The 56,512-nt window shown below is 60.0% G+C and carries 52 protein-coding genes, 4 tRNA genes and 2 pseudogenes (1 of these 58 only partly in view); 35 read left to right on the top strand and 23 right to left on the bottom strand.

Going from position 1 to position 56,512, the window contains the following annotated elements; translation table 11 throughout:
- The first annotated feature begins 51 nt into the window (after window positions 1-51).
- The 9 genes from ybgC (at window position 52) to GM668_RS20135 (ending at window position 5,535) form a co-directional block, all read left to right on the top strand.
- Entirely contained in the window at window positions 52-456 is a 405-nt protein-coding gene (ybgC, locus tag GM668_RS20095) for a tol-pal system-associated acyl-CoA thioesterase (protein WP_155440741.1), read from the top strand.
- 22 nt (window positions 457-478) lie between these two features.
- Window positions 479-1,171: a protein TolQ gene (tolQ, locus tag GM668_RS20100; protein ID WP_155440742.1), complete on the top strand. Its 693-nt coding sequence runs from the start codon at window positions 479-481 to the stop codon at window positions 1,169-1,171.
- A gap of 18 nt (window positions 1,172-1,189) precedes the next feature.
- Complete coding sequence (locus GM668_RS20105; protein ID WP_229499600.1) at window positions 1,190-1,630, top strand: biopolymer transporter ExbD; 441 nt, start codon at window positions 1,190-1,192, stop codon at window positions 1,628-1,630.
- 3 nt (window positions 1,631-1,633) lie between these two features.
- Window positions 1,634-2,587, top strand: a complete 954-nt coding sequence (gene tolA, locus GM668_RS20110; protein ID WP_155440743.1) for a cell envelope integrity protein TolA — start codon at window positions 1,634-1,636, stop codon at window positions 2,585-2,587.
- Between the two features lie 7 nt (window positions 2,588-2,594).
- Entirely contained in the window at window positions 2,595-3,857 is a 1,263-nt protein-coding gene (gene tolB, locus GM668_RS20115; protein WP_155440744.1) for a Tol-Pal system beta propeller repeat protein TolB, read from the top strand.
- A gap of 37 nt (window positions 3,858-3,894) precedes the next feature.
- A complete protein-coding gene (pal, locus tag GM668_RS20120) occupies window positions 3,895-4,425 on the top strand; it encodes a peptidoglycan-associated lipoprotein Pal (RefSeq protein WP_155440745.1) in 531 nt (176 codons plus the stop codon).
- A 93-nt stretch (window positions 4,426-4,518) separates the two neighbouring features.
- The gene (gene ybgF, locus GM668_RS20125; RefSeq protein ID WP_155440746.1) at window positions 4,519-5,277 is read left to right on the top strand and encodes a tol-pal system protein YbgF; all 759 of its coding nucleotides are present in this window, start codon (window positions 4,519-4,521) and stop codon (window positions 5,275-5,277) included.
- Between the two features lie 78 nt (window positions 5,278-5,355).
- A tRNA-Lys gene (locus GM668_RS20130) sits at window positions 5,356-5,431 on the top strand.
- A 28-nt stretch (window positions 5,432-5,459) separates the two neighbouring features.
- A tRNA-Lys gene (locus GM668_RS20135) sits at window positions 5,460-5,535 on the top strand.
- A 166-nt stretch (window positions 5,536-5,701) separates the two neighbouring features.
- Here the strand turns inward: GM668_RS20135 and GM668_RS20140 are convergent.
- On the bottom strand, window positions 5,702-6,994 hold the full coding sequence (locus tag GM668_RS20140; protein ID WP_155440747.1) for a hypothetical protein: 1,293 nt from the start codon (window positions 6,992-6,994) through the stop codon (window positions 5,702-5,704).
- Window positions 6,995-7,344: 350 nt separating this feature from the next.
- Between GM668_RS20140 and GM668_RS20145 the strand changes: the two genes are divergently transcribed.
- From GM668_RS20145 to GM668_RS20155, 3 genes are read left to right on the top strand one after another with little or no spacing between them, the layout of a single operon-like run.
- Window positions 7,345-9,168, top strand: coding sequence for a CHASE2 domain-containing protein (locus tag GM668_RS20145; RefSeq protein ID WP_211923424.1), 1,824 nt, complete (start codon window positions 7,345-7,347; stop codon window positions 9,166-9,168).
- The gene (locus GM668_RS20150; protein ID WP_155440748.1) at window positions 9,168-9,668 is read left to right on the top strand and encodes an SH3 domain-containing protein; all 501 of its coding nucleotides are present in this window, start codon (window positions 9,168-9,170) and stop codon (window positions 9,666-9,668) included. The genes GM668_RS20145 and GM668_RS20150 overlap by 1 nt, the downstream gene beginning before the upstream one ends.
- Window positions 9,665-10,570 (top strand): M48 family metalloprotease, encoded by a 906-nt coding sequence (locus GM668_RS20155; protein ID WP_155440749.1) that lies wholly within the window; start codon window positions 9,665-9,667, stop codon window positions 10,568-10,570. Before GM668_RS20150 ends, GM668_RS20155 begins: the two co-directional genes overlap by 4 nt.
- A 56-nt stretch (window positions 10,571-10,626) precedes the next feature.
- Here the strand turns inward: GM668_RS20155 and GM668_RS20160 are convergent, their stop codons facing one another.
- Window positions 10,627-11,529 (bottom strand): DUF417 family protein, encoded by a 903-nt coding sequence (locus GM668_RS20160; RefSeq protein WP_155440750.1) that lies wholly within the window; start codon window positions 11,527-11,529, stop codon window positions 10,627-10,629.
- A gap of 238 nt (window positions 11,530-11,767) precedes the next feature.
- Between GM668_RS20160 and GM668_RS20165 the strand changes: the two genes are divergently transcribed.
- Complete coding sequence (locus GM668_RS20165) at window positions 11,768-12,301, top strand: PEP-CTERM sorting domain-containing protein (protein WP_229499602.1); 534 nt, start codon at window positions 11,768-11,770, stop codon at window positions 12,299-12,301.
- Window positions 12,302-12,594: 293 nt separating this feature from the next.
- Window positions 12,595-12,945, top strand: coding sequence for a hypothetical protein (locus GM668_RS20170; protein ID WP_155440752.1), 351 nt, complete (start codon window positions 12,595-12,597; stop codon window positions 12,943-12,945).
- A 5-nt stretch (window positions 12,946-12,950) separates the two neighbouring features.
- On the opposite strand, the gene GM668_RS20175 is transcribed toward GM668_RS20170, so the two are convergent.
- The 5 genes from GM668_RS20175 to GM668_RS20195 all read right to left on the bottom strand — a co-directional run bounded on the left by GM668_RS20175 (window position 12,951) and on the right by GM668_RS20195 (window position 19,827).
- Window positions 12,951-13,376, bottom strand: a complete 426-nt coding sequence (locus tag GM668_RS20175) for a hypothetical protein (protein ID WP_155440753.1) — start codon at window positions 13,374-13,376, stop codon at window positions 12,951-12,953.
- A 3-nt stretch (window positions 13,377-13,379) separates the two neighbouring features.
- Window positions 13,380-13,883 carry a lysozyme gene (locus GM668_RS20180; protein WP_155440754.1) on the bottom strand — a complete coding sequence of 168 codons (504 nt, stop codon included), beginning with the start codon at window positions 13,881-13,883 and terminating at the stop codon, window positions 13,380-13,382.
- A 112-nt stretch (window positions 13,884-13,995) separates the two neighbouring features.
- Window positions 13,996-17,211: a ligand-binding sensor domain-containing diguanylate cyclase gene (locus tag GM668_RS20185; RefSeq protein WP_155440755.1), complete on the bottom strand. Its 3,216-nt coding sequence runs from the start codon at window positions 17,209-17,211 to the stop codon at window positions 13,996-13,998.
- A gap of 112 nt (window positions 17,212-17,323) precedes the next feature.
- A complete protein-coding gene (locus GM668_RS20190) occupies window positions 17,324-17,740 on the bottom strand; it encodes a signal peptide prediction (RefSeq protein WP_371868740.1) in 417 nt (138 codons plus the stop codon).
- Window positions 17,737-19,827 carry a TonB-dependent receptor plug domain-containing protein gene (locus tag GM668_RS20195; protein ID WP_155440756.1) on the bottom strand — a complete coding sequence of 697 codons (2,091 nt, stop codon included), beginning with the start codon at window positions 19,825-19,827 and terminating at the stop codon, window positions 17,737-17,739. The genes GM668_RS20190 and GM668_RS20195 overlap by 4 nt, the downstream gene beginning before the upstream one ends.
- A 208-nt stretch (window positions 19,828-20,035) precedes the next feature.
- Between GM668_RS20195 and GM668_RS20200 the strand changes: the two genes are divergently transcribed.
- The gene (locus GM668_RS20200) at window positions 20,036-20,401 is read left to right on the top strand and encodes an agenet domain-containing protein (protein ID WP_155440757.1); all 366 of its coding nucleotides are present in this window, start codon (window positions 20,036-20,038) and stop codon (window positions 20,399-20,401) included.
- Here GM668_RS20200 and GM668_RS20205 read toward each other — a convergent pair.
- Window positions 20,398-21,117: a DUF6683 family protein gene (locus tag GM668_RS20205; RefSeq protein WP_155440758.1), complete on the bottom strand. Its 720-nt coding sequence runs from the start codon at window positions 21,115-21,117 to the stop codon at window positions 20,398-20,400. The genes GM668_RS20200 and GM668_RS20205 overlap by 4 nt on opposite strands.
- A gap of 132 nt (window positions 21,118-21,249) precedes the next feature.
- On the opposite strand from GM668_RS20205, the gene GM668_RS20210 reads away from it, so the two are divergent.
- Window positions 21,250-21,954 (top strand): glutathione S-transferase N-terminal domain-containing protein, encoded by a 705-nt coding sequence (locus GM668_RS20210; RefSeq protein WP_155440759.1) that lies wholly within the window; start codon window positions 21,250-21,252, stop codon window positions 21,952-21,954.
- Window positions 21,955-22,015: 61 nt separating this feature from the next.
- Here the strand turns inward: GM668_RS20210 and GM668_RS20215 are convergent, their stop codons facing one another.
- The gene (locus GM668_RS20215; RefSeq protein WP_229499604.1) at window positions 22,016-23,491 is read right to left on the bottom strand and encodes an MDR family MFS transporter; all 1,476 of its coding nucleotides are present in this window, start codon (window positions 23,489-23,491) and stop codon (window positions 22,016-22,018) included.
- Window positions 23,488-23,940 carry a MarR family winged helix-turn-helix transcriptional regulator gene (locus GM668_RS20220; RefSeq protein WP_155440760.1) on the bottom strand — a complete coding sequence of 151 codons (453 nt, stop codon included), beginning with the start codon at window positions 23,938-23,940 and terminating at the stop codon, window positions 23,488-23,490. The genes GM668_RS20215 and GM668_RS20220 overlap by 4 nt, the downstream gene beginning before the upstream one ends.
- Window positions 23,941-24,030: 90 nt before the next feature.
- Here GM668_RS20220 and GM668_RS20225 point away from each other — a divergent pair.
- From GM668_RS20225 to GM668_RS20235, 3 genes are all read left to right on the top strand, one after another.
- A tRNA-Lys gene (locus GM668_RS20225) sits at window positions 24,031-24,106 on the top strand.
- Window positions 24,107-24,467: 361 nt separating this feature from the next.
- Entirely contained in the window at window positions 24,468-24,920 is a 453-nt protein-coding gene (locus GM668_RS20230; RefSeq protein ID WP_155440761.1) for a hypothetical protein, read from the top strand.
- Entirely contained in the window at window positions 24,917-25,561 is a 645-nt protein-coding gene (locus GM668_RS20235; protein WP_155440762.1) for a hypothetical protein, read from the top strand. The genes GM668_RS20230 and GM668_RS20235 overlap by 4 nt, the downstream gene beginning before the upstream one ends.
- Window positions 25,562-25,758: 197 nt before the next feature.
- On the opposite strand, the gene GM668_RS20240 is transcribed toward GM668_RS20235, so the two are convergent.
- Window positions 25,759-26,142 (bottom strand): VldE C-terminal domain-containing protein, encoded by a 384-nt coding sequence (locus GM668_RS20240; protein WP_155440763.1) that lies wholly within the window; start codon window positions 26,140-26,142, stop codon window positions 25,759-25,761.
- A 3-nt stretch (window positions 26,143-26,145) separates the two neighbouring features.
- Window positions 26,146-26,721 carry a hypothetical protein gene (locus tag GM668_RS20245; protein ID WP_155440764.1) on the bottom strand — a complete coding sequence of 192 codons (576 nt, stop codon included), beginning with the start codon at window positions 26,719-26,721 and terminating at the stop codon, window positions 26,146-26,148.
- 128 nt (window positions 26,722-26,849) lie between these two features.
- Here GM668_RS20245 and GM668_RS20250 point away from each other — a divergent pair.
- Window positions 26,850-27,323: pseudogene (locus GM668_RS20250) on the top strand (Hcp family type VI secretion system effector).
- Between the two features lie 305 nt (window positions 27,324-27,628).
- Here GM668_RS20250 and GM668_RS20255 read toward each other — a convergent pair.
- The 3 genes from GM668_RS20255 to GM668_RS20265 form a co-directional block, all read right to left on the bottom strand.
- Window positions 27,629-28,936: a family 1 glycosylhydrolase gene (locus GM668_RS20255; RefSeq protein ID WP_155440765.1), complete on the bottom strand. Its 1,308-nt coding sequence runs from the start codon at window positions 28,934-28,936 to the stop codon at window positions 27,629-27,631.
- A 117-nt stretch (window positions 28,937-29,053) separates the two neighbouring features.
- Entirely contained in the window at window positions 29,054-29,818 is a 765-nt protein-coding gene (locus GM668_RS20260; protein ID WP_155440766.1) for a substrate-binding periplasmic protein, read from the bottom strand.
- 83 nt (window positions 29,819-29,901) lie between these two features.
- Window positions 29,902-30,417, bottom strand: coding sequence for a MarR family winged helix-turn-helix transcriptional regulator (locus tag GM668_RS20265; protein ID WP_155440767.1), 516 nt, complete (start codon window positions 30,415-30,417; stop codon window positions 29,902-29,904).
- 92 nt (window positions 30,418-30,509) lie between these two features.
- On the opposite strand from GM668_RS20265, the gene GM668_RS20270 reads away from it, so the two are divergent.
- Both GM668_RS20270 and GM668_RS20275 read left to right on the top strand, forming a co-directional pair.
- Entirely contained in the window at window positions 30,510-31,400 is an 891-nt protein-coding gene (locus GM668_RS20270) for an EamA family transporter (RefSeq protein WP_229499606.1), read from the top strand.
- A 20-nt stretch (window positions 31,401-31,420) separates the two neighbouring features.
- Entirely contained in the window at window positions 31,421-32,038 is a 618-nt protein-coding gene (locus GM668_RS20275) for a nitroreductase family protein (protein WP_155440768.1), read from the top strand.
- 10 nt (window positions 32,039-32,048) lie between these two features.
- Here GM668_RS20275 and GM668_RS20280 read toward each other — a convergent pair whose 3' ends face one another.
- Complete coding sequence (locus tag GM668_RS20280) at window positions 32,049-33,254, bottom strand: MFS transporter (protein WP_155440769.1); 1,206 nt, start codon at window positions 33,252-33,254, stop codon at window positions 32,049-32,051.
- Window positions 33,255-33,355: 101 nt separating this feature from the next.
- Between GM668_RS20280 and GM668_RS20285 the strand changes: the two genes are divergently transcribed.
- Window positions 33,356-34,249, top strand: coding sequence for a LysR family transcriptional regulator (locus GM668_RS20285; RefSeq protein WP_155440770.1), 894 nt, complete (start codon window positions 33,356-33,358; stop codon window positions 34,247-34,249).
- Between the two features lie 149 nt (window positions 34,250-34,398).
- On the top strand, window positions 34,399-34,821 hold the full coding sequence (locus tag GM668_RS20290; protein ID WP_155440771.1) for a hypothetical protein: 423 nt from the start codon (window positions 34,399-34,401) through the stop codon (window positions 34,819-34,821).
- A gap of 85 nt (window positions 34,822-34,906) precedes the next feature.
- Here GM668_RS20290 and GM668_RS20295 read toward each other — a convergent pair whose 3' ends face one another.
- Together GM668_RS20295 and GM668_RS20300 are read right to left on the bottom strand one after the other, a co-directional pair.
- Window positions 34,907-35,464 carry an RBBP9/YdeN family alpha/beta hydrolase gene (locus GM668_RS20295; protein WP_155440772.1) on the bottom strand — a complete coding sequence of 186 codons (558 nt, stop codon included), beginning with the start codon at window positions 35,462-35,464 and terminating at the stop codon, window positions 34,907-34,909.
- Between the two features lie 77 nt (window positions 35,465-35,541).
- The gene (locus GM668_RS20300; RefSeq protein WP_155440773.1) at window positions 35,542-36,501 is read right to left on the bottom strand and encodes a 3-keto-disaccharide hydrolase; all 960 of its coding nucleotides are present in this window, start codon (window positions 36,499-36,501) and stop codon (window positions 35,542-35,544) included.
- 176 nt (window positions 36,502-36,677) lie between these two features.
- Between GM668_RS20300 and GM668_RS20305 the strand changes: the two genes are divergently transcribed.
- Together GM668_RS20305 and GM668_RS20310 are read left to right on the top strand one after the other, a co-directional pair.
- Entirely contained in the window at window positions 36,678-37,751 is a 1,074-nt protein-coding gene (locus GM668_RS20305) for an aromatic ring-hydroxylating oxygenase subunit alpha (RefSeq protein ID WP_211923426.1), read from the top strand.
- Window positions 37,744-39,123 (top strand): APC family permease, encoded by a 1,380-nt coding sequence (locus tag GM668_RS20310; RefSeq protein ID WP_155440774.1) that lies wholly within the window; start codon window positions 37,744-37,746, stop codon window positions 39,121-39,123. Before GM668_RS20305 ends, GM668_RS20310 begins: the two co-directional genes overlap by 8 nt.
- Here GM668_RS20310 and GM668_RS20315 read toward each other — a convergent pair.
- Window positions 39,017-40,090, bottom strand: coding sequence for an AraC family transcriptional regulator ligand-binding domain-containing protein (locus tag GM668_RS20315; protein ID WP_155440775.1), 1,074 nt, complete (start codon window positions 40,088-40,090; stop codon window positions 39,017-39,019). The genes GM668_RS20310 and GM668_RS20315 overlap by 107 nt on opposite strands.
- A 91-nt stretch (window positions 40,091-40,181) precedes the next feature.
- On the opposite strand from GM668_RS20315, the gene GM668_RS20320 reads away from it, so the two are divergent.
- Window positions 40,182-40,817 carry an AF_1327 family membrane protein gene (locus GM668_RS20320; protein WP_155440776.1) on the top strand — a complete coding sequence of 212 codons (636 nt, stop codon included), beginning with the start codon at window positions 40,182-40,184 and terminating at the stop codon, window positions 40,815-40,817.
- An 8-nt stretch (window positions 40,818-40,825) separates the two neighbouring features.
- Here GM668_RS20320 and GM668_RS20325 read toward each other — a convergent pair whose 3' ends face one another.
- Together GM668_RS20325 and GM668_RS20330 are read right to left on the bottom strand one after the other, a co-directional pair.
- Window positions 40,826-41,656: a substrate-binding periplasmic protein gene (locus GM668_RS20325; protein WP_155440777.1), complete on the bottom strand. Its 831-nt coding sequence runs from the start codon at window positions 41,654-41,656 to the stop codon at window positions 40,826-40,828.
- A 135-nt stretch (window positions 41,657-41,791) separates the two neighbouring features.
- On the bottom strand, window positions 41,792-42,964 hold the full coding sequence (locus GM668_RS20330; protein ID WP_155440778.1) for a glycerophosphodiester phosphodiesterase: 1,173 nt from the start codon (window positions 42,962-42,964) through the stop codon (window positions 41,792-41,794).
- 149 nt (window positions 42,965-43,113) lie between these two features.
- Between GM668_RS20330 and GM668_RS20335 the strand changes: the two genes are divergently transcribed.
- From GM668_RS20335 to GM668_RS20365, 7 genes and pseudogenes are all read left to right on the top strand, one after another.
- Window positions 43,114-43,189 (top strand) — tRNA-Lys (locus tag GM668_RS20335).
- A gap of 925 nt (window positions 43,190-44,114) precedes the next feature.
- Window positions 44,115-44,678, top strand: a complete 564-nt coding sequence (locus tag GM668_RS20340; RefSeq protein WP_155440779.1) for a hypothetical protein — start codon at window positions 44,115-44,117, stop codon at window positions 44,676-44,678.
- Window positions 44,678-47,065, top strand: a complete 2,388-nt coding sequence (locus tag GM668_RS20345; protein WP_155440780.1) for a matrixin family metalloprotease — start codon at window positions 44,678-44,680, stop codon at window positions 47,063-47,065. Before GM668_RS20340 ends, GM668_RS20345 begins: the two co-directional genes overlap by 1 nt.
- A gap of 343 nt (window positions 47,066-47,408) precedes the next feature.
- Window positions 47,409-48,823: pseudogene (locus GM668_RS20350) on the top strand (IS5 family transposase).
- A gap of 271 nt (window positions 48,824-49,094) precedes the next feature.
- Window positions 49,095-52,745: a DUF4214 domain-containing protein gene (locus GM668_RS20355; protein ID WP_155440781.1), complete on the top strand. Its 3,651-nt coding sequence runs from the start codon at window positions 49,095-49,097 to the stop codon at window positions 52,743-52,745.
- Between the two features lie 133 nt (window positions 52,746-52,878).
- Entirely contained in the window at window positions 52,879-53,463 is a 585-nt protein-coding gene (locus GM668_RS20360) for a LysE family translocator (RefSeq protein ID WP_155440782.1), read from the top strand.
- Between the two features lie 9 nt (window positions 53,464-53,472).
- The gene (locus GM668_RS20365; RefSeq protein WP_155440783.1) at window positions 53,473-54,918 is read left to right on the top strand and encodes an aminotransferase-like domain-containing protein; all 1,446 of its coding nucleotides are present in this window, start codon (window positions 53,473-53,475) and stop codon (window positions 54,916-54,918) included.
- 5 nt (window positions 54,919-54,923) lie between these two features.
- On the opposite strand, the gene GM668_RS20370 is transcribed toward GM668_RS20365, so the two are convergent.
- Entirely contained in the window at window positions 54,924-55,382 is a 459-nt protein-coding gene (locus GM668_RS20370) for a YciI family protein (RefSeq protein ID WP_155440784.1), read from the bottom strand.
- Between the two features lie 147 nt (window positions 55,383-55,529).
- Here GM668_RS20370 and GM668_RS20375 point away from each other — a divergent pair, with 147 nt between their 5' ends.
- Window positions 55,530-56,291, top strand: coding sequence for a substrate-binding periplasmic protein (locus tag GM668_RS20375; protein WP_170305730.1), 762 nt, complete (start codon window positions 55,530-55,532; stop codon window positions 56,289-56,291).
- Window positions 56,292-56,295: 4 nt separating this feature from the next.
- Here the strand turns inward: GM668_RS20375 and GM668_RS20380 are convergent, their stop codons facing one another.
- On the bottom strand, window positions 56,296-56,512 hold the final stretch of the coding sequence (locus GM668_RS20380) for a helicase-related protein (RefSeq protein WP_155440786.1). The gene runs 1,757 nt beyond the window's last position; 217 of the gene's 1,974 nt are visible here — the last part of the coding sequence; its start codon lies beyond the right edge, outside the window; the stop codon is at window positions 56,296-56,298.

The raw sequence follows: 56,512 nt of genomic DNA on the forward strand, positions 1-56,512 counted from the left end.
TCCGCGATTTCGCGTAGAATGTTGCCCAATCTCACTAGTAGTCAAAATAACATGCCATCAGACTTTTTCTGGAATATCCGTGTCTATTACGAGGACACCGATGCCGGTGGTATTGTCTATTATGCAAACTATCTGAAGTTCTTTGAACGCGCCCGTACTGAATGGCTGCGCGCCATCGGTGTCAACCAGCACCAGTTATTACAAGAACACGACGCCATGTTCGTTGTAAAGAGTGTCAGCGCTGACTATCATGCGCCTGCGAAGCTGGACGATGTACTAAAATTAACGTTAAGAATCGAAAAAATGGGGCGCGCTTCCATCCAGTTCGTGCAGGAAGCGTGGAATGGCGAACAATTGCTCAATACGGCGCGGGTCAAGGTCGGCTGCGTCGATTCCTCCCTGCGTCCACGTGCCGTGCCTGATGCGGTCGCGTCGCTGATGCGCGGCGCTGCTTAGTCAATACCTGATCCGATAATAAATGAACGTCACTCAAGACCTTTCCTTTTTCTCCCTTATCGCCAATGCGCATTTGATCGTGCAATTGATCATGGCGCTGCTGCTGGCAATTTCGCTGATCAGCTGGACCTACATTTTCCGCAAAATGTTTGCCGTCAGCGCCGCGCGCAAGCAAACCAGTGAATTCGAGCGCACCTTCTGGGCCGGCGGCAATTTGCATGCACTGCACCAGAGCGCCGGCAGCAACCGCGAAAACAGCGGCGCGCTGGCGCGCATTTTTGAAGCAGGCATGGGCGAATTCATCAAAGGCAAGGCTGCATTTGCCTCGAGCCGCGAACCGCTGGACGTCGCTTTCGTGCTGGACGGCGCCCGCCGCGCCATGCGCGCCGCGTTCCAGCGTGAAATGGATGCGCTGGACAGCCACCTGGCGTTCCTGGCGTCGGTCGGTTCCGTGTCGCCGTACATCGGCTTGCTGGGCACCGTATGGGGCATCATGAATGCGTTCCGCGGCCTGGCCAACGTCCAGCAGGCAACCCTGGCCGCAGTCGCGCCCGGCATTGCCGAAGCGCTGATCGCCACCGCCATCGGCTTGTTCGCCGCGATTCCTGCGGTGGTCGCGTATAACCGCTTCTCGCACGATATCGACCGCCTGGCCATCCGCTTCGAAAGTTTCGTCGAAGAGTTCTCCAACATCCTGCAGCGCCAGTCGCGCTAAGGATCAAGGAGGCCGCTTATGGGATCTTCGTTCAACAGCAGCATGCGCGGCAGCCGCGGCGGCCGCAAACTGAAGTCGGAAATCAACGTCGTGCCCTACATTGACGTGATGCTGGTGCTGCTCATTATTTTCATGGTGATGCCGTCGGCGGAAAATCCGTCGCAAGTGGAGTTGCCGCAAGCGGAGCGCTCGACCCGCCCGCCGGACAGCTACATCCAGATCGTCATCAAGCCAAACAGCGCCATTTCCATCGGTATTCAGGGCAAGGGCCGTGAAGCGCCGGAAACGGCGCCGAACCGCGATGCCGTGCTGAAGAAGCTGAAAGCAATGCATGAACAGTATCCGGATTATCCTGTCATGATTGCCGGTGACAAGGAAAGCAAGTACGACGACGTGATCCAATTGATTTCCGAGTCGAAGAAGATGGGTATCAACCGCGTGGGATTGGCGACGAAGTAATCGATGGCAGCGAAACCCGCAACAGCAGGCGGCCCCTACCGGGTCCCGAAGGATGAGCATGGCGTACGCTCGCTTGCCATGGCTACGGCCATGCACGCGGGCTTGCTGCTTTTCCTGTGGATCGGTGTGCACTGGCAAAACAACCAGCCGGTCGCGGTGGAAGCGGAAGTGTGGGATATGTCCATCCAGCAGGCCGCCCCGCCGCCGCCGGAACCTGAGCCGGCACCGGAACCTGCGCCAGAGCCGGACGTGGCGCCACCACCGCCGCCTCCGGTAGCCAAGCCAGTGGAAGCCCCGCCGCCGGCGAAGGAACCAGACATCGCGCTGGAAAAGCGCAAGGCCAAGGAAAAGGCTGAGAAGGAACGCAAGGAAGAAGAAAAACGCCTGGCGAAGCTGAAGCAGGAAGAAGAAGAGCGTAAGGAACTCGAGAAGGCCAGGAAACTGGCTGAGAAAAAAGCTGCGGAAGAAAAGAAAAAGCTCGAAGAGAAGAAGCTGGAAGAGAAAAAACTCGCTGAGGAAAAAGCCAAAGAAGAGAAGAAAAAGGAAGCCGAGAAGCTCGCCAAGGCCAAAGCAGAAGAACAGAAGAAGGCAGACAAGCGCCGTGAAGCGGAAATGAAACGCCTGGCCGGCGTGCTCGATGCCACCGGTGTCACGGGCACGGCAGCGAAGTCGACGGCGCCGCGGATTGACGCCGGCTACCAGGCAGCCATCCGCGCCAAGGTACAGAGCAATATTTCGTATTCCGGCGCCAAGCAAGACGTGGAAGCGGTATTCCGCGTCGCGCAATTGCCGACTGGTGAGATCATTTCGGTTCGCAAAGTAAAGAGCAGCGGCAATCCCGCGTACGATGCCGCAGTTGAAAATGCCATCAACAAGTCCAGCCCGCTACCGAGGAAGAAAGACGGCAGCGTGGACCGCGACCTGGAGCTGGTGTTTAACCTTAAAGATTTGCATTGAAGAGCACATGAAGACCCTGCACAAAATCATGCTGTACACCGGCCTGCTGGCCGGGCTGAACGCGCAAGCGCAGCTGCGCGTGGAAATCTCCGGTATCGGCAGCAACCAGATTCCGGTCGCCATCGCCACCTTTGCTGACGAAAACCTGTCGCCGGCCCAGGTATCGGCCATCATCAAGTCGGACCTGGAGCGCAGCGGCGCTTTTAAAATCATCGATGCGGGTGTGATTGCCAATCCCAACGATGTCGATTACAGCCAGTGGAAACAGCGCGGCGCCGACGCGCTGGTGATTGGTTCCGTCCAGGCGCTGGCCAACGGCAGCTTCGACGTACGCTACAAATTGCTCGATACCGTCAAAGGCGCCAAGCTGTCCCAGCTGGACCAGGCCGCCCTGCCCCAGCACTCGCGCCTGGCGGCGCACAAGATTGCCGACGACGTGTATGAAAAGCTGACCGGGGTAAAAGGCGCGTTTGCCACCCGCATCGCATACGTCAAGCAAATGGGCCGCTCGTACCGCCTGGAAGTGGCGGACGCGGACGGCGAAGGCGTGCAGCTGGCGCTGGGCTCAAACGAGCCGATCATTTCGCCGGCCTGGTCGCCGGACGGCACCAAGGTGGCGTACGTATCGTTTGAACAGAAGAAGCCGGTCGTGTACGTGCACAACCTGGTGACGGGCCAGCGCAAAGTCGTGGCCAATGAAAAAGGCAGCAACTCGGCGCCGGCCTGGTCGCCGGACGGCAGCAAGATCGCCGTGGCGCTGTCGAAAGACGGGCACACGCAAGTATATGTCGTCAACGCCGATGGCACCGGCTTGCGCCGCGTCTCGAACAGCGCGGGCATCGACACGGAACCGCAATTCTCGGCCGATGGCCAGCATATTTACTTCACCAGCGACCGCAGCGGCGGCCCGCAAATCTATCGCATGGCTGCCGGCGGCGGCGATGCGCAGCGGGTCACGTTTGGCGGCAGCTACAATATCAGCCCGCGCATTTCTTCCGATGGAAAGACGCTGGCATACATCTCCCGGCGCGATGGCAATTTCCAGCTGTATGTACTGGATCTCGCCACCGGCCAGGAACAACGCCTCTCCGACACTACCAGCGACGAATCGCCTTCGTTCGCACCCAACGGCAAATTCTTGCTGTATGCGACCGAATCCGGCCGCACGAAGTCGCTGGCGGTAGTGTCGGTGGATGGCCGCGTTAAGCAACGCTTGACCGTTCAAGCGGGCAATATCAAGGAGCCCACCTGGGGTCCTTTCATGAAGTGAAGAAGCAGTACCTTATCAACGACCAGGAGAATTACAAATGCGTAACGTGAAAAACGTAGCAGTCCTTATTGCCAGTGCCACGCTGTTGGCTGCCTGCGGTTCGAACCAGGTGAAAGTGGCTGAGCCAGCCCCGGTGGTAGAAAAACCAGTTGAAAAACCAGCACCAGTTGCGGACAACCGCGCTGTGGCTCCGGTTGAAACCAAATCGATCGACCCACTGGACGATCCAAAAGGCGTGCTGGCAAACCGCTCGGTTTATTTCGACTTCGACAGCTACGTGGTACGTGAAGACGGCAAGCCAGTGGTACAAAACCACTCCGGCTACCTGACCAAAAACAAGCAGCGCAACATCCTGATCCAAGGTAACACCGACGAACGCGGCGGCGCAGAATACAACCTGGCACTGGGCCAGAAGCGTGCTGAAGCTGTGCGCAAGGCCATGACCGCCCTGGGCGTGTCGGAAAGCCAGATCGAAGCCGTTTCGCTGGGCAAGGAAAAACCAAAGGCTGAAGGCCACAACGAAGAAGCATGGTCGCAAAACCGCCGTGCGGACATCGTCTACAAGTAATCCAGACGTTGTAGCAGCAAGCATGGGCTACACCCGGGGCGGCGCGCAGTTTATACTGCGCCCTGCCCCGTTTCTTTTTGAAAGCGCTTAAGAATGACGACATTGACCAAATCCGGCCTGGCCGCCGCAGTGCTGGCCGCATTCACGTACCTGCCATTGCAGGCCAATGCGGCGCTGTTTGACGATGACGAAGCCCGCAAGGCCATCCTCGATTTGCGCGCCAAAGTGGAAGCCATGCGTACCGAATTGAGCGGACGCATCGACAACAAGACCGACAAGAGCAGCACGCTGGACCTGGTTAACACGCAAGAGCAAACCATGGCGGAAATCGCCAAGCTGCGCGGCCAGATTGAAGTGCTGGCCAACGAACTGTCCAACGTACAAAAACGCCAGAAGGATTTGTACATCGACCTGGACGCCCGCATCCGCAAGCTGGAACCCAAGACCGTGACGGTGGAAGGTAAACAGGGCACCGTGGACCCGACCGAACAAAAAGCGTATGACGCGGCCGTGCTGCTGCTGAAAGGCGGCGACTACAAGAACGCCGCGCTGGCGCTGGGCGACTTCGTGCGCATGTATCCGGAATCGATTTACGCGGCCAACGCCCAGTACTTCCTGGGTAACACGTACTACGTGCAAAAGGATTGCAAGGGCGCGATCCTGGCGCAGCAACTGGTCGTGAAGAATTACCCGGACAGCCCGCGCGCTGCCGACGCCATGCTGAACATTGCCACCTGCCAGACGGAACTGAAAGCCGTGGCCAATGCGAAGAAAACACTGACGGACTTGATCAGCAAGTACCCGGACACGCCGCAGGCGCAAGAGGCGCGCGACCGCTTGAAGGGCAAATAATGGGTTGGCGGCCCAATTAAATGCTCCTGGGCATTTGACAGAGCCGCCAAGCTTGCCTATAATCTTGCTTCTTTCGACGGGTCGTTAGCTCAGCTGGTAGAGCAGCGGACTTTTAATCCGTTGGTCGCAGGTTCGAATCCCGCACGGCCTACCATTCGAAAGATGCTTGAAAAGTTCACCTTGGGTCGTTAGCTCAGCTGGTAGAGCAGCGGACTTTTAATCCGTTGGTCGCAGGTTCGAATCCCGCACGGCCTACCAAGATTCATAAAAAACGCCAACCTTTGCGGGTTGGCGTTTTTGTTTTCTGGTCCGTGTCTGGTCCCTGCAAATTCCTTCCCAACTTCCTCATTCATTTTAGAGATCACTGGAGAGCAGAAATAGACCGAAGCGGGAGACTCGAACTATTTCACCTACAAGCGCTCTCTTACTCCTTTTTTTCTGCCGATTTAAGGTCCGCGCGATTCAGGCGCTTGCGCTCTATCTCCGCGATATAGTTGGCTAAAAACAGCCTGAATCTCGGATTGAAAATATCACTGTGTCCGTCTATGATTGCCGGATCAACAGCGGAAACCAATACGGGACTATACAATATCTCCGAAACCCCTGGCCTCGGCTTCATCAGCGCATTTCCCATTATCACGCGCCCAGACAGATCCTCCCTCTTCAAGCAATCGGAATCATCACCGCACAGAGTTTCGTTGGCGCCATCTGGAGCTTTCTCAAGCACGTGCGTTACCTGCGGCTCATAGTCGCCCAATGCCTTATTAAAGAGTTCAGCCTGCTCAGTAGTACGGAACAACGGCCGGAATGGCCGGGTTACCCATCTCGACATCGGAAAGATAACTGAACGGGCTCGGTCCGTCTCGCTGGAAAAAACAATCAAAACGGGATCTTGTCGGTCATCGTATTTACGCGAACGGTACAAGCGATGAAAACGCTGGAACTGATACGCTTCAATCGCTGGATTCACCAACAGGACGATATCGCCAATGCTCTGAACGGGCGGCGGTACGAGGAGCGGTTGACTCTCAGCCCCGATACCTGTTCCGGCAAAGGCATCAGTATTTTGTATCAATCCATTTTCCAGTGTCTTGGATACCGACTTATAAAGCACCTGTGCACCAAGACTATGGCCAATGGACACTAATCCCATAAAATGATTGGGTGAATCCTTTTGCCGTGTTTGATAAATCAGCTGCAGTCTGGCAATAAACTCACTCACATCCCCTTCGCCAACTCGCTCGGCTCCTGGCTTGCGATCCCATATCGTCAGGTAATCAAGCGCCGATGGCAATGACTCCCCTCGCCAGCCGACATAGACACCAATAATTTTTACCTCATCCTTCTTGTCGGGATACCATGTCTTAAAGATTTTCGATAACTCATTCAACGATGCCTGAAAGTGCTCCAGGTTGGCATCATCGGGGGCAGCATTATGGTGCCAGCCGTGAATAAACAGGACTACTACCGTATTCGCCTCTTGAGATTGCTTGTCGACGAAAGCCAATGTGTCGCGGGCATGCGCCGTAGACCACATAGATCCAAAGTCATCGGACTGGACTACTCGAAGCGATACGTTTTCAGCTTGCACTGCCGTTTCAACACCTCCAACATTAAATTCACGATGACCGTAACTGCAGCCGGAAAAGATTGAAGCCGCCAACAACGCCGTCGCGAGCCGAAATATTGTCTTGCTCCATACGCGATCATTTTTCATGGGGGAATCCTTCGCTTTTTTATACTCACACATTAGTCTTTCGTAGGAATGCTCCTGCACGATAGCGAAAATTTCCAAGAAAAAAGTCGCACATTCTCACAACGTGACATTACAACAACCCTATATCGGGAAATGTGAGCGCCCACAGTCAGCGGCGGCAACACTGCCCAAGCGCTCGTTTGCAATCCCGCACGGCCTACCAAGAATCATCAAGAAAGCCCACGCATTCCGGTGCATGGGCTTTTTTGTTTCTTCTCCTACCCCATCCACAACACTCCCTCATTGACATACATCAACCTTATGTCACCCGCGTATAATCAATTTTCCTATAGGAATTTTCGGCTTGGCACATGCGCCTGACTCTGTTCATCCTGGCCTTGGTTATCGCAGCATGCGAGCTGTTCGCCCTGCACGTGCTGACGCCGCTGGAAAACAATGTGCTTGACTGGATGGTGCGTACGCAGGCACGCGGCAAAGTCCCCTCCCCTGACATCGTCGTCGTCAATATCGACGACCCCAGCCTGGCGCGCATGCAGGATGTCGCAGGCGCGTGGCCGTGGCCGCGCGCCGTGCATGCGGAACTGGTGGCCGGGCTGCAGCGCCAGCAGCCGCGCGCGATCGTGTTCGACATCAGCTTTGTCGAGCGCGACATCTACCGCCCGGAAAGCGACCAGCTGTTCAACGAATCGCTGGCCGGCAGCACCAATGTTTACTTCCCCATCGTGCGGCTGGATGCCGGCAACGCCGATGCCAGCTTGCCCGCGGCAGCCATCGCCAGCCAGATTGGCCTGACGCGTACCGATCGCGCCAAGCCGGACGCACGCTTGCGCGTCATGCCGCCATTGGCCGTGGATCCCAAATACTGGCGTACCGGCAGCATCAATATGCTCAGCGATATGGATGGCGTCACGCGCCATTACGAACTATTTGCCGACCACGATGGCTGGCTGCTGCCATCACTGCCCGCGCGCGTTGCGGAAAGCCTGGGCTATACGGTGCCGCGCCAGCCCAGCATGCTGCTGTCCTGGCGTGGCGACAAGACCGGCTTCCACACGATTTCCTATGCAGACCTGTATGAAGACTTCGGGCGCGAACATCCGAAACGCCCCGCCAATGAACTGGCAGGGAAAATCGTCATCATCGGCGCCGACGCCTCCGGCTTGAACGATTTGCGCCACACGCCGCTCGATGCCCGCTATCCCGGCGTGCAAATTCTCGCCATGGCGCTCGATAACCTGCAGCACGGCAGCATGATGCAGTCGCCGCCCGCGTGGCAGGTGCCGCTGGTGCTGCTGTTGTCGCTTGCGGCGCTCAACATGCTGTTCCAGCGTGGCACGCAAGTGCTGGCGCTGGGCGCCGGGCTGACAGCCTATACCGCCGCCGTGCTGCTGGGCGTGTACTGGGCCATCGGCCATCTGTGGCTGGTGCCGGCCATCTCGGCGTTGCTGCTGCTGTGGGCGTACTACATCGCTTGCGCGTTGCAGGCGTATCTTGCCGAGCGGCGCAGCCGCCGCCAGGCCGTGCAAATGTTCAGCCGCTTCGTCAATCCCCACGTGGTGCAGCAACTGGTGCAATACGGCGACATTGCGCGCGGCGGCGAAGCGCGCGACATATCCGTGCTGTTTTCCGATATCCGCGGCTTTACCACGCTGTCGGAAAACCGCAGCCCGCAAGAAGTCGTGGCGCTGTTGAACCGTTACTTCACGCTGCAGGTGGAAGTCGTGTTCCGCCATGGCGGCTCGCTGGACAAGTTCATCGGCGACTGCATCATGGCGTTCTGGGGCGCCCCGCTCGATGACCCCGACCATGCGCGCCATGCGGTCGAAGCGGCGCTGGAAATGGCGGAAGTGCTGCAGCGCTTCAAGAAGGAAATGGATGCGACGGAACTGGATTTCGACGTCGGCATCGGCATCCATTCCGGCCCGGCCGTCGTGGGCCTGATCGGTTCCGACCAGCGGCGCGAATACACGGCCATTGGCGACACCGTCAACCTGGCCAGCCGCATCGAAGGCTTGACCAAAGGCGTGACCCGCATCCTCGTGTCGTCCGACACCGTGGAGCGCTGCGGCGACGCCTTCGAATTTACACCGTTCGGCGCATTCGACGTCAAAGGACGGGAGCAGCAAGTATCGCTATTTGGTCCTGAAGTGAAAAAAGGAGGAGGGAAAGCATAATGAAGACGACCTTGTACACGCTAGCCATTGCCGGCAGCCTGTGCCTGCCCGCTGTCGCGGCGGAGCAAGCGACGGCGGTGCGGCAAACGGATTTGAAAGCCAAGCCGTTCACCGATGCGGAAACCGTGGCCAGCCTGGCTGAACGTACGCGCGTGGAAGTGCTGAAGCGCGAAACCAGCTGGATCGAAGTCAAATCCGCGCCCAATACCGGCTGGGTCAAGATGCTGAGCCTGCGCTTCGATCCGCCCGCCAATGCCGCGGCAGCCAGTGCGTCCAACCCCTTCCTGATGTCGATCGGCAAAGGCGGCAGCGGCAGCGTTGCCACCACCGGCGTGCGCGGCCTGAAAGAAGAACAATTGATCAACCCGCAGCCGAATCCGGCCGCGCTGCAACAGATGCAAGGCAATGCCGTGAGCAGCGAAGACGCGGCGAAATTTGCCGCCAGCGGCGGGCTGCAAAGCCAGGCCGTCAAGTATGTCGCCGCAGGAGGTGCGAAATGACATCCTTTAAATTTGCCGCCTTGTTCGCCGCTACCCTGGCCGTGACCGTTCCAGCGCACGCGCAGTTCCAGCTGCCGACGAGCATCGACGGCGCCAAGGCGCTGTTCAACAAAGGCAAGAACGTCGTCGATGCGCTGCGCGAATTCACGCTGGAAGATGAATTGGCTCTGGGCGAAGGCATGGCCAGCAACTTGCTGGGCGCGGCCCCGTTGTATAACAATGCAGCCGCGCAGCGCTACGTGAACCAGGTCGGCCAGTGGGTTGCGGCGCAAGGGGAGCGGTCGGACTTGACGTGGCGCTTTGCCGTGCTCGATGATGCCGAAGCCAATGCCTTTGCTGCACCGGGCGGCTATATCTTCATCACGCGCGGCTTGCTATACGGCTTGCGCAACGAAGCCGAACTGGCCGGCGTGCTGGCGCACGAAATCGCCCACGTGCTGCGCAAGCACCAGCTGGCGGCCATCAAAAAAGCAGCGCGCACGGCGTTGGGCAAAGAATTCCTCAGCGAGAAGGCGGAACAGAAAATGGCCCGCAGCGGCAATGGCCAGTTGACGCCATTGTTCCGCGAATTGTCCAACATCGGTACGACACTGTACGCGCGCGGGCTGGACAAGGACGATGAATATGAAGCCGACCGCATGGCCGTGGTGCTGGCGGCACGCGCCGGCTACAACCCATACGGCCTGCCATCCGTGCTGCAAACACTGCAAACAGTGAATGCGGACCATGAGGGCCTGGCGCTGATGTTTAAAACCCATCCGCCCTTCAATGCCCGGCTCGATGCACTGTCGGCAGTGATGGCGCAAGGCTTCGACGCCTTCGAGCGGCAGCCGGATGGTGCGGAGCGCTTCAAGACCAGCCTGTCCGATCCGGTCAGCCCTGCCAAGCCGAAGAAAATATAAGCCGCGCGCTGTTTTACCAAGTAACGCCGGCCTGCTTCTGGCTGGCGTTTTTAGTTTCAGCGGCGCGCCACCAGCACCATGGCGGCCAGCAAAAACTGGTCTTTCAGCAAAAACACGCCGCTGCCATTGAGCAGCGGGAAGTGCGCGCCGGCGGCCCAGCCGGGCAAGGTGAACATGAAGCTGGTGGTGCATGCCACTGTCACGGCGATACCCGCCAGCGCCAGCGGCGCCAGCGCGCGCACCGGCAAGGCCAGCATGGCCAGCGCGGCAAACAGCAACTCCATCAAGCCGATGACATTGGAAACGCCCTGCACGTCCCACACGCCATACATCCACGCAAACACCCAATGATGGCGCACCAGCGGCTCGATGGCTTCGGCTTCGAACATGAAAAATTTCATGGCGCCGATCCAGCCCATCACCAGCACGACGCCGGCCCATGCCAGCACACGTGCAGCTTTATCCAGCCAGGACAGCGCAGGCAGCGCGGCGGCCAGCAGGTACAGGCTCACGCCCAGCATCGGCACATATTTAATCGCGCTTTGCGCGGAACCGAGGAAGGGAAAGCCCCCCATCTCCTGCAGCCACACTGGATTGGTCAGCATATACAGCAAGTTGAAAGCATAGATGGCGCTTGCCAGCGCTGCGCCCCACAGCAATGGGCTGCGGCGGCGATAGAACAGCAAGCAGGCGCCCGCCGCCACCTCGGCCGCCATCGTCCCGGACAAGACCAGCGTGTCCGGCACTGCGCCGGCCAGCGCCTGCCACAACGTGCTGCCGTGCCACCAGCGCAGCGTATCGGCCGCCTCGGACGGCGTCAGCTTCAGGCCGGCAAGCCACAATAAATACAGCGCATTGAGCAGCGCAAAATAACGCACCAGCGCATGGCCAGACCAGGCGGCCGGCATGCAATGTTGGGTCCGCAACGTTGGCGGGGCGGCGAGTGTGGACAGAGACATAGGCTTCCTTGTGGGATGAACAAAGCGGGGCCAGCCGGTCGCCGGCCCGCGCAGCTTGGTCGGGCAGCGCACCTCATCCTTACAAGTTTTTAACAGCAGCAGCCTGTGCCGCGGCCTTCTTCCCCCCGCGCCAATCGTGCGCAGGCCGCGCCGTGCTACGCTATTGTCCGCTTAACTTTTCAATAACAGTGGCACATGTTTATCCAACTAAACTGAGGATGCTATGCTGAAAAAATCGATGTTAGCGCTCATGTTTGCAGCCGCAGCAAGCGCGCAGGCGGAAGTACGTACGTTTGATATCGTCTATAAGGGGCTGTATTCAGTCGACGACCATGTCTTCCAGCCGGATAAAACCCTGGAGGTGAAACTCACGGTCAAGGACCTCGACGGCAATGGCAGCTATACGGAAAATGAAGTCAAGGCGCTGAAGGCCAGCCACATCGATTACACGGGCACTTGCACGGTCGTGCACTGCCTGGAATATTTCAACTGGACACCGGGCAGCCTGCCGAATTACAGCGCCGTGTACCACAATTACGACGGCTTCTACAATGAGCTGACCATCGTGAACCCTGGCGTGGAATACCGCGAATTCGTGCAATCGAATTGGGGCTTCCGCTATGACTTGACGTGGCATTGGACTGCCGACACACAAACCACCATTACCCCCACCAGCCCGGTGCCGGAGCCATCCGGATACGCGATGCTGCTGGCCGGTCTGGCAGCGATCGGCGCGGCGGCATGGCGGCGCGGCGGGCAGCACAGCACGTAAAGCAACCCATTGCCCTTGGCCGCTCGCCGCAGCGCGCCAGGGGTGGTTGATGCATCGCAGCAATTTTAGTTGTATAATAGCGATCCCTTCGGATCCCCAGTTGCCAGCGCAACAGGCTTTTTCCGCAGCCGTGGCATTGCATCACCGCCCGCCCGGCCTATCCCAGCAGTATCCAGCAGCGCCGCTTTTGGCTGGCGCGCTTCGCCGTACCCCGTCTAATTTATCTAATTGAGAGTATCGTTATGTTCAGCTTATCGAAGCGGATGATCCGCCGTATTGCCGTTGTTTTTGCTATGACCGCTGTGACCGCAGCATGCACCACCACGCAAGTTGCCGTTGTGCCTGCCGCTGCCGGGTTGCCGGAGTCCGCTACCGCGACCCTGCGCATCGACCAGGACAACACGGCAGCCAGCATTGCTGTGATTTACGACCAGGAAGGCAACGTCGTGCGCCGCGCCAGCTACTGGACGGACAACCTGCGCGAAGTCACCGTGCGCCCAGGCTTGTATGAAGTGGTGCTGCGCGTTGATGGCACGTATCCGGAACTGACGTCGTATCCGCGCGTCGTGCTCAACGTGCAGGCGGGCGAGAAACATGAACTGGCCGCAGCGCCGGCCAAGCCGGTGTGGACGGACCTGATCTAAGCTGACTACCGCTTTACGGCGTTGAGGAAGAAACCTTCCCAATACACGACGATTTCCTTGCTGTCCCGCACGTAAATGTAATCAATGCCGACGGGCTTCTTGCAAGTTATCGTGATCTCGCTGACCACGTCCGGCAATGGAATACCCTTCGGTTCAATGTTATAGTTCCTGACAAAATAGGAATAAAACCGCCGCCGGACCGTCTTCATTTCCGGACGTATGCAGTCAGTACCGGCGAAGCGAATATGCTCAGGATCGATGCTCATCTGCGTTCCGACCAATGCATCCGCTTCGTCGCTCGAAATCGATGTCGTGGGCTGAGCATCCAGCACCTGGGTGACCACCCAGGTGCCAGTGAGGCGTTTATCAGGAGGCTTACCTTGTGCGCCAAACGCAAGCGCCAACATTGCGGCTAATGTGACGTGCCGCATCGCTTACTCCTGGCGGGCGTCGAGAAACGGTGCACTTTCTTCGCGCCTGCGGGCAATCAGGCCATGCGCGCTTACCCTTCGCCCGCCTATCGTCGTACGGATATTTCGCAACATGACGTCAGCCGCCTCTCCCAGCCGGCCCCTATCAATTAATTGCAACGTTCTCGTCGCACCGTTCGCCCCCGTGTTGTAGACATAGCTCACCAGGCCATCGAACTGCTCTTGCGTCAGAGACTGATGCGTGACGCTCCTTCTGACTGCACTTTTCGCATCCCGGAGAGCCGCAGAAAACGAGGTTTCTATCTGCGTCACTGACAGCGGTCGCTGTAACTCTTCTTCGGTGCACGGGCCGCGATGCACCAGAATACCGATTCCATACGTACAGTTACCGCGATTCCCGCCCATATCGTTGTAGTATCCGCGTACAGTTTCTCTGTTTCGCAACCGTTGACGCGCCGCGGCGCTGAGAGACAGGTCAGCATTGGAGTTCCGGATATTCGTTGCCATAGATTCGCTCCTCACGATTCAGTCACAGCTGCATTTCAGCCGAATACTGAATTTACCAATGACAACAAGGTTCTTATTGCAGTATCACAACAGCGCGGCACGTTAACATGCGCTAAACGTTCACCGTTCCATGGCGGGAGTCCGCAATCGTGGCCCCGCCGTGCTCTTCCCACGCAGACAGCGGCAAGCGCAGCAATTGCCGGAAGCGCTCCACGTCGCGGACGTCGACTGCCGTCACACCGTACCAGCCATTGCGCCCGCTGTTCTTGACGACATACAGCGCGGCATCCGCAATTTCCGTCACCTCTTGCCAGTCCGCCGCCTCGGGCAACTGGCGCGCAGGCGGGAAGCATGCGTAGCCGATCGAACAGGTTTTCGGCAACGCCATCCCGTCCGGCAAAATAAACGGTTCGTCCGCCACTGCCGCACGTATCCGCTCCGCCAGCTGCGCAGCCTTGCGCCTGTGGGTTGCCCGCGCCACCACCAGGAATTCTTCGCCGCCCCAGCGGATCACAAAGTCGCTTTCACGGAAGGTGTTCAACAGGCGCTGCCGCATTTGGCACAGCACCGCGTCACCCGCCGCATGGCCATGCTGGTCGTTCACTTGCTTGAAATGGTCAATATCGATCAGGAAGAACACCAGGTCCGCGTTATCGGCCGGCGCTGCGCCATCCCGCGCACTATCATTGTGGCGGCGGACCGACTGCGCCACGTCCGCCTCGATGTGCTCGGACAGGAAGCGGCGGTTGTGCAGCCCGGTCAGCGGGTCCGTCACGCAGGCCAGCTCCAGCGCCTGCGACTTGATTTCCAGCGCCTCCGACACTTCCTGCAACTGCACCGTGCGTTCGGCAACGCGCAATTCGAGTTCTTCCTCCCTGCGGCGCAAGCGCCAGGTGCGCCACTGCACCAGGCCCATCACGGCAGTGCTGCCCATCGCCAGCATGCCCAGGCGGGCCCACCACGTTTCCCACCACGCAGGCAACACCTTGACCTTCAGCGACGCCATGGAATCGCTCCACGCGCCATTACGGTTGGTGCCTTGTACTTGCAGCGTGTAGTCGCCAGGCGGCAAGTTGTCAAAGCTGGCCACGCGCAAATTGGCGGCCGCTTGGCGCCACGCGGGATCGTAGCCCAGCAAGCGGTAGCGGTAATGGTTGCGTTCCGGCGCACTGTAATCGAGGGCGGAAAATTCAGCGCGGAACGTGCGCTGCTGCGGCGTGATATGCAGCACATCATTCAACGGGAATGGCGCCGGCTGGCCGCCCACCGATAGCGCCGTCAGCACGACGGGCGGCTGGTATGCCCAGCTGGCATATTGGTCCGGCTGCACGACCAGCAAGCCCCCTGCACCGCCAAACAGCATGCGGCCATCGCGCAATGGCGCGTACGCGCGAAACCAGCCGGTACCGAAGTCCACGCCATCGGCTATGCTGAATTCTTCATAACGCCGCTCGGCCGGATAGTGCACGCCCCGATGGGTCCAGATCCTGCCTGCGGCATCGCGCAATAAATTCGCGCCGATCGCGTGCCCGTCCGGCCCTTTGCTGTCAAAGGCCAGCGTGTAGCGCGCCTGCCGGCCTTTGATCTGGTCGACGCGGAAACGGCCGCCGTCGGAATCCACCCACAGGCCATCCGCGTCGGCCAGCAGGCCCTTGACCGCGTAATGGCTGGCCGCTGACGCGGGTGCGGCGTCGACTTGATGCGCGGTCCCCGCGTCAATCCGGTACAGCCCCGCGACATTGCCGGCCCAGATGCGTCCCGCCGGATCCTGCACGATGGCGTCCACGTTGCCGCTGACCGGGCTGCCGTTTGCCTGCTTCACGGGCGCCACGTCGGCGGCGCCCGGATCACGCCGCATCAAGCCGCCACGCCCGCCTATCCACAGCACCCCATCGCGGTCCGCCAGCAGCCGGCGCAAGCGGCCGCCAGGCACGTCGTACGCGCGGAGAAAGCGCCGGCCGGCGTCAAATTCATACAAGCCGTCATCGGTGCCGACCCACACGTGGCCATCAAGGCCCTGCGCCACGGCGCCGACCGGTACGGCAGAGGCGCCGCCGCCCAGCGGCTGGCCCGGCAACACAATATCGGCCACCGTCCGCAAATCCTGGTCCAATACCGTCACGCCGCGGTCTGCCCGCCCCAGCCATATTTCGCCGTTACGCATTTCCGCGATGCTGCGGATGCTGATGTCAGCCGACGGATCCGACAGCTCCGGCGTCACGATGGAAATCCCCGGCAGCGGCGGCACGTGGCGCTGTACGCCGCCGCCATAGGTGCCAACAAACAGCACGCCGGAACGGTCGCGCACGATGCCGCGCACGTCCGGCGCCGCCAGCGAGCCTGTCCGCCCTCGCACCGAACGCACCTGCTGCAACAGCGCGCCGCTGCCGGCGGCGCGGATTTCAATGCCGTTCGAGCGTCCGATCCAAAGCTGGCCGTGACCCGCTTCCGAGATGGCGTTGACAGCGCCGGCCTGCCCCGACTCGCCATCCGTCAGCCACGTCGCCTGGCCGGACGCGGGATCGACAATCAACAGCGCGCCATTTAATGTGCCAACCCAGATGCGGCCCGCACTGTCTTCGTGCAGCCTGGCCACCACTTGCCGCGCCAGCCGCGCCTCGTCGGCGGCATCGCGCAGCACGCTGGCGAACTGGCTGCCGCCCTGGGCCATGCGCGCCAGCCCTTTCGCGCCACCGATCCACAAATCGCCCCGGCGGTCCAGCAACATGGCATTGACCCGGTCATCGGGCACGCCGCCTGTCGCGGCACGCCGGTGTTCGAATTTGCGGGTGGCGGCAACGTAATGATCGAGACCGCCGTCAACGAGGGCAATCCAGAACCCGTCCGCGCCATCGGAAATAATGGCCCGCACCATTCCGGCGCCCACGGAAGCAGGATTGGCCGCATCATGCAAAAAGAATTCCGACAGGCCAGTGCGCGCATCAAGCGCCACCAGCCCGAAGGTTGCCAGGCCCAGCCATACCCGCCCGTCGCGCCCGGGCGCAATGGCCGTGACGGAACTGATGACTTCCGTATCGTCCGGCTTGCTCCGGATGGGAAAACGGACAAAATCATAGGCGTCATAGCGCGCCACGCCGGTCGCGCCGCCAGCCCAGATATAGCCTTGCGCATCCTGGGCGACAGCGGTGACGACGCCATCCATGATGCTGTTGTTGTTGAGGGTTTGAATGAACTTCAGTTCGGTTTGCTGCGGGGCCGCTGCCCATGCCGGTGAAGCATGGAATATCATGGCCCACAAGCACAGCAGGATGGCCTGCGCCACCCTGGACCTGATCCCGGCACGATGCAGCTGGTTGGCAGTGTTCATTGGTCTCCGCGGGATGGGACAACGCCACCTATCTTGTCTGCAACATTGTACGCGCACCCAGCCCAAACGCCGGCACGTCACGTGCCAGACTGTGGGTTCCCCGCACGTGGTGTCATGGCCGCCGCGGCGGCCAGCCCAGCCGTTCCGCCGCGCGGGCTTGGACTTCAAACCAGTTGTCCCAATAGTAATGCCGGCCTCGCAGCATTTGCCACAGGCTCGATAGCGGATACGCGGCAAAAAACACGATGCCCCAGCGCTCGTACTGGCGCACATGCTCCCGTTCATGGGCGCGCAAACGGTGTTGTTCCTGCCACGTCAGGGCAATGACAGTATGGCCGAATGTAATGGCAGTAAAAGGCAGCCGCCGCGCCAGTGGTCCCGGCTGCCCGCCTGGCCATAGCGCCACTTCCACGACGCCCGCCACGCGTCTGGCACGGGCGCCAGCCAGGTACGCCAGCGCAGCCAGCGCCAGCCCGACGGCCGTACAGGGGGCTGCCCACACGTAGGCAGCGGCTGCACGCAGGCTCACCACTTGCCGGTCAGCTGCACCACCAGCGCCCGCGCATAGACGGGAATGTCGAACGGCAGCGCCAAGCCTGGCGCCAGGCTCGGTTCGCGCGCATCGGCATTGAACAGGTTGCGCACGGAGGCCGAGAAGTTCCAGCCACCGGCTGCATGGTGCGTCAACGTGGTATCAAAGGTCTTGTAATTGGCAATCGGCGTGCGCGCATCACCTGGCGCCCGGCGCCGTCCCGCCACCCAGTTCAATTGCGGGCTCACACTCCAGTCGGGGCTGAAGCGCCAGTCCAAACGGGAATTCGCGTGATGGCGCGGCGCATAGCCGGGGTCCATTTTCGTGCCCTGGTCCATGGCATTCTGGCGCGAATACCCAGCTTCCCAGTGCACATCGCGGGTCACGTCCCACACCACTTCCACTTCGCCGCCGTTGCCTTTGACACTACCGGTATTCTGGTAGCTGGCGCCCGGCGCCGGTGCTGGATTGGCCACCGTGCGGATAATATCCGTCATCGAATAGCGGAACAGGCTCACGCTGACATTCAAGTCCTGGCGCGCCTGCCACGTCAGCACCCCTTCCGTCGTGCTGATTTTTTCCGGCCGCACGCTGGCGTTGCCATTGTTGACGGGGTTAATGCCGAACAGTTCATTGAAGCTGGGTGAACGGAATGCCCGGCCATGCAGCAGCTTGACGGTGACGTCGAGGCTGGCATCCCACACCACGGCCAGGCGGGGATTCGTCGTGCCGCCAAAGTCGGAATAGCTGTCGTGCCGCACGCCGGCCGTCAGCGCCCAGTCGGGTGCAAATTGCCACTCATCCTGCACGTACACGTAATCGACGTTGCGGCGCTGCGGCTTGATGTGCGGCTGGATCGCATCGTAATTCATGACGGGACCGGACGGCACGGGGACGCCGGCCGGCGTCAACAGGAAATTTTTGAAAGTATGGACCTTGTACAGGTTCATATCGTCATGCCCGACACCAGCCCGCACCAGGTGCTGGCGCCAGCCGCTATAGGTTGCGTACGCCGACGCGCGCACGTTGCGCTCCCAGCGGAACGGGCCGCCGATCATCCCGTTCGGGAATAAATTCGGGCCGATACGGGCGCCTGGCGGAAACAAGCCCAACCCTTCCGGCGATTGCTCTGTGAAGAACATGGCGCTGAGCGATGCGCCCAGGCCCCAGCCTTCAGCGAAGTCATGGTCAGTCCATGACAAGTCCGTGATGGCATTGCCGCTTTGCGAAAAGTGCGTCGGATCGACTGCGGAATTCACGCCGGACCCCATGCCGACGTGGTTGCGCCATTTGACGCTGTTACGCCAGCGCCAGTTCTTGTACGTCAGCTCCAGGCTGGCATCAAGCGCATCGTGCGCCAGGCTCATGGGACCGGGCGCCAGGCTGGCTTTGGTTCCGAACCGGCTGTCGTTCAAGGTCTGTGCATCGGCCTTGATGATGCTGTGCGCCCCGGCCGTTGTCCCCACCTGTACATAGGCGGCTATACCTACCGGCCCGTCATTGCTGCCATATTCGACCCAGCCTTCCAGCGTGCGGTAAGAGCCGGCAATGACGCCTGCGCGCGTGCCCAGCATCTGGTCGGCGGTCTTGGTAATGATGTTGATCACGCCGGCAAACGCATCCGCACCATACAGCGCGGAACCGGGACCACGGATCACTTCAATGCGGGCCACGTTGGTCAGCGGATAACTGACCCACATATTGCCCTTGTCGCCGTTGAAGTCCGTCATCATGCGCATGCCGTTCAGCAAGACCAGCACTTGGGGATTGCTCGGCCCGCCACCGCCAATGCCACGGATGATGTAATTCGGTGGGTTGATGGTTGCCGCGCGCGTCACGTGGAAACCAGGCACGGTTTCCAGCACCTGGTCCAGGTCGGTCGCGCCCATGGCAGCAATGTCGTCGGCGGTGATGACACTGGCCACCGCTGGTGCGCGGCGCAGCAATTGCTGCGAACCGGTCGCCAGGCTGATGGTCGACTTGCTCATGCTGTACAGCGCCATGTCTTCCTCGTCCGGCGACGCTGCGGCTTGCGCAGCCCAATGCGGTCCAGCCAGCAGCAAAGCGCTGACCAAGGTGCGCATGACCGGAAATGGCCTGGAAAACATATTTCTCATTTGAAACAACGACATACTTTTCGTTAAACCCCATCCACCTTACCCGTTGCAAGCCACTTAAGCAATTTATATGTTGTCAATCTGCATCGGAGCGGGACTTGGCCAATATCAAGGATTACAATCGGACGGCTACACAAACTCCGTCTTCATCCTTAACTAACGATAAGGAAGTCACATGAAAAAGAGTGTTGCAGCCTCCCTTCCCTTGCTGGCCATGCTGGCCTTTTCCGCCACCACCGCAACTGCCGCTGAACTGTGCCGCGTCGGCCAGAATGTGGATGCACTGTGGGAAGGCAAATGGTACAAAGCGTCCGTCACGTCGACGTCCGACAGCCAGTGCAAGATCACGTATCCCGGCTATGGCAAGGAATACGACGAATGGGTGGGACCGGACCGCCTCAAGATCAAAGTCATGTGGAAAGGCGACTGGTATCCCGCCCGCGTGGTGCGCCGCGAAGGCAGCAATTACCTGATCAGTTATGACGGCTACGGGCAGGAAGACAACGAAATCGTGCCGGTTTCGCGCATCGCCGCGCGTTAATCCGCCAGGCTGACGCCGCGCGCGCTGATGTGCAAACGGTCCGGGTCCAGCCCGATTGTGCGCAAATTCTCCCGCGCAGCATGGCGCAAATTCGCCTGCTGCGCGGCAGGCTGCGGATTAGTTTGCTGCGACTTCCACGCCAGCGCCATGAACGTCCCCGTCATCGCACTTTGTTCATACAAGTCGCGCAGCGCAGCCGGACTTTGCCCGCCCAGCGTGCTGCGCAATGACGGCTGGCGCCGCAACTGTTCCACCACCACGCCAAACTCTTCATCCGACACTTCTTTCCCCGTCATCACCATGTAATTCCCGACCAGGAAAGCCGCCAGGGCGCCGCCCACATCATTGCGCGGCAAGCCCAGCTTGGTCTCTAGCTGCATCCACACGCCCATGCTGTCGGCAAAAGCCTTCGTCATCGTGGCCCGGTGCTCGGACGGAAAATGCTGCGCCAGCGCGGCTGCATTGCGCTGCACGGCGGACGGGCCGTCGGCACGCAGCGGCAGTTCGCGCCGGCCCTGCTCCCTCTTCGATTGATCGCTGGCGGCATTGATCATCGACAGGTTGTTCATCACCGAACTTTGCATGAAACTGCTGAGCGGCGCGCCATACGTCGCATAATCCTGCCCCAGCCATTGAGCGTGCGCCGGCAGCACAGCCCCAGCTGCCAGTGCCAGCGCGGCGCACTGCGACTTCCATCCGTGTACCCTGACCACCATCGTTCCCTCCGTGGAAAAACCAGCGGATCAGGTTAGCAAATCATCATTCATCGCGCCGCACAATTCCGCGTCCTGCACGCAACGGCGGATTGCACGATAATCGCTGATCCTGCAACCTGGAATATATAAACCATGAGCAACCTGTCTGATTTCCCGATCACCGCCAAATGGCCTGCGCAACACCCGGAACGCCTGCAACTGTATTCGCTGCCCACGCCGAACGGCGTCAAGGTATCGATCATGCTGGAAGAAACCGGGCTGCCGTATGAAGTGCACCTGGTCAGCTTTGACAGCAATGACCAGATGTCGCCGGAATTTTTGTCGCTGAACCCAAACAACAAGATTCCCGCCATCCTCGATCCGAACGGCCCGGACAACAAGCCGCTGCCGCTGTTTGAATCCGGCGCGATCCTGCTGTACCTGGCGGAAAAGACGGGCCAGCTGCTGCCGCACGATGCGGCGGGCCGCTATGAAACCATCCAGTGGCTGATGTTCCAGATGGGCGGCATTGGCCCGATGTTTGGCCAGGTGGGCTTCTTCCACAAATTCGCCGGCAAGGACTATGAAGACAAGCGTCCGCGCGACCGCTACATCAATGAAGCGAAGCGTTTGCTGGGCGTGCTGGAACAGCGCCTGCAAGGCCGCGAATGGATCATGGGCAGCCAGTACACGATCGCCGACATCGCCACGTTCCCGTGGGTGCGCAACCTGGTCAATTATTATGGCGCCGGTGATCTGGTTGGCTTCGACAACTTCCCGAACGTGCAGCGCGCACTGGCGAAATTCGTCGAGCGTCCGGCCGTGGCGCGCGGCCTGAACATCCCGGCGCGCGGCTGACGACAGGCCACAGCGCCGCCACCGACGTTGGCCTCACACCGTAGGGCGCCCCCGTCCTCCCCTACAGTTTCCTGGCCCCGTGCCCTTCCAATGGCAGCTCGGGCAAGAACAGCAAGGTGATCAAGCCCAGCATCACCATCACCGCCCCGCCGGCAAACACGCCGGCAATCGCCTGCCGGTAAACCGCCACCGTCGCCGCAGGCAGCACGGTCCCCGGCAACGCGGCTGCCGCCTGCAAGCCATGCGCATGCAGCGCATGCGCCAGCATCGCACCGGAACCGGTCACGCCCAGCAAGCCGCCCAGCGAACGGAAGAACGTCAGCATGGCCGTGCCCACACCGCGCCGCGCCAGCGGCAATGCATTTTGCACGGCCACTGTCATATTCGGCATCACCAGCCCCAGCCCTGCGCCCAGCAGGAAAATCGCAGGCTCAATCACCACATAGCCAGCACTGCGCGCCACGCCCCACGCCAGCACGGCAAACGCGATCATGGCCGCCGACAAGCCCAGTATTTGCGGCTGCTTGTAATTCCCCGTGCGCGACAGCCAGCGTCCGCCCAGCGGCGACGAAATGATCATGCCGCACATCATGGCCACCGTCATCATGCCGGACTTCGCCGGGCTGACGCCCATCACCAGCTGGAAGAACAGGGGGAAGAATACCGATGAGCCCATCAGCCCCATGAACGTCATCGCCATCACGATACTGCCCAGGTTGAACACGCGGTTATCGAACAAATCCGGCGGCAATACCGGTTCCGGCACGCGGCGCACGTGGATCGCCAGCCAGATACCGCCCACCACGGCCACCACTGCGCATACGGTAATGGGCACGGAACCCCACGCCCACTCGGTGCCGCCCAGCGCCAGGACCAGCAGCGCCGATGTGATCGCGCCTGTCATCAGGATGGAACCCAGGTAATCAATGCGGTGCGCGGGACCGTGGCGGTCTGTATGCAAGGTGCGGGCAATCACATAAAACGCTGCCGCGCCGACGGGCAAATTCACATAGAAAATCCAGTGCCATGACAGCGCATCGGTAATCAAACCGCCCAGCACCGGGCCGAGGATACTGGTGACGGCAAACACCACCGGCACCAGGCCCATGCGCTTTCCCCGTTCCGCAGGCGGAATGATGTCGGCAATGACGATTTGCACCAGCGGCATGAAGCCCCCTGCCCCGATGCCCTGCAGCGCGCGGAACGCCACCAGCTGCGTCATATCCTGCGCCAGGCCGCACAGTGCGGAGCCAAGCAGGAAGGCGCCCATGGCGGCAAAGATCATGGGGCGGCGGCCGAACTGGTCGGCCAGCTTGCCATACAGCGGCATGGTGGCAGTCGATGCCAGCACATAGGCCGTGACCACCCACGACAAATGCGCCATGCCGCCCAATTCCGCCACGATGCGGGGCAAGGCGGTGGCAACAATGCTCTGGTCCAATCCGGACAAGCCAAGCAGCGCCATCATGCCGAGGTAAATAGCGCGGATTTCACGTTCAGTGGCAGGTACCGGTGCGGCTGGAGGGATTGTGGTCATGGTTTGGCAATCTCGTTCAAAGGACCGATGGCGGCGGCCAGTGCATCCAATTGTTGCGGGGTCAACCGTGCAATGCGGCGCGCCATCCAGTCGCGGCGGCGGTCGCGCAACGCTTTGATGGCTTGCACGCCGCGTTCCGTCAATTGCAGCCCGGAGCGGCGCCGGTCTTGCGGATCGGGCGCACTGCGCTCAACCATCCCGGCTGCCTCTAGCGCCTTGACGTGGCCGCTCATGGTGGCGCCCCGGACGTTTTCCAGGCGCGCCAACTCCGCCACGCCGATGCCCGGCTGTTCCTGGATGATCACCATCAGCATGGCTTGCATGGGCGCCAAGCCCTGGTCAGCTTCCGTACTTTCGCGGCGCAATTCGCGCACCAGCTGTTTCAGCACCATGCGCAAGCTGTCGGACAGCGCCAGCGCATGCGGGGAAATCGGCGGTTCTGTCGGCATGGCAATAAATATAGATAGGCTACCTATCTATATTAAAGCATTTTCGGCACTTGCAGGATGCCCGCCGCATCCGTATAATGCGGGCCCTTCGGGTCGTTAGCTCAGCTGGTAGAGCAGCGGACTTTTAATCCGTTGGTCGCAGGTTCGAATCCCGCACGGCCTACCACGAATACTGCAACATAAACAGGGCTGGTTAGCGCACGCTTTCCAGCCCTGTTTGCATTTCTGATTAAAATATTACCCAGTAAATAAAAACTCCCCTTTCTGGCCTACGTGCAATATGCACTTGTAGAAAACGAACGTCGTGAAGCCTTCTTTGGAGGTAAGGGTCGCTGTCCCACCTGTGGTTACAATGTGCGTATTTCCTACCGGAAGTGAACGTGTATAGTTGGACTCACTGGAGTTGTAACTACGCAATAGAATCGCAACCCAGCCGCATCTGGTCTGCGCCAACAGGCGAACCAAAAGATTGAGTACGCACTGAACAGTATTCCCTGCGGGCATTGCAGCTTAATATACGACAAGGGATGAACATGCAGTTAAGCATTAAAGGTTTGATGGGACTTGGCTTCAGCGCCGCACTGATATGCTCCCCGGTTTACGCTGGTTCAGGAGGAGGACATGGGGGCGGCGGGCATGCGAGTGGCGGTCATGGCGGGCATTCCAGTCATTCCGGATATGGCAAGATTTCCGGAAAAAGCAGCCGCTCCAGCCATTACAGTGGAGGAAAGCGAAGCGCAAGCCACATCAATAGCGGCTTCAAATCCACTCATTTCTCCCGATATGCAAAGAGCCGGTCAATGCGTCCCCTGGCTACCAGTGAACATTTGGTGAGCGCCTATTACCGCAGGGACGGTCAATTCGTACAGCCTTATTTTGCGACCAATCCGGACGGTACTCGCAATAACAACTACAGCACCCGAGGAAATACCAATCCGCACACGGGGATCGCGGGCACTAAACCCCGGGACGGTGAATGAAGAATATTGCCGCTATCGTCGCAATCGCTGTGCTGCTAAGCGCATGTGCTGCGCCGACGTATTACCCCACCTATTCATCGCCAACTACGCCAACCGTTACCGAGACTGCGCCTGACAACGACAGCGGTTTTTCCTCGGAAGAAGAAGACCGTAAAGCTGATGCCGCTATCGCCAGCGCACAGCAGACGTACGCCTCAATTCAGGCAACGACCTCATCATTCAGCCTTCGTGGTACTAAATGCGACGAACCTGCGATGGCAGTAACTGTGTCAAGCTTGCAGTCCGTAGATGAAGTCGCACGACGCTACATCGGGATCGCCACCACAGCTCCTGATCCAGCTGACCGCGAAGCAGCAATGGACGTGTTGGACGAGCTTAACAAGGTGGTCTTGGACGGCCTGCTCGATATCGCGCAAGCGTACCGGTCACGCAAATGCTTCCCGTACGCCAAGCACATCATTACCGAGGCAAAGCGTATCTACTCCGGACCAGCTTACGCAGATTGGGTCGGCGCGATGGATGCCGAACTTGCCGCGATCACAGCGCAAGAGCCTGTTACCCCAGCGATGGCGAAGCCGATTACGCCTGCGAAAAGCTCAACAAAGAAAAAAGCGGCGGTAAAGAAACCACAATCCTTGTAAGCATCCTTCCGCCCTCAGGCACCGTCTAGAGCCGATGGTGTCGATTGCGCTTAAGTTACGACCCAACGCCGAGGCATCGGACTCGTCCACTTCGTCATAGATTGCGCTTGCGAATGCAGTCGCTGCACGAGTTCGTAACCCAAATTCAAAGCGAAGGCTATCCGATGGCCCGCTGGAACAAGGAGCATTCCGAAAGGCTACGATTCCAGCGAGGCCCATGGCCAAGGCGAGCCTATGTCGCGAAGATCGGCACGTACGGAAACGTGCATGTGGTGCGTATGCCCGTTCTTCCCGGTGTAAGGACGCCAGCCTTTCGCGGCCAGGTCGGCGTTGTAGATCTGCCGGTTCCAGATGACGTAGCTAACCCTGAAATCGAGGAGCGCGAGCTTCGAGAACAGGTTGCAGTCGACGCCACTCTCCGGGTCGTGAGTCAGGTCGAACGCGTTGCCGTCGTTGTGGTCGCTCTTCCGCTGCTGATGGGCCGAGTCCCCCATCAGGCCGTCGGCCTCGCGGTTCCGGTTCGGGCAGAGCGCGGTCGCGTCGGCGAGCGCCCGCTTGCATGCGGCAGATGGCTGGGGCATACGTCATCCTTTCGTGGTTGGATTCGAATCCGGGCCGCCCGGCAGGCATGCGATATGCCTGTCTGCGGCAACCTGTCTGGCCTGCTCGTTCGCGTCGGGAGCTCGGGCGTCCACGGTCCGGACGACGCAGGCCGCGTCGCGAGCTATCCTGGCGACGGCCAGAAGCGGGACGCGCTTCGGATGCTCAGGGTCGCTCTGGTCCACGGCGTTGACGCGAACTATCAGCGCGACAGGCACGGCCTTACCGCCGGCCTTCGCAATGCGCCATTCGGCCCTAGTACCCAACGTCGAGAACCCGCGCGTCACCACGTCCCAGTAATTCAGCGGGAGCACCCGCCCATCCGGCGTCACGACGCTGACTGAGCTGCGCTCGTCGTCTTCCAGGACTTGCAGTCGGAAGCCGTGGACGCCGGGACAGTCCGACGTGCGGGCACCGGTCACCGCATCGTCGATGCGTCTGACGCATGCCTTGCTGGCGATACCGGTATAAGCGCTACTGATTGTGCTTTCCTGAGCGACGGCACTGTCCCATGAGGAAAACACGGTAACGATGGCAAGGCAGTTCAGGTAGCGGCGCATCCGGCTCCCCTTGATGGGTCCAGTCGATCATACCGAGGAAGCTTCCATCTTCGTTGACCTGCGTCACCGGTTCTCGGCCCAGTCCGGCAACGGACTGAGCTCCGGCAATATGCCGCGTTTTCTTCCAATTGCAAATCGACGGCATCACGGGGGAATCGGCGGACGAGCGGCACAGGGGATGGATCGAATGCACGTCCGCCGTATGGAGCGTGACGCAGCCGAAGTCCGCGACAGCATCTACGGGCGGCGGGCATACCGCCGAGCGCTGCGAACACGGCGACATAGTGGTATCGAAGCTGGCGGACCTGGCGTCGCCGGTACTGCTCCAGACGTGCTCGGCGGGCAGGACCATCCCGAAGGCGAAATTCGAGTTCATGCGCGCGGACGGGCAGGGAGAGCGGGTCAAGTATTTCGAGATCGAGCTCGAGAACGTCCTCATCGGGGCGGTGGTGCCCAACGTCATGGGTGGCAACGTCCTTTCGGAACACGTCAGCCTGAAGTAATCGAAAGTGAGATGGAAATACACCCAGCAGAAGATCGCCGGAGGCGTGGGCGGCAGCACTGCGGGTGGCTGGGACTTGGCCGCAAGCAGGATTTGCTGAGGTGATTTCGTGGGTAATATCCCGGCGCTCTGCGCAAATCTCCCCAGGGAGACGCCACGCAGAAAATTGAAAAATATTACCCAGCTTTTTTACAGACATCCCTTAACTACGGGCTTTGTGAATAAGCGGCATAACGGACGTTTAATCCGTTGGTCGCAGGTTCGAATCCCGCACGGCCTACCACGAATACCGCAGTACTAAAAAAGGCTTTCCCGCTTCGGCGCGAAAGCCTTTTTGCATTGGACCTGTCAACCAGCACTGCCATCCCCATCCGCCAGCAGCCCTCCCCCCTGAACAAACGCCGCCTATTCCGTATTCTTCGGCGCATTCGTCGCGCTGCCGGGCGCCGTGGCCAATTGCGGTGCATCGGCATCCGTACCGGGATAATCCTGGCCGAGCGTCATTGGGATTTGCAGGCAAACGCTCTGCGTGGGCAGCACTGCAGTCCATTCCCGGATCAAGTCGCGGTAGGCTTCGCCCACGCGGCGCAAATTGCGGTCGAGGTCCGCCAGCCCCAGCGCATTGACGCGGCCATTGTTTTCACGCAGCCCTGTATCCCAGTCCACCTGGTCCGTCAGCGAATACCACGTGAAGCCGACTATCGGCACGCCGTTGTTCCGCACGCGCAGCACGTTGGCCCATTCCTTGCGCAGCCAGCGGACCGCTTCATCGCAGTTCGGCCCCTCGCACAGGTTGGTTTCCGTATGCATCACCGGCAAACGATAGCGGTTGTAGTACTGGTGCGTAATGACCGCATAGCCGAACACTTCCCCCGACGGCCCCGTTGCACCATCGGCCGCCACGTGGTGCTCGTTGGTCTGGTAATAATCGTTGCCCATGATGCAGTGGTGCTTGAGGTTGTTATTGAGGAAGAAGTGGTATTCGTCGCGCGTCATGCCATTGTCGAGCAGGTACTCATACATGCTGGAATCCACGCGGCGGCCATAGTTCAAGTCTAGCGACAGGAAGCGGCGGGCATTCATGGTTTCAGCGGGGCCGATCGCACCGGGCGTCTCAGCATGGAAATATTCCGACGATTCGCTTTGGATGAACAGGGCGTCCGGGCGCACGGCGAGGATCGCGTGCATGGCCAGCAGGTTGGCTTTGACCAGGTGCTTGAGCGCCGTGACAAACGCCCGGTCGGTGCGCATCTGTTCATTCCACCAGCCATACAGCGCGGAAAACAGTGCGCAGATCGACATCTCATTGACCGGCGTATACAGCTGCAGCCATGGATAGCGCTGCGCAAACGCGCCGGCATAGGCGGCAAACAGTTCTGGGAAATCCGGGTTCTGGAAGTTGCCGATGAATTCAGGCACGCCGAAATGGCACAGGTCAACAATGGTCACCACGCCGCGGCGGCGCAGGTCTGGCAACACTTCGTCGGCAAACGACCAGTCGTAGCGCCCGGGGCCAATCAGCGTCGTGTGCAGCGGCGGGCCATAGCGCAGGAAACGGATACCGATTTCTTCGACCAGGTCGAAGTCGCGCCGCCAGTGGCGGTAGTGGCCGCACTTTTCCATCTCATCCATGCGGACCCTGCCGCCTTCTATCGTGGGGATGCTGTTTTCAATGCCGGTCGCAAAGATAAAGCCGGTTGGATTGGGTGCCATTCGTGCCCTCCGCCTGCGCGTGCTGCCGCTCACAGCAGCACTATAGGGACGGGGTGCACGACGCACTGTGCTTTGGCTAACATAGCCCGGCGCGCGCGTCCCGCATGGGCCGGTCCTTCAAGGCGTGGTTCCGATGTATTGCTTGACGATGGCGTCGTACTTGCTGTTCGAGCGGATCGCCTTTAACCCGGCATTGAACGCATCGCGCACGCGCGCGTCGCGGAACACGGCCTTGCGCGGGGTTTCGGGAAAGATCCGGTGAAACATGACAGCTTGCTTCACGTCGATTTGAGGTTCCAGTTTGTCGATGTAGTAGTTGAAGATCAGGCGGTCCCCCACCACGACATCGACGCGCCCCATGAACAGCAGCTTGTTTTGCGTGATCTGGGCAGGCAATTCGCGGTAGTCGGCATGGCCGCTGGCCACCAGGCTGTAGCGGTCACCCAGCACCATGCTGGCATTCTGAAATGCCGCCACGGAATACGCCGCCAGGTCTTCAATCTGGTTGATCTTCAAATTGCGGCGGGCCAGCGAGGTGGCGACATTCTGGTACACCACGTAATTGTCCGTGAAATAGTCGTCGCCGCCGATCCCTTCCGTGATGGACAGCATGCCATCGAGCTGGCCGCTGCGCAGCATGGCCAGCGCACGGGTTTGCGGCAGCATATGCGCCACCATTTTGTAGCCCCCGGCGGCCAGCGCCTGTTTGGCGATGTCGTAATCCAGGCCAGCCGTTCCGGATTCCATGATGTAAGGCGGTTTCGGCATCCCCATGCCGACATGTACTTCCGGCAAGGTTTCCTGCGCATACACAGCGCCGCTGCATGCCGCCGCGCAAACGACGGCCAGCAGCGCCGGCTTGGGTCCCTGATAGCGCCACATATCGCCTCCCCATGCAGATCATCACATCGAACACGATAAACTCAGCAGTTCGGCTATTCTACGCCCGCAAGGCAAGATGGCGTTTAATCTTCGATCTCCAGCGCGTTGAGCAGTTGCGACAGGCGCTCGTCGAGCACCGCCAATTCTCCCGCCCCCAGCACCGATAAAATCCGCCGCTCATTTTCCACATGCGCAGCCACCGCACGGTCGATCAATTTCAGGCCGGCCGGCGTCAATTTCACCAGCACGCTGCGCGCATCATCCGGGTTCGGCAGGCGCTGCACCAGTTCCCGCGTTTCCAGCCCTTTTAAACGGTGCGTCATGGTGCCGGACGTGATCATCAGCGTGGAAAACAGCGCAGTCGGCGCCAGGCAGTATGGCGCGCCGGAGCGGCGCAGCGTCGCCAGCACGTCGAACTCCCAGGAACTCAGGCCGAACTGCGCAAACGTTTCATCGAGCTTGCGCTGTAACAGCGCGGCGCAGCGCTTGACGCGGCCGATCGGCCCCATCGGGCTGCAATCGAGGTCGGGCCGTTCCCGTGCCCATTGCGCGAGGATGGCATCGACCGCATCCGGCGCCCGTTTTGTCGTCTTTCCCATGCCCCGCTCCGCTTCACTGCACGATTTATCTTGAATTCAAATTATATGCTATGCTGGATTTATCTTGAATTGAAGATAAATTGGAGGAAGCCTTGCAGCACCGTAAACTGGACATCCTGCTCACCGCGCTGGCGCCCATCATCTGGGGCTCGACCTACATCGTCACGACGCAATTCCTGCCACCGGACCGCCCCTTCATTGCAGCACTGCTGCGCACCCTGCCTGCAGGCTTGCTGCTGACCCTATTCGCACGCCAGTTGCCGGGCAAGGGGCAATGGGGCCGCCTGCTGTTGCTGTCAGCACTGAACATCGGCTTTTTCCAGGCATTGCTGTTTGTCGCGGCCTACCGCTTGCCGGGCGGCGTGGCCGCCGTGGTGGGAGCGATCCAGCCGCTGCTGGTGATGGCGCTGGCGTGGGCGCTCGATGGCCGCCGTTCCAGCGGGGTGGCCATCATTGCCGCCATGGCGGGCATCGCCGGCATGGCCGCGCTGCTGCTGTCGCCCGGCGCCGTGTGGGATCCGGCAGGCATTGCCGCCGCGCTGGCCGGCTCCGCCAGCATGGCGGCCGGCACGTACCTGGCGCAGCGCTGGAAAACCAATATGCCGGTGCTGGCCTTCACGGGCTGGCAATTGCTGGCAGGCGGCATCATGCTGGCCCCTGCCGCCATCGCATTCGATCCGCCGCTGCCGGCGCTCACCATGACGCACGTGCTGGGCTACGCCTACCTTTCGCTGGTGGGCGCCATGGCGGCCTATGTGCTGTGGTTCCGCGGCGTGGCGCAGCTGCCGCCGGTCGCCGTGTCGTCGCTGGGTTTATTGAGCCCGCTGACTGCCGTGGTACTGGGCTGGGCGCTGCTGGACCAGCGCCTCGATGGGATTTCCCTGCTGGGCATGGCGACTGTCCTGGCCAGCATTCTTACCGTGCAGTGGGCGGCGCAACGCAGCGCGCCTGCCCCACTGCCACTTCAACGCCGTTCGGCTTAACTTTGATGAAAAAGGAAAACATGCAAAGCACGATCACTGCACTGATTGAATCCCGCGCGTCCATCAATCACTTCGACCCGGAACGCAAGCTCGCCGACACGCAGATCAAGGAATTGGTGCGCCTCGCCACGCTGGCGCCGTCGGCCTATAACTTCCAGAACTGGAAATTCATTGCCGTGCGCTCGCAGCCGGCCAAGGAGCGCCTGAAGGCCGTGGCCTACAACCAGCCCAAGGTAGCCGAGGCGGCGGTCATGTTCATCGTGTGCGGCACCCTTGCTGCACACGAAGGCTTGCCCCGCGCATTGCAGCCGTCCGTCGAAGTAGGCATCCTGGCGCAATCCGTGGCCGACGGCTGGGTAGCCATGGCCAGTGGCGCCCACCAGGATAACCCGCAAATGCAGCGCGACGAAGCGCTGCGTTCCGCGTCGCTGGCGGCCATGACGCTGATGCTGGCAGCGCAAGGCATGGGGCTGGCCACGTGCCCGATGGTCGGATTCGACGCGGAGGGCGTGGCGCGCGAATTCAATTTGTCCAGCAACGACGTGCCCGTGATGCTGGTCGCCGCAGGCTATGCGGCGCCGGACAACTGGCCGCAAAAGCGCCGCAAACCGCTGCAGGAAGTATTGGAACTGCTGTAAGACACCGCCGTCACGCGGCAACGGCGCCGGTCCGCAGGGCAAATTGCCCCCGGAACTGGCGCGCCAGCACCAGCCACGTGACGGCGCCGATTCCGCTCAGCACCAGCCATGGCAGTGCGGGCGCCTGCAGCGCGCGGCTGCTGTCGGACAGCCAGCCGCCCGCCACATAACCGAGCAAGCCGCCCAGCGCCAGCCCGATGCGGCCCAGGCCCATGTAGCTGGCGCGCGCCGACGCGCGGGCATAGCGGGCCACCAGCGTTTCGCGGGCAGGTTCGGCCACCATCAAGCCCACATAAAACAGCGCCACGGCGGCAAACAGCGAAGGCACGCCGGCAGCCAGCGGCACCAGCGCCAGTGCCGCCGTCATCATGCCCAACCCGCCCAGCAGGCGCACCGGTTCCGTCAGGTAGCGCGCGCCCAGCCGCGCCAGCGGATACAGCAGCAGCACCGACAGTGCCGCATCCATGCTGTACATCCAGGCGACGGCCTGCTGCGTGCCCGCCACCTTCGTCACCAGCACGGGCAGCAGCATCATCAGCTGCACGTTGAGCACGTAATAGCCGCTCAATGCAAAGACCAGCGCCAGGTAAGGCTTGTCGGATAGCGGCGTGCGCAAAGCCGCCAGCGCGCCGGTTCCTGGCGCCGCCACGCGGTAGGCCGGCAGCAGCAGCGCATTGAGCAGCGCCGCCAGCACGAAGACTGCGCAGCCGCTCATCGCCACCCAATAAAAATCAAACGACAGCAGCCATGTGCCCAGCAGCGCGCCCAGCACGGAACACGCGCCTTCCAGTGTCAGCATCAGCGCATAAAAACTGTTGCGCTCAGCAGGCCGCGTCAGCTTGACGGCCAGCGCACCGCGCGCCGGCTCAAACAAACTGCCGCCCAGGCCGGACAACACGCACGACACCATCAGCAGCAACGGATTGTGCGCATACGCCAGCACGGCAAAACCTGCGGCGCGCAACAGCATGCCGGCCACCACCATGGGCCGCGTACCAAATCGGTCCGACAGCGAGCCCCCCACCAGCGCCAGCCCCTGCTGCGCCACTTGCCGGACGCCCAGCGCCATCCCCACCGCAGCGGCAGCCCATCCCAGCTGGTCGACAAAGCGCACGGCAATCATGGGGAACACGAGATAAAAACCCAGGACCACCAGCACGTTGTCCATCACGATAAACCGTTTGCCCAGCTTCCTTGCCCGTTGTGCGCCCTGCATGATGTTCTCCTGGTTGAGGTGTCATGGTAGGGAACGTTCAGCCATAATAGAATCCACAATACTGAAATAATTTCTATTCGATTTTTTTATGGCTAAAAACGATGGCAATTGAATTTGACGACTTGCGCCTGCTGCTGGAAATCGTGGAATACGGCAGTTTCAGCCAGGCGGCCGCGCGGCGGCGCTGGTCGCAGCCGCAAGTGAGCCAGCGCATCGCCGCGCTGGAACAGCACGTGGGCGCGCAACTGTTCCGCCGCCACCGGCGCGGCGCCATGCCGACCGAAGCATGCCTGGCGTTTGCGCCATCGGCGCGCGATGCGCTGGCCGCCATCGATGCAGGCAGGCGGGCCGTCAAAGGCACGCCGGCGCTGCCCAACGTCACGCTGGCCTGCCTGCCGTCGCTGGCGTCGACCGTGTTTGGCGCGCTGCTGCCCGCACTGGCCGCGTCGCCGCTGGAAATCCGCTGCACCACGGACCACTCGCCCATCATCATGGACATGCTGTTGACCGACCGCGCGCAACTGGGCTTTGTGTTGAAGTGCCCGGCCGTCGCCGGCATCCACCTGGAAAGCCTGTGCCTGTCGCCGATCGTCGCCGTGGTGCGCCGTGGCCACCCGCTGGCGCATGCCCGCACGCTGGCCGATGTGGCTAACGCGCAACTTGCACCACAATACTGGGGTCCCGATTGTGACGCGCTGATTGGGCTGCTGCGCGCGCAGCGCACGGTCGCCCAGCCGATCCACACGATCCAGCCATCAAGCGCGGCGTTGGAGCTGGCGCTGGAACATGGATTCCTCACCTTTATGCCGGAAATGGCGGCGGCGCGCCTGCTGCGCACTGGGCAACTGCTGCGTCTACCGCTATCGGACCTGCCCCGCTGGGAGTGGGAATTGATGGTGGCGTGGCGCAGCGGCAAACGGCCCGATCTTGCTAAAGAAGCAGTATTGCAGCAAGTGCGGGCGCTGGCGAAAGACTGGACGGCCCCGCCCATTTGACGCGTAATTGACGCGTAATTGAAACAATGCTGACAAACCGACAAGCAAATGTGTAGTTGTGCACTATCGATGTGACAATGTGCGTATTTTGCGCCCCTAACAATGGTGTACTCTTGCGGTCACGTTATCCCCAGACCCCGGAGAACTGAATGATGATACGGATCCTGGCCAGCATTTCGAATGGCCTGATGCTCAGCGACAAACTGCCACACGGCGAAATCCACGCCAGCCTCCCTGACGACATCGAGCGTCACGGCCAGCTGGAACTGGTATTGTTCGCGACCGATCCTTGCCCGACGCAGCAGGATATCCAGCGCCGCGCACTGATGCGCAGCGCCGACCGCGCACGCAAGCGTAACAAGAAATATTTCATCATGTTTGATTCGCTGTCCAGCGCCGCGCTGAACCAGCCGTCGGAATCGCCGCGTGTGGGCATGGTGGAAGGCTTGATGATGGCCACCGCTTGCGTATTGATGCTGGACGAGCCGCTGCCGGGTGCGTATGAAACCCGTGCCGTGCTGTCTGGTGTGCATGAAACCATCATGGCTGCGGGCTACGCGAGCCGCGCTTAATACAGCCGTTGTAAACGACAACGCCGCGCTCAGATGCGCGGCGTTTTTACGTCCAGGCCGGCAGGGCGGATTTGTAAAATCCGTCCTACGCGGTTTGCGCTACCTCTTGCAATAAATCCTCCAGGATGCCCTGGCCCTGGCGCCAGTCTCCCAGTCCGCTGGCCGCATTGATATGGCCATGCGCGCCAATGGAAATGAAGCGGCTGCCCCATGCCTGTGCAATCGCGGCGGAATACACGGGATTGCTGTAGGGGTCATTGTCGCTGGCCACCAGCACGGATGGAAAGCCCAGGACCTGCAACGGCAGCGGCTTGAAATTGCGCGCCTGCGGCGGGAAATTCGCGCCGTCCGGATCCGGCACTGCCACCAGCAGTGCGCCCGCCACCGGCGCCTTGTGTCCCGCATACTTCGCTGCCCAATGCGCCACAGCCAATGTACCCAGGCTATGCGCAACAATCACGGTATCCGGTCCCAGCTTGCGCACGGTTTCATCCAGGGCCGCCACCCAGTCATGCCTGTCCGGCGTATCCCAATCGGCAAACGGCGCGCGCACATACGAAGGATGTTGCTGTTGCCAGCGGCTCTGCCAATGTTCAGGACCTGAATTGTTGATGCCGGGGACGATCAAGACGGGATGGGGCATTGGACTCTCCTGATTGTTAGGTTCAGTCCATGCTAGCACGCCCCTCCGCGCATGACATCGTTTGTTTTTTTATATCCTTATTCAGCCGCCCGCGCCACGCTGATCTTGCGGATCATGATGGGTGTATGGTCGCCCTGCAGCATCAGCGGCCCCTTGTCGCCTTCGCGGCTATCGAGCGCACCGCCGGTAATGCCGGGGATTTCCTGGCTATCGATGACGGTCACGCCATTTAACACCACGGTGACAAACCGTCCGCTGAGCGCCACTTCCAGCACTTGCCATTCACCCGGCTTGCGCGATGCATTCACTTGCGGGCGCAAGTGGCCATAAATGCCGCCCATGCGCAGCGCATCGGGCGGCATGCCGTACGCATCGCCCAGCTGCACTTCATAGCGGCCGCGCAAATACACGCCGCTGTTCCCGCCCGCCACCGACATGAATTCCATGCGCAGTTTGAAGTCGCCCAGCGGCACGTCGCTGATCAAATTCGTGCACGATGCACTGTTCGTCAAAATCCCCTTTTCGACTTTCCAGCAGGGCTGTGTGGCCGGCTGCTGCGGGCGCCATCCATCGAGGTTGCGGCCATTGAACAATTCCACGGGGCGGCTCCAGCGCTGGCCGGCTTTGCGCGGCAACAGCGGCGCGCGGTGAGCGATCCACGACAGCGCGACACCATCTTCATCCACCGTCGTGCCGCTCATGCGGTCGCCGGCCGCCATGCCGTCGAAGATCAAATCCGCCGTGTCTTTCTCGTACTGGCGCGGCACGCGCAACACCAGCTTGCCGCCGCTGTAATCGACTTCCGACGCGTAGCGCGATGATCCGAACCGGCCCACCATGGTGGCCATCAATTCTGTTTCCTTGCGCAGCCGGATATCGAACCAGCTAGGGTACGTGACGCCATCCTTGCCGGTAATGGTCAAGTTCCAGCGTCCCAGCACGGCGTCGGCAAACCCCGGCGCAGGCTGCGCGGGGGCAGCCGCCACGGAAGCGGCACAGGCAAACCAGGCAGCGGCAAAGGCGGAACGCAACAGCATACAGTCTCATCCATGGATGGCAGCGGCGCTGCCCATGGCTACAGTATGCATGGCGCTCCCTGTTTGATCCATGCAGACAGTTCGTTACAAGCCTTGAACGTTGTATTACCGACAGTTCCCTGTACCCACTGCCATCAAATTGTGCGAAAGTGCAATTTTGCCGTCACGGAGACACCATGACTATGCCGCTGCCCGAGCCCTGCCGCGCTGAACCACTGGAACACGCCCATGCGCTACACGCGGCGTTTTACCGCGATCCGCACTGGCTCGCCGTGGAGCAGGACGCCGTCTTTGCCCGCAGCTGGCAACTGGCCGCCCACGCGGGCAGCCTGGAAAACACGGGCGACCACGTGACCGCGCTCATTGCCGGCAAACCGGTCATCATCGTGCGCCAGCCCGATGGCAGCCTGTCCGGGTTTTATAACGTGTGCCGGCACCGCGCCGGCCCGCTGGCCGTGTGCGATGGCCGCGGCGCCCGCGCCCTGCACTGCAAATACCACGGCTGGACGTATACGCTCGATGGCCAGCTGCGCGCCGCCACGGAAATGCAGGGCGCCGCGCAATTCAACATCCAGGATATCCGCCTGCCCCGCGTGCACGTGCGCGAGTGGCAAGGTCTCGTATTCGTTGCGCTTTCCGATGACGTGCCGCCGTTCGACACGGTATTTGGCGGCATCCGCGAACGCATTGCGCCCAACGATTTGTCCGCCATGCGGTTTGCCAAGCGCGATACGTACCGCATCGCGTGCAACTGGAAAGTCTACGTCGACAATTTCCTCGAAGGCTACCACCTGCCTTTTGTGCATCCGGGCTTGAATAAAGTGCTGGATTACCGTGCGTACGACACAGAACTGTTCGAATGGTATTCGCTGCAGCATTCGCCGCTGCGCAATAACGACGGCATTTATGGCGACGGCGATGCGTTTTACTACTTCGTCTATCCGAACATCATGCTCAACATCACGCCGGGCCGGCTGCAAACCAACCGCATCCTGCCCGATGGCCACGGCCACTGCGTCGTGGAATTCGATTACTACTACACGGATGATCCCGGCGTGCAGGCGCGCATCGAAGCGGAACAGGCGTTCAGTGATGAAATCCAGGCCGAAGACATCAGCATTTGCGAACATGTGCAGCAAGGGCTGGCGTCCGGTTCATATGAAGCAGGCCGGCTGAATCCCAAGCGGGAAAGCGGCGTATGGCATTTCCAGAATTTGCTGCGCGCCGCCTACGCATCGGCCCATGGCTGACCACCATGACCGCCCGCTGGGCTTTTGGATGTGCACGTCGCTCATTGTCGGCAACGTGGTTGGCATGGGTATCTTCCTGCTGCCCGCGTCGCTGGCGCCGTACGGCTTGAATGCGTTTATCGGCTGGGGCGTCACGGTGGCCGGCTGCTGTTGCATCGCCTACGTGTTTGCCCGCTATGCGCAGGCGTTGCCGGACGAAGACGGGCCATATGGCTATACCCGGCGTGCCTTTGGCGGCGGCGTGGCATTTTTTGTCATGTGGTGCTACTGGGTGTCGACATGGATCACCAATGCGACCTTGGCGATCGGCGTGACGGGTTACCTGACGGCGCTGCTGCCGCCGCTGGGGCAGGCGGCGCAACGCTTGCCGGTGATGGCGCCCGTGACGGCGCTGCTGCTGATCTGGCTGTTCACCATCATTAACTTGCTGGGCGCGCGCATGTCGGGCCGCGTGCAGATGGGTTCCACGTTATTGAAACTGTTGCCGATGGCGGCAGTCATCTTGCTGGGGGCGCTGGTGCTGTTTGCGGACCCGCATGCGTACGCGGCGCACCTGCCTGCGACGCCGCTGTCGCTGGAAGCCACGGCGGCAGCCGGCACCGTGTCGCTGTTTGCCATGCTCGGCGTGGAGTGCGCGACCATCCCGTCGGGCAAAGTGGCGCGGCCGGAAACCACGATCCCCCGCGCCACCATTGCCGGCACATTGATTGCCGCGCTGGTGTCGATCGGCGTGTCCGCCGTGCCGCTGCTGCTGTTGCCGCAAGGGGCCGTGGCGCAGTCGGCGGCGCCGTTCGTGGATTTATTCGACCGCTACTGGGGCGCCGATGCGGGACGCTGGGTCGCGCTGTTTGTCGTCGTCAGCGGGCTGGGCGGCCTGAATGGGTGGACCCTGGTGGGCGGCGAACTGACTGCATCGATTGCCGCCAACGGCATTTTTCCTGCGTGGCTGCAGCGGCAAAACCGCCATGGCGCTGCCGGCAACAGCTTGCTGCTGATGGCCGTACTGGCCAGCGCCATGGTGGCCATGAATTACAGCCGCACGCTGGCCGAAGGCTTTACCTTTCTCAGCGTGGTAACGACAGCGGCGAATTTACCCTTGTACCTGGTTGGGGCGCTGGGCTTGTACAAGCTGTGGCGGCGCGGTTTAACCGGCGGCGAGTCATTCTGGCTGCGCGCCTGCGCCGTTGCGGCGGCAATCTATTGCGTGTGGGCGTTGTACGGCATGGGCCGCGAAGCATCGCTGTGGGCCCTGGCGCTGGGCGCCGTCAGCCTGCCGATGTTCTGGCTGGCGCGTCTGCGTCACAAGCGGCAAGCAGCGCAGCGCGCCACTTGCGCGGCGTCATCCCCGTCCAGCGCATGGCCGCCCGGTTGAACGCGCTCTGTTCCGAGTAGCCCAGTAACAGCGCCACTTCTGCCAGCGCCAGCCGCCTGTCGGCCAGATAGCCTTGCGCCAGTTGCCGGCGCGTGTCTTCCAGCAGCGCGCGGAAATGCAAGCCTTGCTGCTGCAAGCGGCGGCGCAACGTGCGCGCCGATGTGCCCAGCGCGGCAGCCACCGCATCGAGCGCGGCGTCGCCTTGCAGCACGTGCGCAGGCAGCAGGCGCCGTACTTGCTGTTCCAGCGCGCCGTCCGCGCCGGCCGCGCGCGGCAACGCTGCCAGCATGGCGTCGGCCTGGCGCTCCAGCATGGCCGCCAGCGCCGCATCGGCGCGGCGCATCGGCAGACCAAGAATAGCGGGTGAAAACAGCATGCGGGTGGCGCTTTGGCCGAACAGCACGGGGCAGCCAAAGGTTTGCGCATACGGCGCCATGTCGTGCGGCGCTTCTTCGACAAAGTGCACGGCCAGCGGCGATGCCGCGTCACTTTCGCTGGCGCCCGTGCAGCGGCGCGTAAAAGCCGCCAGCGCCGCCATGCCGCACTGGTTGACCAGCAAGCCCACCGTGCGGGATTGTTCGCTCCATTCCAGCACCAGCGCGCCGTCGTGCAGGTAATGGCGCACGGGACTCACATCGTGCACCAGGCGCTGGTAGCGCACGTAGCGTTCCAGCGCGCTGGCGGCGGACGCGGACGACAGCAATACATAACCGAGCGGCCCCAGGTCGGCGGGCGTAATCGTGCTGCCCACGTGCAGTCCCAGCGCCGGATCGTGCAAATGCGCGGCAGCCCGCTCCAGCAAGCGGCGCCAGTGCGCGGCGCTGACCGGCGGCGCCGATTCCGCAGGCGCCGGTTCGCCCAGCAGCGCAGGCGCCGCGATGCCGCGGCGGTCCAGGTAATGGAACAGCAGCCGCACGTAGTCCGCGGGCACTGCGCCGGACGGTGTGGGGGAGGTAGAAAGCGCCATGGCCACAATTGTCAAAAACCGTGGCCCATGGTGTCAAGCCGTGTGTTGCAACGCTGCCTAGAATGGCGCTACCAATTACCAGGAGACCGCCATGCCGCCCTCATCTGCCGCCCTCGCCCACGCGCTGGTGCGCGATCCATCCCGCTTCCAGTGGTACGTTGTGACGTTCTTGCTGGTGGTGATCTGGGCCTATGGCGAACAAGCCGCGCAGCGCCGCTGGGGCGTACTGTTTGCCGCACTGGCCTTTTGGCTGATGGACTGGGTCAACGAAATCTGGAATGCGCTGCTGTTCCATTTTTCCGGTTTCGCGCCTGCGTGGAGCACGCCGGGGCAGTCCGCCTACGTGATCCTGATCGGCCTGAATATTGAAATCTGTTTCATGTTTGCGCTGATGGGCTTATTTGCCGTGCGCACGCTGCCCGCCGACCGCCATTTGCGCATCCTCGGCATCAACAACCGCTGGCTGCTGGCCTGCGTCAATTCCACCTTGTGCGTGCTGGTGGAATTGTGGCTGAACCACATCGGCGCGCTGGCGTGGGAATGGCAAGGGTGGAACGTGCGTGCGCCCTACCTGATCTGGCTGATCGGCTACCTGCCGTTTTTCGTGGTGACGTACTGGGTGCATGATATGAGCTCCGTGCGCAAACAGGCTGCCGCGACGGGAGCATTGGCCGCCGGCGTGGCGATGGCGCTCACGGTGTTCGGCGGCGTGCTGGGCTGGATTTGATTGCGTGTTCAGCGCCGCGCCAGCGCCACTTTGGGCAATGGCGCTTCCAGCGGCACTTCCTCATACCATTTGCCGAACAGCCGTTTCAATTCACCGCTGGCGTCCAGCTGCGCCAATGCGCGGTTCAGGCGCGTCATCGTGCTGGCGGCCAGGTGGCGGCCCGCCACCAGATAAAAGCGCTGCGTATCCATCATGGCAGGCAGCACGCGCACCTTGCCATCCAGTCCCGCCTTGCGGATTTCCGCGGCAATGCCGGGCGAGCGGTGATAGTAAAAGCGGCCGCGCCCCGCCAGCAGCTTGCGCAAATTCGTGGCGGCGTCGGTGGCGCCAGAATCAACTGCCAGCCCGCCCAGTTCCCGCAAGCGCGCCACCTGGCCGAAGCCATGAATGGCGAGGATGGTGCCCTTGTCGCCCAGGTTGCGCACGTCATCCCATGACACCACGTCGACCGGATCATCGGAGCGCGCCACCAGATGGTAAGACACGGCAAACAGTGCCGGCTCCGCGTACGACAAGTCGGCTTCACGCTCGCGGGTGCGCATGAAGCCGCAGCCGATATCGAGCGCACCGCTGCGCAATTCTGCTTCCAGCCGGGGCAAAGGACGCCATTGCTGGTCGCCGGTGATGCGCAGGCCGGGGTCCTGCTTTTCAATGGCGCGGTGGATGTCGATGCACAGGCCCGTCGCAGCGCCGTCTGCCGCGACAAATTTCGGAGCAGTGGCTTGTTGTGCGGCGGTGCGCAATTCAATGACTTCGACAGCCCGGGCAGACGTGCCCCATGCCGCCGCTGCGATGGCGATAGCGGCAAAAGCCATGCCGCCGTGCCCCGTGAACTTCATGCCTATCCCCTCTTCCCCGCACCGGTGCCGCCGCTGCGGCCCGTGCTGTAACTATAGGGCAGCTACGCAGGCTGCCTGCCAGTCATTGTAGGCCGCCAGTCCGGGACGGCCATCAGGGATTTTACGTAGCGGGGCTTAACGGCCACGCTCTTGCAGGAATTCCGCGCGGGCCGCCAGCGCGGTATCGGCAAAATCCGAGAACAGGCCATCGACGCCCAGCGCGAAGAATTGCTTGTATTCCGCCTTCGGGTCGCCCTTGTAATCGCTCGCCAGGCGGCGCTTTTCATTGCGGAACGTGTACGGATGCACAAACAGGCCGGCCTTGTGCGCATCGTCGACCAGGGTGGTGGGCGGCAAGGTTGCCGTATCCAGATCATTGATTTTGCCGTCGCCATTGACGTCGGCCACCTTGCCATCGGCGCCCACCGCGCCTTTGACGCTGACGATGTAGCGTTTCCACGGACCGATGCCGTCCGCGTAAGTCTTGATTTCCGCCAGTCCGGCCGGCGTCACCATGGCGGAAAACTGGCGCGTATCGCCTGCCAGTGCCCAGTCATACGGGCGGTCATACGGCGCCGCATACGTCAGCTTGCCCGTCTTCAGGTCAACGTCATCGGCATCGATCAGTTGCACCATTTTTAACGTGGAACCCTTGCTGCGCATGTATTTCAGGCTGCCCGGCTCGAACGACTGGATGTACACCGGAGCGCTGCGGTCCGTCCAGCCGGCGCCGGCCAGCAGTGCCAGCAGCTTGTCTTCCAGCGGCAAGCCTTGCTGGCGGTGGAACGTGGGGTTCTTGGTTTCCGGATAGAGCGCAATGGTGCGGCCGCTCTTCTTGATCATGTCGATGATTTCCTGGATCGTCGCGATCTTGTATTTGCCGTTGAATTCTTGCGGACGCTCCGCATCGGTGGACATGCCGCCCAGCGTCTTGATTTCCGCCAGCGTAAAGTCGCTGGCAAACCAGCCCTCCTGCATTTCGCCATCGACATTCATCGTGCGCTTGCGCGACGCGAATTCCGGGTGCTGCGCGACGTCCGTGCTGTACGCAAGATTCGGGTCATGGCGGGCAATCAGTACGCCATCCCTGGTGGAAATCACATCCGGCTCGATGGCGTCCGCGCCCATTTCAATGGCGCGCGCATACGCTTCCACAGTTTCTTCCGGCAGCGCGCCGCTGGCGCCCCGGTGCGCCAGCACGATCGGCGCCTTGCCATCCAGCGTCGGCAGCGGGTTTTCCGTGCTGCCGCAAGCAGCCAGCGCCGCCAGCAAGCTGGCAGCCACGGTGGTTCGTACGAAGTGGTTCATTGTGCAATCCTTGCCGAGTTAAAGTCGGGGCGGATTGTAGTGAGAATAAATGACAAGATTGTGAATTTGTTACTGAATTCAGTATCGCGTGCGCGGCGCACGGCATCCCTTGCGTGATCGTAGCAAGGTCCGTATAATGCGGGCCCTTCGGGTCGTTAGCTCAGCTGGTAGAGCAGCGGACTTTTAATCCGTTGGTCGCAGGTTCGAATCCCGCACGGCCTACCACGAATTTAGCAGCACATGAAAGGCTCACATGCTTCGGTGTGTGAGCCTTTTTCATATTTGCAAATCGTATGCATACGCTCAGCAAACGCTTCAACTATCTGCGCTAGAGTTTGCCTCTCCTAATCATTCAAGCGATCCCATTCCTAGTCATAGGGATATCACATGGCGGTGTCCGGAAATTCAGTTGGTTATCCCAACCTAACAACGGCCTTAGCGTTGTAAGTAAATACTTCCAGCCGTCCCACCACGATGTTCATTTTGCCGGAAAGTTAGTGCGGGATTCCGTTCGCGCCCGCTCTTTCGGCGCATGGCGCAAATTCCCGATGTGATAAGGGCCATAAGATCGCCATGAAGCGCATCGCGGCGGTGTCCGATCAGCTGACGCAGCCGGACGGCACGAGCAGCCCCAATTGATGACTGTTTCACTCCACTAACTGCGCCATACTTTGCCAAAACATCCATGCTGAAAGGCCGGTCCATGTGCAAAGTCGCCAGATTGTTAGGCCGTGCCAAGCGTAGCACAAGCATGATTTACACGGACCAGGACGTACTGGACCTGTTGAATACCTTAGAACGGGCGCAGCCCTGGTCTTTGGCTGCAGAGATCCTTGCGACGTCAGGGGGCTTCAAGCCGGTATTGCCTCACATCCGTAGAGCCAGAGAAAATTTAAAAAAATATTTTCATTGTGACAATTTGATAGAATCCATAACAAACAATGGTGTACTATTCACAAAAAAATATTTTCAAGCTGAACATTCCGCCACCTAAATAATTCTATGACGACTTATGGCAACCCATTTCTTAATAGCTATTTATGGCTGCCTGCGATTTGCTCATCTGACATAAGTCGATTTGCTCATCTGACATAAGTCGATTTGCTCATCTGACATAAGTCTACAGATTGGCTATTTTGATTTTGACACCATGACAAATAAAAATGCAAAGTCGAGAATTCTTTCTCAACTAGCAGTATACCTTTTATTTATCAATTTAGCTCACGCTGAAAACGCGGAAGTGACAATTTTATCTAAAAGGCTATTAAAAATATCAGAGCTAGAAGATTTTTCGAAATATACAGACATTGCTACTAGCCTCTTTCTAGACGTCACGGTCAAAGATGACCGCGAGGTATTTGTAGAAAATTCATTACTGGGGCGTCGAATTGACCTTCGTTTAAATTCCGATAACGGTCGCTTCGGCATAGTTGCTGAAGGCTTTCAAGGGGGAGTTTTTATTCCCGCCCATAAAGAATTTAGAACTTCCTATTTTTATGTAAAGTTTAACGAAGATTTTTTTTGTTACCCAAGTGAAGAGTTTTTTAAAATATTTGACAATAAGGTCTTCCCCATTACAAGCGCGCCAAGTAGCTACTCTTATCGGCATTTTATAGATGGGAGTAATCAGCGGGATATAACAGCAACATTCAGCAAGCAAAACTGTTTATTGAATATAAATTTTTCTCAAAACATAGATAAAGATTTAAAATAATGCCAACTGTAGATATAAATTTACCGATCTTCCAAGAAATTAAGCCAAAAATTACTCAGGCTATGATAGACCTGATTAATAAATCACCTACCTTAGTAAGTCAAGTTTTGGCGTATAACGATAGAGTTGTGGCAGGAACATTTTCCCCGATAAAAGGAATTTCAGGGGAAGGCTCAGCTTTTATTCAGGTAGATGGGAAACCATACATTAAGGTGGATATCAGCAGTTCTGAGGACTGGATAAGCAATGTTTCTTTCTCGTACGCAACCAATCAAGGAACAAAGACGATCAGCCCCGCAGGTCAATTTGTTGGTCTACTAAGTCATGAGCTTGGACATTTTAATAACATGTCCGACACCAATAAATTACGTTCATCAGTTAGCAAAGGAGATGCGGGATACGCTGAATCACAGGCTTCGTTTTCCTTATATAGCGAGGGTTTGGCTGCTTATAATAATTGGGTCACTCGCAAAGAGATTACTGCAAACGGCGGCGAAGATATCCAGGTCCGTGGTGCTAATTATCAGTATGTTGATACTCCCACAAAAAACATTTATAGTAATATGCTAGCGACTATGGATACAGTCGCTAGTGGTTTGTCCGGAGCGGATCCAGCCACACTGAAAAGCGCCTTAGCTGATATTGCTGCTGGTTATATCGCGAATCAGCATCCGACCACTAGCCCAACAGAAACTTATTGGAACCTGGTAAAGAAAACATATACTACCTCACCAGCACCATCGCAAGTCAATAATGTTACTTTACAAGACGCCAATCACGACGGTTATTATGACAAGATAACCGAGACAAAAGCTGATGGCTCTCAGGCAATAACTTTAAATGGAACGCTATCGCTTTATGCGAATAATGTAGGTATCAATGTGGTAAGAGGCAGCAATGTATCCATTTTAGGTAGCGGTTTAAAAATCGATACCTCCGACGCAAATGTTAGCATCGGCGGCAATGGGAAATCTTCATCAGATGCAGCGCTGAATACGGTTAACGCATTTGGTGAAGGCGGGAAAATCTCGACCTTACCTAATTCTCGAACAAACGTGTTGTCGTATAGCGCGTCGGGCAATATTGATGTAACGGTAGGTGCTGAAACTAACACTGGCGTTTACGGCGGCAGAGAAGCCATTTACTCCTACGAGCCCACTGCGAACTTATGGATTGGTTACTCATTTGATCCTGCAACGAAGATTGGCCGACCAATTTACGTGAACGCTTTAAATGGCGGGACTGTAAGCGTTGTCGATAACTCGAAAGTGTTTATATCGGCACCAACTATCGACACCACCAACACCTACAATTCCAGCATATATATCTATTCTAATTCGTTAGTAGATATTAGGAATCAGCCAGGGCGCAAGGTCTATATGCAGGGCCACGACAGTGAGCTTAATCTTACCGACATGGGTGATAGCGTTTACCTGAATGGTAATCATAATCATATTGATCTTCTTGCTCCAGCCAATAATGTCTATAACAAAGGAGTCAATAATTCGGTAAATGGTTTTACCAAATACAATAACGTATACAATTACGGCTCCTATCTCTATGTTTGGCGGGTTGATACCACAACTATATTTTATAGCACAGATAGCAATAGTAGCGCTAACGCAACTTCACCATACCCCGAATTTTACTTCAGCTGGGGGTTTGGCGGCGATAAAAAACATATTATTGACAATATCCAAGGAAAGAATACTTCGCTTTTCGATACTATCCAAACGTCCGGCAGTATGACTGGAGCAATGAATGACTCGTTGGAGAAGCTTAAATTTGTTACGGATCATTCGATTCCGTACATGGCAAACGGCAACAGATGGGCGACTACGAAAATTACTTGGTCCTTCGGTGATGCAAGTTCAGACTTCACTGGAAAAATAAATGGAAACGAAAAAAATGTAGTTCGTGACGCCTTCGCAAAGTGGGAAAACGCTACTGGTATAGACTTTGTAGAAGTCAAGAGCGCTAGCAAATCGGATATAAAAATAGGTTGGAGCGATCTAAACTCGAAAGCTACCGGTGCTTTGGGTATCACACAGTTTAGCGCCATCAATGGTAATATACAGGCCGGCGCGGTAATCAAGTTAGCTGATCCGGTAAGTAACTCCTTAGTAAAGGAAAAAAGTTCCCAACTAATCTATCAAGGTACAGATTCAACATTGGAACAGGTCGCATTGCATGAAATCGGACATGTTTTGGGGCTGGAATTTGGTACTGCAGTTACCTCAATAGAGAATTTCTATTTGGGCAAGGAAAATAGGGAAATTAGCGATGCAGACGTTAAAGCTATTTATGATATTTACCCTGAGCTCAGCCATTCTGCAGCACTGATCATTGGTCCTGATTGGAGTAATCCGAGTGGACTAATGCTTTAAATGCTTACGAGAGCCCTACTTGTATCGCAGGGCTCTCGAAATCTCGAACGGGGGGCTTCGCCCCACTCGGCCACAGCATGATATGTCCGCCGATCATCCGCGCTAGGTACATGATGCGCCAAGTCAACCATGCGTTAAAACAATGCCCAGGCGCCGAGAGCGCGCTGGGCCTTGTAGACACTCCAGCGTCCTCGCCCGCGCGCAAGCACTGTACGATTAGGTAGTCGGCCCTGAACAAATACAGCGAGCCCGAATCTAAAGGCGAAATGGCCCAAAAGTACTGCTGAGATTTGCAAGGTTTCGCTAGAATGGTGGCAATTCCTTGCAAATTTTCGAGGGTTGAATGGGACCAAAGCCAGCCGGACCACAAAGCAATGACATGTTCCGCCAGCGGTTGGACGAACTGGTGAACCTCCAGCACCCGTTGGCCAGGCTGGCCCAGCACATTGACTGGCAAGTATTCGAAGAAAAATGGGCGGGTCACTTCCCCTCATCGCGTGGCCGTCCGGCCACTTCAACTCGGCTCATCGCCGGCCTGCTGTATTTGCAGCACACGTTTGCCCTTTCGGACGAGGACGTGGTGTGGGGCTGGGTTGAGAATCCGTATTGGCAGTTGTTATGCGGCGAAACCTGGTTCCAGCACCGGCCACCGATTGACCCCAGTTCGCTGACGCGCTGGCGCAAGCGTATCGGAGAAGAGGGACTGGAATGGATGCTGACGCAAACCATCAAGGCGGCCGAATCGGCCAAGGTGGGGTCAAGCCGCAGAGCTTCCAGAAAGTCATTGTCGACAGCACCGCGCAGGAAAAAGCCATCGCCCATCCCACCGACAGCAAGTTGCTGGAGCGGGCCAGGCAGCAGTTGGTCAAACTGGCCGCCGAGGCCGGACTGGCACTGCGGCAGAATTACAACCGCGAGGCGCCAAGGCTGGCGGTGCAGGTCGGACGGTATGCCCATGCCAAACAGTTCAAGCGCATGCGCGGCAGCCTGAAAAAACTGAAGACGATTGTTGGCCGCGTCTGGCGCGACGTGGAACGGCAGAGCGCTAGGATTCCGGAGGCGCTGCAAGGCAAGGCGGCCGACCTGCTGGCAAAGGTCAAACGGTTGGTGGCACAGAAGCAGCGCGACAAGAACAAGCTCTACAGCCTACATGCGCCAGAAGCAGAGTATATCGCCAAAGGCAAGGCGCGCCAGCCGTATGAATTCGGGGTGAAGGTTTCCATCGCGACCACGCACAAAGAGGGTTTGGTGGTGGGCATGCGGACCATGCCCGGCAATCCCTACGATGGCCACACCTTGCTGGAGACCTTGCAACAGGTGGAGATCCTGACCGACTGCCAGCCAAGGGAGGTCTTTGTTGACCTTGGCTATCGCGGCGCGGACGTGCCGCCCGGCACGAAGGTGTACCACCACAAGCTCAAGCGCGATATCACGCAACGCCTGCGCCGCGATATCCGACGGCGCAGCGCCATCGAGCCGGCAATTGGGCACATGAAGAACGACGGCAGATTACGGCGGAATTGGCTGAAAGGGGCGGACGGCGATACCTTCCATGCGCTGCTGTGCGGTTGCGGCCATAACCTGCGCATGATTCTGCGGAAGCTGCGGCTTCTTTTTGGCCCGAATGTGGGCTGGCCACTACTGATTCACCTGCTTCCGGTGCTACGGCGACGAATCCTCGGGGGCGGATCGGGCCAGTCCGGCCAATGCGCGCCCGGGACCTTTGCACATTGGCGACCGCGCGCCAGCGAAATTTGATTTATTCAGGCCGGACTAAAGAGAATAGATAGATATTTTCCAATCTTCAATAAAGTTCGCATTTTGTCTTTCTGGACAAGAATTTGAATAGCTGCGCGAGAGGCCGCACGACTGTTAAGGGCAATGCGTTTTGAATTTGACAGTTGCGAGCTATACATTAACTGAAATGACTGGAAAAAATGCATTCCCAGTGCTGCCAACAGGAATTTTTCCTGATATTTCTTGCAATTAGGTAAAATGCCCCCCTTCATTTACCGACCGCAACGCTAGCATGGCAGACGACTACAGCAGTTCCACTAACACCCTCGGCCGCCTGGCAGTCGGCGGCAAGATTACCGGCGAGTTCGAAACCTCTTCCGACCGGGACTGGTTCAAGATCCGCCTGGAACAAGGCTTCACGTATTACTTTGCCATGACCGGGGCGGAAAAAGGCGGCGGGACGTTGACCTCGACGTCCAATGGCAGCGCGGCGGCGCTGTTCATCTACGATGCAAACGGCTATATGGCGCAAGGCTTGTCGCGCATTTCGCCCGTGACGGGCAACCTGCCAGCCATGCCGTTCACCCCGGAACGTACGGGCGACTACTTCGTCGAAGCGCTAGGCTGGAATACGGGTACGTACACGATTACCGCCAGCGCAGGCCCCAAGGACGACTACAGCGACTATTACAGTGACGCCACGAGCCTCGCGCTGGGCAGCAGCAAATCCGGCGTCATCGGCACCATCAACGATTTCGACTGGTATTCCAGCATCTTAACCTCCGGCAAGCTGTATGAATTACGCGTGACCGGCGCGCCGGACGTGACATTCGGCCGCGACATCTACACCAAGGGTGGCAATTCCTACACGCTGAACGTGACGGGCCAGACGCTGACTGCCGCCGTCGAGGCCGGTGGAATTTATTATGCGGCAGTCACGTCGCCTACCGGCACAGGCAATTACACTGTCAAACTGACGGAATTAGCCGATGATTTCCCGTCCAATGCTTCGACAACGGGCCAGTTGTCCGCAGGCGGCAGCGCATCCGGCCGTTTTGAGGCCGCCAACGATATCGACTGGTTCAAGCTCGACTGGGCGCCGGGCCAGGTCTACCAGTTCAGTGCCGATGCCGGCGCGACGCTGGTTTTGAAGACCATCGATGCCAAGGGCATGATTTCCGAAGATGACATCGATCCGGCGTATGGGTATCTTGCCGCGCCCGGCGTTACCGCCTACCTGGCCGTATCGGGCAGCCAGGCCGGCGCCTATACCGTCTCGCTGGCGCCCGTACAGGATGACGTCGGCTGGAACAAGTTCGCCCCGCTGGGAACACAGCAGGCCGTTGACGGCCGTATCGACTACCTGGGCGACAGCGACGGTTACACGCTGCCAGTCCTGGCGGGACACACGTACCAGCTGACCCTGACTGCGCCACCCGCCGGCCAATATGCTATCCCTTACCTGCAACTGGACGTCGTCAATCCATCGGTGCAATGGGGCGGCATCATGCGCGAGATCAGCGGGACGTTCCGCACGGACAACGCCACGACCATCAGCCGCAGTTTCAAGGCGCTGGAAGACGGCAGTGTCAAGGCGCTGGTTTCGCGCAATGGCGAGACGGGACAGTACACGCTGACCGCAACCGACCTGGGCGCCGATGATTTCGGCGACAGCCGCGCCAGCGCAGCGGCCGTCACTGTCGGTTCCACCACCAGCGGCCGCATCGACGCCGATTTCGACGTCGACTTCATCCGGTACACGCTGGATGCAGGCGTCAGCTATGTGTTCACGACAGGCGGCGAACTGGCCGGCAAGCTCGCCATCAGTGGAATCGGCCTGCCGCAGTATTCCAGCACGGCCGCGATCAAGCAGTACGTGACGCCGGTCGTCAGCGGCGACTACTATTTCGGTTTATCCAGCGCCACGAAAGGCAATTACACGATCCAGTCGGCACTGGCCGCGGATGATTACGCGGGTAACGCGTCCACCAGTGGCAAGATCAGCGTCGGCGGCAAGGTAGAGGGCGTACTGGAGAGCACCGTGGACAATGACTGGTTCCGCGTTGACTTAGTGGCTGGCAAGACGTACGACATCAGTTGCCCCGCTGGCCAGCCTCAGCTCACTGTTCACGATGCGCAAGGCAATCTGCTGGTGACCACGCCGCAATTTTTCGATGCCCGCATGGCGATCCAGTACACGCCGACCACCAGCGCCGCGTACTACATCGGCGTCCATTCCAGCATAGCAAGCGGCCTCATCGCCACCAGCTACAGCGGCAGCAATCCGTATACCGTCGCCGTTGCCGAGGGCAAGCCCGACGACGTGGCCGTCCCCCGTACTGTGGCGCTTGGTGCGGAAGTCACCGGCAACAACGAGTCGGAAAGCGACGTGGACCAGTTCCTCGTGACACTGGACAAGGGCCACGTGTACAAGCTGGCGCTGGAGGCGTATGAGCGCGGCAGCTACGGCGGTTTCTACGGCAAGCTGACAATCGACCGCGTGGCCGGCAATACCGTGCTCGAATCGCTTGGCGTCACGCGCAGCGACAGCGGGGCTGCCTACACGTTCGTTGCCGACGAGGCGGGTGTCTATCGCATTTCGCTGCGCAGCAGCACCTACTCTGCGCAGGGCTACCGCTTCAAGGTGGAAGATAGCGGACAAAAGGATGATTACGCCAACACGCAGCCCCTCACGCCCACGATTGCGCCGGGAGACAAACTGGCGGGCGCCCTGGATTACCAGGGCGACATCGACGTATTCAGCATTGCAGTGCAGGCCGGCCAGACTATGAACGTGGCATTGTATGGCGCTGCATCGGGCCTGGGCACGCTCGATACCGGCGCCGGGCTGAAATTCGAATCATTGTATGGCGGCTTCTATGCCGGCAACGTACCGCACCTGGTCTTCACTTCATCCACCGACACGATCATTCCCATCAGGGTCAGCGGCAGCAACCTGGGCAGCTACGTACTGCAAGTCACTGACGTCAGCGGCGACCACCGGTCGCCCAAACTCGTGAAAGGGCTGGCAGGCACATTCTTCAGCGGCAGCGATATCGTCCTGGCGTTTGACGAAGCCCTGATGCCGGCAGCGAACCGCTACGGCAGCTTCGTGGTGTTCGACGCCAGCGGCAAGGTCGTCACGAGCGCGGGCGCCGACAACAGCACGCAGGTACGGATTGCTGACCATACCGTCAGCATCAAATTGCCGTCCACCCTGCCCGTCGGCGCGGGGTATTACCTGTCGGCCCCGGACAGCTTTGCCACCGATTTGGCGGGCAATGCTATCCACCTGCTCGACGGGTTCACGTTCGACGTGGTGGCTGCGGCCACGTCGCCCGGCCCAGGCAACGACTTGTACGCCGGCCGTCATGACGGCAGCCGGATTGACGGCGGCGCCGGACGCGATACTGTCCGCTACGATGGCACCGCCGCCACGCATAAGGTCAAGGCGGCTGGCGACGGCAGCTTTACCGTGGCGTACGGGAACCTGCCCGCCGATACGCTGGTGGGCATCGAGCGCCTGACCTTCACCGGCGGCGGCGATGCCCTGGCGCTGGACGTGGACGGCACGGCCGGCATGGCGTACCGGCTTTACCGGGCCGCGTTCAACCGCGCCCCTGACCAGGTCGGCGCCGGCTACTGGCTGGCGCAAATGGACCAAGGCAAGAGCCTGCGCGACGTGGCGCAATCGTTCCTTGCCAGCGACGAGTTCAAGGCCCGATACGGCGCCGCGCCCACCGACGAGCAATTTGTCGCGAGCCTGTACCAGAATGTGTTGCACCGGGCCGGCGAAAGCACCGGCGTCGATTACTGGAATGGCGTGCTGCATGGCGGCGCCAGCCGCGCCGACGTGCTGGTGTCGTTCAGCGAAAGCGCAGAAAACGTCACGGCCGTCGCTGCTATCATCGGCAACGGCTACAGCTACACGCCGTATAGCTGACCGCGTAGCGGGTCCCAAACTGTCACTGTCCGCCGACTGATACAGCATGGGTCCGCTGCCGCCGCCTTGTGCCTTGTCCGTGCCGCTGCCCAGTCCTAGACTAGGCACATTGCCACGCTGCGGACCGTACACCATGATTGAATTTATCCCCCTGATCAGTTATTGCTTCGTCATGTCGGCCACACCCGGTCCGAACAATGTCATGCTCGCCATCACGGGCGCGAATTTTGGCGGGCGCGGGGCGCTGCCTGTGATACTGGGCATTCAATCCGGCCTGTTCGTGCAAACCCTGCTGATGTGCATGGGACTGGGCAGCGTCTTTACCGCCTACCCGCTGGCGCAGCAAGTGCTGCGGATGACCGGCGCGCTGTATCTGGTGTTTTTGGCATGGAAGCTGTGCCGGACGTCCACCGATACGGGAAAGGCCGCCACCGCGGTATCCTTTACCCAGGCCGCCACGTTCCAGGCGCTGAATCCGAAAAGCTGGCTGCGCTCCATTACCGTGGCTTCCGTCTTCATGCCTGCCGGGCAAGGCACCGTAGCCAATGCGCTGCTGGTCACGCTGACAGGCGCCATGATCGGCGCCGCCTGCAACACCATGTGGGCCATGTTCGGCATGTCGATCCGCCGCGTACTGGCCGATCCCGGCAAACAGCGCGCCTTCAACTGGACCATGGGGGCTTCCTTGCTGGTTCTGGCGTTGATGTTTTTGCGCTAGACTTGCCCCATGTTCGCCATCGACCGCACTTCGTCCATTCCCCTGTCCACGCAGATTGAACACCAGCTGCGGCACATGGTCGAGAGCCGCGCCTTGCCCGGCGGCGCCAAGCTGCTGTCGATCCGCCAGCTGGCCACGCAACTGGCCGTCAGCACCAATACCGTGGTGACGGCGTACGACCGGCTGGTTGCGGCAGGCATTATTGATTCGCATGGCACAGCGGGATTTTTTGTCTGCGCGCGCCATGACGCCGCCACGCCGATTCCCGACGAAGCCGCGCTGGAAGCTGGCGAAGAGCAGGAACCGGTCTGGCTGGCGCAGCAGGCCAATGACCAGCGCGCCGGCATCCTGCTGGCCAGCAGCGGCGCGCTGCCGCCCGCATGGCTGGAAGATGCGGTGCCGTCCGCCGTCGTGCAAAAGGCGCTGTCGCGCAGCGCTGCCGGCATGGCGTCGCGCTGCCCGCCGCAGGGTTTGCCGGAATTGCGTGAACAGGTTGCGCTGCTGTTGCGCGGCGTCGGTGCGGACCTCGACGCCAGCCATATCCTCACGACGTTTGGCAGCACGCACGCGATTGATTTAATTTGCCGCAGCTTCCTGCAGCCCGGCGATACGGTGCTGGTGGAAGATCCCGGCTACTTCCTGATGTTCGGCCGCTTGCGCCAGGACGGCATCCGCCTGGTACCCATCACGCGCCGCCCGGACGGCCTGGATTTGCAAGCGCTGGAAGCGGCATGCCGCGAACACCGGCCACGCCTGCTGTTCGTGCAGACGGCCTTGCATAATCCCACCGGCTGGAGCAGCAGCGCCGCGAATTTGCACAAAGTCTTGATGCTGGCGCAGCAATACGGCTTCCTGATTGCCGAAGACGACGTGCACGGCCACTTCCAGCAAGGCCACAGTACGCGGCTCGCTTCCCTGTCCGGCCTCGATGGCGTGATTTACTATTCCAGCTTTTGCAAGTCGCTGAGCCCGGCCCTGCGCATGGGCTATATCGCCGCCGCTCCTGCGTTGCTGAAGGTGCTGATGCGCACCAAGATCCACTCCGTCATGACGACGCCCGCATTGAATGAATACGTGCTGCTGGAAATTCTCCGGGCCGGCAATTTGCGCAAGCACCTGGACCGGCTGCAGCGCAAGATCATGGCGGCCCGCAATGCCTGCACGCGCCAATTGAGCGCCGCGGGCGTGCTGTTCGAGCAGCCCGGCGATGCCGGCTTGTTCCTGTGGGGGACCATGCCGGAAGGCGTGGATGTGGACTTGCTGGTGCAGGATGCTTACCGCAACAAGATCTTGCTGATGCGGGGCGCCGCATTTTCCGCCAATGACACGCCCGACCGGCACATCCGCTTCAATGTGGCGTTCAGCCAGCATCCCCGCCTCAGCACTTACCTGCAGGAGCGCCTGCAGGCCGTGGCGGGCGCCCGCGCCAGCTGGATGCGCGACGCCGCGCTATGACGCCATTATGGCTTGCTTAACTTCCCGTGGATCTCGTTAATCATCATCAGTGCAGCGGTACCGTATAACTTGTGGTATTCCGCCACCATTTCGCCATTGATGATGACGGGGTCCGTCGCCACCAGTTTTTTCGCTTCTTCGATATCGGGCACGGCAAAGATGAACATGCCGCGCCATCCGTCCACGCCGTCATACGGTCCGGCCACCACCAGTTTCTTTTCCTTGGCCAGCCGGCCGATATTTTCAAAGTGGCCCTTGAACATGGCGTCGCGCTCGGGACCGGCGGGCATTTGCTTCGGGCCGGTTTTCAGCAGCACGTACACGTAGCTGCGCATGCCGCGCTGGTCGGCGCCCAGCGACTTGGCCAGCGCTTCATCGAAAACCTGGGCGTCGGCGGCCTGGCTCAAGGGGGCTGCCGATGCAGCCAGCAGGAAGGAAGCGGTGACGAACGTGTGGCGCAGCATGGAAACTCCCGGCAAAGTGGTTAAAACATCCAGTCTGCCGCAGCGGGCGGCATTGTCAAGCGTGGTGCACTTCACGCCACAGCCAGTTGACTATCTGCGCCGCGAGTGTGCTACGCTGGCTGTATTGCTGCCAGCGACCCAGCCCACGTGCGCATCTTTGCCGCCATTACTGCCATTACCACGACATTGGCGTCCGCCGCGGCGCTGGCGCAGCCGCCTGCCGACACCATCACGGTCGGCGTATTCACTGTCGCCCCCTATGTGATCGCGGGCGATACGGGACCGCACGGCGCGCTGGTGGAATTCTTTGAACGCGAAATCGCACCGCGCATGCACGTGCGCTTTCAATGGGAGCGCCCTACCACGGTGGCGCGGCTGGAGCAAAACCTGATCGCGGGCCGCGTACTGTTTACGCCCATCCTGGCAAAAACGTCGGCCCGCGAACAAGCGCATATCCAGTTCGCCGGCGAACCGCACATCCGCTTTACGCCGGCTATTGCGGTGCTGCCGGAGCATCCGCTCAATGCCTTGACGGCGCCGTCGGACCTGGCCGGCGTGACGGTCGGCTGGGTACAGGCAGGCGCGCTGCCCCCGTTCATGCACGATCCGCACATCCGCCTCGACCTGGCCGGCGCCATCGACTGGGAGCGCACCAATCTCGACAAGCTGAAGCTGGGCCGCATCGGCGGCGCCTATTTTTCCGACCGCCAGACCGCGCGCTACTTTGCCGCCCGCAACGGCCTGCGTTTAAAACTGCTGGACTTGCCCGTGCCGGGAACGGCGCTGTATGCGGCCTTTTCCCCGTCTGCTCCGCCCGAACTGGTGGAGCGCTACCTGCGCGTGGCCAGCGAAGCGTTTGCCAACGGCCGCTTCAATGCCTACCTGAACCGCGCCATCGCCGAGCAGTGACGGGTCAGCGGTACCGCTTCGGCTGCCGCTTGCGCTCCGCCGCATTCTGGTCGCGCAGCAGCGCATCGACCTTTTCCGACGCCATGCGCGACAATTCCAGCGCGGCTTCCACGTCGGGGAAAAATTCCGGCAAGCGGTACCCCAGCCACGCATACGCCGAATACAGGCGGCACATGTCTTCCACGTCCTGCAAGTTCATGTAGCGCATCGGCTGGTCATTG

It is taken from the genome of Pseudoduganella ginsengisoli (assembly GCF_009720865.1).
GTDB lineage: Bacteria > Pseudomonadota > Gammaproteobacteria > Burkholderiales > Burkholderiaceae_D > Rugamonas > Rugamonas ginsengisoli.

What these genes read in the sequence shown, in the direction of transcription:
- GM668_RS20265 (WP_155440767.1), bottom strand. Translation starts at nt 30,417, where the DNA reads ATGGGAAAGACGACAAAACGGGCGCCGGATGCGGTCGATGCCATCCTC.
- GM668_RS20205 (WP_155440758.1), bottom strand. Translation starts at nt 21,117, where the DNA reads ATGGTGGTCAGGGTACACGGATGGAAGTCGCAGTGCGCCGCGCTGGCA.
- GM668_RS20235 (WP_155440762.1), top strand. Translation starts at nt 24,917, where the DNA reads ATGAAGAATATTGCCGCTATCGTCGCAATCGCTGTGCTGCTAAGCGCA.
- GM668_RS20140 (WP_155440747.1), bottom strand. Translation starts at nt 6,994, where the DNA reads ATGAAAAATGATCGCGTATGGAGCAAGACAATATTTCGGCTCGCGACG.
- GM668_RS20145 (WP_211923424.1), top strand. Translation starts at nt 7,345, where the DNA reads ATGCGCCTGACTCTGTTCATCCTGGCCTTGGTTATCGCAGCATGCGAG.
- GM668_RS20280 (WP_155440769.1), bottom strand. Translation starts at nt 33,254, where the DNA reads ATGCAGGGCGCACAACGGGCAAGGAAGCTGGGCAAACGGTTTATCGTG.
- GM668_RS20150 (WP_155440748.1), top strand. Translation starts at nt 9,168, where the DNA reads ATGAAGACGACCTTGTACACGCTAGCCATTGCCGGCAGCCTGTGCCTG.
- tolA (WP_155440743.1), top strand. Translation starts at nt 1,634, where the DNA reads ATGGCAGCGAAACCCGCAACAGCAGGCGGCCCCTACCGGGTCCCGAAG.
- GM668_RS20315 (WP_155440775.1), bottom strand. Translation starts at nt 40,090, where the DNA reads ATGGCGCTTTCTACCTCCCCCACACCGTCCGGCGCAGTGCCCGCGGAC.
- GM668_RS20295 (WP_155440772.1), bottom strand. Translation starts at nt 35,464, where the DNA reads ATGCCCCATCCCGTCTTGATCGTCCCCGGCATCAACAATTCAGGTCCT.
- GM668_RS20310 (WP_155440774.1), top strand. Translation starts at nt 37,744, where the DNA reads ATGGCTGACCACCATGACCGCCCGCTGGGCTTTTGGATGTGCACGTCG.
- ybgC (WP_155440741.1), top strand. Translation starts at nt 52, where the DNA reads ATGCCATCAGACTTTTTCTGGAATATCCGTGTCTATTACGAGGACACC.
- GM668_RS20200 (WP_155440757.1), top strand. Translation starts at nt 20,036, where the DNA reads ATGAAAAAGAGTGTTGCAGCCTCCCTTCCCTTGCTGGCCATGCTGGCC.
- GM668_RS20340 (WP_155440779.1), top strand. Translation starts at nt 44,115, where the DNA reads ATGACAAATAAAAATGCAAAGTCGAGAATTCTTTCTCAACTAGCAGTA.
- GM668_RS20330 (WP_155440778.1), bottom strand. Translation starts at nt 42,964, where the DNA reads ATGAACCACTTCGTACGAACCACCGTGGCTGCCAGCTTGCTGGCGGCG.
- ybgF (WP_155440746.1), top strand. Translation starts at nt 4,519, where the DNA reads ATGACGACATTGACCAAATCCGGCCTGGCCGCCGCAGTGCTGGCCGCA.
- GM668_RS20275 (WP_155440768.1), top strand. Translation starts at nt 31,421, where the DNA reads ATGCAAAGCACGATCACTGCACTGATTGAATCCCGCGCGTCCATCAAT.
- GM668_RS20305 (WP_211923426.1), top strand. Translation starts at nt 36,678, where the DNA reads ATGACTATGCCGCTGCCCGAGCCCTGCCGCGCTGAACCACTGGAACAC.
- GM668_RS20155 (WP_155440749.1), top strand. Translation starts at nt 9,665, where the DNA reads ATGACATCCTTTAAATTTGCCGCCTTGTTCGCCGCTACCCTGGCCGTG.
- GM668_RS20255 (WP_155440765.1), bottom strand. Translation starts at nt 28,936, where the DNA reads ATGGCACCCAATCCAACCGGCTTTATCTTTGCGACCGGCATTGAAAAC.
- GM668_RS20105 (WP_229499600.1), top strand. Translation starts at nt 1,190, where the DNA reads ATGGGATCTTCGTTCAACAGCAGCATGCGCGGCAGCCGCGGCGGCCGC.
- GM668_RS20195 (WP_155440756.1), bottom strand. Translation starts at nt 19,827, where the DNA reads ATGCGCACCTTGGTCAGCGCTTTGCTGCTGGCTGGACCGCATTGGGCT.
- GM668_RS20290 (WP_155440771.1), top strand. Translation starts at nt 34,399, where the DNA reads ATGATGATACGGATCCTGGCCAGCATTTCGAATGGCCTGATGCTCAGC.
- GM668_RS20170 (WP_155440752.1), top strand. Translation starts at nt 12,595, where the DNA reads ATGACCGCTGTGACCGCAGCATGCACCACCACGCAAGTTGCCGTTGTG.
- GM668_RS20165 (WP_229499602.1), top strand. Translation starts at nt 11,768, where the DNA reads ATGTTAGCGCTCATGTTTGCAGCCGCAGCAAGCGCGCAGGCGGAAGTA.
- GM668_RS20175 (WP_155440753.1), bottom strand. Translation starts at nt 13,376, where the DNA reads ATGCGGCACGTCACATTAGCCGCAATGTTGGCGCTTGCGTTTGGCGCA.
- GM668_RS20220 (WP_155440760.1), bottom strand. Translation starts at nt 23,940, where the DNA reads ATGCCGACAGAACCGCCGATTTCCCCGCATGCGCTGGCGCTGTCCGAC.
- GM668_RS20210 (WP_155440759.1), top strand. Translation starts at nt 21,250, where the DNA reads ATGAGCAACCTGTCTGATTTCCCGATCACCGCCAAATGGCCTGCGCAA.
- tolQ (WP_155440742.1), top strand. Translation starts at nt 479, where the DNA reads ATGAACGTCACTCAAGACCTTTCCTTTTTCTCCCTTATCGCCAATGCG.
- GM668_RS20320 (WP_155440776.1), top strand. Translation starts at nt 40,182, where the DNA reads ATGCCGCCCTCATCTGCCGCCCTCGCCCACGCGCTGGTGCGCGATCCA.
- GM668_RS20230 (WP_155440761.1), top strand. Translation starts at nt 24,468, where the DNA reads ATGAACATGCAGTTAAGCATTAAAGGTTTGATGGGACTTGGCTTCAGC.
- GM668_RS20215 (WP_229499604.1), bottom strand. Translation starts at nt 23,491, where the DNA reads ATGACCACAATCCCTCCAGCCGCACCGGTACCTGCCACTGAACGTGAA.
- GM668_RS20325 (WP_155440777.1), bottom strand. Translation starts at nt 41,656, where the DNA reads ATGAAGTTCACGGGGCACGGCGGCATGGCTTTTGCCGCTATCGCCATC.
- GM668_RS20160 (WP_155440750.1), bottom strand. Translation starts at nt 11,529, where the DNA reads ATGTCTCTGTCCACACTCGCCGCCCCGCCAACGTTGCGGACCCAACAT.
- GM668_RS20370 (WP_155440784.1), bottom strand. Translation starts at nt 55,382, where the DNA reads ATGCTGCGCCACACGTTCGTCACCGCTTCCTTCCTGCTGGCTGCATCG.
- GM668_RS20245 (WP_155440764.1), bottom strand. Translation starts at nt 26,721, where the DNA reads ATGCGCCGCTACCTGAACTGCCTTGCCATCGTTACCGTGTTTTCCTCA.
- GM668_RS20355 (WP_155440781.1), top strand. Translation starts at nt 49,095, where the DNA reads ATGGCAGACGACTACAGCAGTTCCACTAACACCCTCGGCCGCCTGGCA.
- GM668_RS20345 (WP_155440780.1), top strand. Translation starts at nt 44,678, where the DNA reads ATGCCAACTGTAGATATAAATTTACCGATCTTCCAAGAAATTAAGCCA.
- GM668_RS20360 (WP_155440782.1), top strand. Translation starts at nt 52,879, where the DNA reads ATGATTGAATTTATCCCCCTGATCAGTTATTGCTTCGTCATGTCGGCC.
- GM668_RS20300 (WP_155440773.1), bottom strand. Translation starts at nt 36,501, where the DNA reads ATGCTGTTGCGTTCCGCCTTTGCCGCTGCCTGGTTTGCCTGTGCCGCT.
- GM668_RS20185 (WP_155440755.1), bottom strand. Translation starts at nt 17,211, where the DNA reads ATGAACACTGCCAACCAGCTGCATCGTGCCGGGATCAGGTCCAGGGTG.
- GM668_RS20365 (WP_155440783.1), top strand. Translation starts at nt 53,473, where the DNA reads ATGTTCGCCATCGACCGCACTTCGTCCATTCCCCTGTCCACGCAGATT.
- GM668_RS20260 (WP_155440766.1), bottom strand. Translation starts at nt 29,818, where the DNA reads ATGTGGCGCTATCAGGGACCCAAGCCGGCGCTGCTGGCCGTCGTTTGC.
- GM668_RS20285 (WP_155440770.1), top strand. Translation starts at nt 33,356, where the DNA reads ATGGCAATTGAATTTGACGACTTGCGCCTGCTGCTGGAAATCGTGGAA.
- tolB (WP_155440744.1), top strand. Translation starts at nt 2,595, where the DNA reads ATGAAGACCCTGCACAAAATCATGCTGTACACCGGCCTGCTGGCCGGG.
- GM668_RS20240 (WP_155440763.1), bottom strand. Translation starts at nt 26,142, where the DNA reads ATGCCCCAGCCATCTGCCGCATGCAAGCGGGCGCTCGCCGACGCGACC.
- GM668_RS20180 (WP_155440754.1), bottom strand. Translation starts at nt 13,883, where the DNA reads ATGGCAACGAATATCCGGAACTCCAATGCTGACCTGTCTCTCAGCGCC.
- pal (WP_155440745.1), top strand. Translation starts at nt 3,895, where the DNA reads ATGCGTAACGTGAAAAACGTAGCAGTCCTTATTGCCAGTGCCACGCTG.